The sequence below is a fragment of the Pseudoalteromonas sp. CNAT2-18.1 genome, assembly GCF_022347865.1.
GTDB classification, from domain to species: Bacteria; Pseudomonadota; Gammaproteobacteria; order Enterobacterales; family Alteromonadaceae; genus Pseudoalteromonas; species Pseudoalteromonas ruthenica.
The window spans coordinates 692059-749729 of the sequence record NZ_JAKRFR010000002.1 but is presented as its reverse complement, the minus strand read 5'-3'; the positions used below and the strand labels follow the sequence as shown (position 1 = coordinate 749729).

The window sequence follows — 57671 nt, the reverse complement described above, 5'->3', positions numbered from 1 at the left end:
GTCGAGTGCGCGTTTCCAAATGACGATGTTATGAGCTGGCTGGTAAATTGAAGGTAATACATCAACATTGCTTGACGCTCTCGCTGTTTTTGGCTGATGCACGGGGGGCGCATCAGGGGCATGGGACTGTGTTACTTGCATAGCATCTCTCGTTATTTGTGGTTTGTTATAACATATCATTTATGTTGTGCTCTGCATAGACAGGGTCATGGCTCGAAGCGGGCTATGGTATACTGCGAATTTGTATCATGAAGAGGTGAGCGATAGATGGATTGCCGTTTAGGGTGTGGCGCTTGCTGCATCGCACCGAGTATTTCCAGCGCCATTCCGGGTATGCCGAACGGCAAAAAAGCGGGAGAGCGTTGTGTTCAACTGGATACTAACAACTTATGTAAGTTGTTTAACCAACCTTCGCGGCCCGCTGTATGCAGTCAGTTTAGTGCCACCACGGATGTGTGTGGTCGCACTGATGCCCAAGCAATGTGGCGCATCACCCAATTGGAGGCGCTCACGTAAAGCGCCTCTGTTTGAGCTTTACTGAGCTTGAGGAGGGAAGTTGCTGAGAATATCTGCCACTGATTCACGTACCACTTCGGTGCGCTCAATCGGGGTTTGATTCTTTTTCAGGCGTCCCTCTTTAGCTGCCCGCCACACTAACTGGTTTGAAGACTTATCAACGACATCAATGACTAACGTACCTACCTCATACTCACGCGTGGTGGTTTGCACGTTGTAACCAATGCCCCAATAGTCCCAGCGAGCGCCGTAACCTGTAGAAAACGTATCGACATCGACCTTGGTATCAACGGATGCATGGTAATTAATTAACACATCTGCTTGTTGCGGGGATACCAGTTCCATGCCCTTGGCGCGAAGCTCATCATTGACCGCTTGTTGCACGCGGCGTTCCATTAGCTCACTAATTTGATAATTATTAGTGCCTTTGGTGAGGCTGGCATTGGGGATCCATGCGAAGGTTTTATATTGCGAGAAATCGACCGATTTGTCGTAGTCAAAATCCGGGTGCGAAGCACAGGCGCCCAGTAATAGTACCAAACCGGCTAGCAGAAGGTTTTTCATTGAATGCTCCTTAGTTGGGCAAAGTGTAAGTCCTACGAATAACATAACACAGGTTCTTAGAAAGCGAGAACTGCGTAGTCTGTTAGTTTTTTACCGCAGCCGTTAGTTCCCCGTAAAGAGAAAATTCGAATTTATTTAAAGCTAATTATATTTTTCTGTGGTAGTCTTTAACTTGCCTTGAGTTAAGGCGTGTAATGTGACGGTTTTGTGCGGCCAATGCTGTAAGAGTGACTATTTAGCTAGTGTGCCCTTAGTACTGTACCTGACCCATCGGCGGCGACACTGGCTCAGGGAGGATAGTGCCTAATTTTAGGCGATTGATACAAATTGACTTACAGGAAAACTAAGTATGTCAGCAGAAGCACAAGGTAAAGTAAAGTTTTTCAACGAAGCAAAAGGCTTTGGCTTTATCGAACAAGAAAATGGTCCAGACGTGTTTGTTCACTTCAGTGCCATTAACGGTAACGGTTTTCGTACTCTTAACGAAGGCCAGCAGGTAACTTTCGGCATCAAACAAGGCCAAAAGGGACCAGAAGCGGAAAATGTAACACCCGTTTAATGCTTATTTGCTCACGCCTGTGAGCGAGTAATTGGTGAAGTCGACTCGGCTTCACTTTTCCCCCTCAAATTACACCTTCTTTGTCATATTAATTTAAAATAAGCCTTCCCAGCGTATAGTGCCTTTTTATTTTTGATATATTATCAATCTTCAATTATTATTTAATCTCCATGTTCAACAATTAAAAGAGACCATAGTGAGAGAGATCAGAGCCTTTGCCAAAACGGCATCGATGAATGAGTTAGAGAAAGCAATTAATATTCTGAATACTGCGCTCGAAAGTCAGCAACAGCAGGAAAAAGCGAAACAGGAAGTTCTCGAACTGATGAAGGAAAAAGGGCTCAGTGTGGATGATATTGTTGACTCGAAACAGGACAAGCGAACTAAGGTTGAACCTAAGTATCGTCGCGAGTTTGAAGGAAAAGTAGTTGAATGGTCAGGCCGTGGTAAGCGTCCCAAAGCATTCCAAGATGTTGACCTAACTAAATACCTCGCAAAATAATAACCTCCAAGGCCCGGTTTCGGGCCTTTTACTTACTTGGGTGTTAGTTGTGTTTACACTCAGAGATTACCAACAAAAAGCCGTTGATAGCACCTTAGCCCACTTTCGCCGCTCAGATAGTGCAGCCGTGATCGTACTTCCCACTGGGAGTGGCAAAAGTGTAGTTATTGCTGAGCTTGCGCGCCTTGCGCGATTCCCTATTTTGGTGCTGACTCATGTTAAAGAATTAGTACAGCAAAATGCCGAAAAATATAAAGCATTAGGATTAACACCGGGGATCTTTTCTGCAGGTCTTAATGAGAAAGAGTTAAACCAGCAAGTCACCTTTGCCAGTATTCAATCTCTTGCTAAAAGTAGAGATAAGCTAAAAAGGCAATACTCACTTATTATAGTCGATGAGTGTCACCGTATTAGTGACGATGAAAACAGTCAGTATTCACAGCTTATTCAGCATTTAAAAAAAGCAAATAGCAGATTGAAAGTGTTAGGCCTAACCGCGACCCCATATCGCTTAACATCAGGATGGATATATCACCGCCACTATCATGGCTTTGTGCGTGGCTCGGCAGATGCGCCATTTAGTGAGTGTATATATGAATTACCGCTGCGTTATTTAATCAATAAAGGCTATTTAACCCCGCCGAATTGCGTTGATGCTGCAGTGCAAAATTATGACTTTAATTCACTGGCATCCGGCCCCTCAGGTATACCCAGTGAAGGCGATATGAATACACTATTGCAATCGAGTACCCGGGCAACAAAAAGTATTGTCAGTGATATTCAAGCGCAAGCAAATGCTAGACAAGGGGTGATGATATTTGCTGCCACAGTCAAACATGCTTATGAAATAGCTGACTATTTGAGTAGTGAGTCAGTAGCGGTTATAACTGGTCAGACACCGGCGGCTGAGCGTGATGAAATTATCCTTAGGTTTAAACGCAAAGAGCTAAAATACCTTGTTAATGTATCGGTATTAACCACGGGCTTCGATGCTCCACATGTGGATTTCATCGCCATTTTAAGGCCCACCGAATCGGTTGGCTTATATCAGCAAATTGTGGGTCGAGGTCTGCGTTTGTACGAAGGGAAAAAAGACTGCCTCGTGATCGATTATGCTGCCAATGGCTTTGACTTATTTTATCCAGAAGTGGGAGCGAAGCGCCCAGACCCGTTGAGTGAGCCGGTGCAAGTATTATGTCCGGGATGTGGCTTTGCCAATATTTTTTGGGGAAAAACGGATGCCAGTGGCCAAGTTATTGAGCATCATGGTCGGCGCTGCCAGGGGCTGCTTGATGATGGTGAGCAAACGCAGCAGTGTGACTATCGCTTTAAATTTAAAGAATGCCCGCAGTGCGGCAGCGAAAATGACATTGCTGCGCGCGAATGCAGCGCCTGCCAACATCAGCTGGTTGACCCAGATGATAAACTGCGAAAAGCACTTAATTTAAAAGAAGCCATGGTACTGCGCTGTAGTGGCTTAAGTTGTCAAATTACTCAGCCAGGCAAACTCAAAGTTACCTACTTTGATGAAGATGGGGCCAGTGTCGATGAGAGCTATGACTTTAATAATGCCAAGGTGGTGGCCCGGTTTAATCGCTTTTACGCGAAGCGGCACACAGTTAGCGGAGTCACAACCTGGGACGATGCTCAGCAGGTGGTTGACCATCAGCACTGCCTGCAAGCACCTGATTTTGTGGTAGCGCGAAAGTCGAAACGATATGGGTGGCAGGTGAGTGACAAACTCTTTGACTATGAGGGCGCTTTTCGCAAGGCAAACGCCCTGTATTAGGGCGTGTGAAATGCTCCTGTGCGGAATGCTTTAAGCCATTAGTCCCCAGCCGTCACCATAACCATTGTGCTTATCAGCTAGACTTTCCAAATAGGCTTCGGTATCCATGATCACATCATGTTGCGGCACCATTTTGATACTTACTTTGACTTCAAATACGCCAGTGTCAGGGCAAGTTCCCAATTGTGAATCGGCGCTTAGTTCGGAACTTTTCAGTGCTTCTTGGTAACTAATAGCATGTTCTTGCTTTTCAAATAGAATAAAGAAGTCCAATGTATGAAAGCCTGTCAAGTCCACACCTTCATCGTGTATTTGCTGTAACATGTGTCCGGTGTCGTCGTCGGGAAATTGCATACCTTGTCTCGTTTTTTTAAGAATCGATAAATTGTCTATTATCTTGTAAGAAATAAAAAGCCTTGAAGGCAAATTTTATTTATTCAGTGGGTGCGCGAAGTCAGTGGCATTTGTTAAACTGATGGACCCACTTTGGGACGTATGAGTGATCTGACCATTCATTGTTGCAGTATTCTTAGATCATGGAGTTCTAGTCGTTTGATTTTCTGCCGCTTTTTCATTCTTCTATCTATTTTAATATGGCCTGCTGTCACTGCACATGCTGCTGTGCAACAAGCAACAACCATTACTGGCTACAGCATTAACGGGTTATCAGGAGAGTTAGAAGAAAATGTTGCGCTTTATTTAGTGCAATTAAAAGGCGAGGTCCCCTCCAGGCAATTACAGCGCTATGCAAGCGCACAAGTTAAAGCGAGTATGCGCGCACTGGGGTATTACCATAGCGAAGTAGAACTCAGCTTAGAGCGCAGCGAAGGCAAAGCGCAAGTAATTGCGAACATCATACCCGGCAAAGCGACGCGCATCGCTAGATTGGATTATCAATTTAGTGGTCCCGGAGAAGACGATCAGCAGCTTAAGGCGGTGCTTGATAGCTTACCTCTGCAGCAAGGGCAGGTTGTGCACCATGGCCAATATGATAGTGCTAAATCAGCCATAGATAGGCAATTGTTAGAGCTTGGCTACTTTGACGCTAAGTGGCAACAATCTAAGTTGGCAATTAATCGCTCTCAACACAGTGCAGAGGTGGTGCTGCATGTGCAAACGGGCCCACGTTATGATTATGGGCCGATTAACATCAGCTCTGATACACCAGCAAGTAACTATATTTATTCTCTGGCGCATTTTAAAACCGGGCAGCCCTACCGTGCTACTAAGGTGTCAGAATTCAATCTTGCGTTATCGCAAACGCCTTACTTTAGCAGCGTCCGCGTTTATGCTGATATTCCCGCTCGGACTAATGGCGAGGTGCCGATTCGTGTGGAAGTCTTGCATAAACCACAAGATAGCTTTGAAGTGGGGGGCGGCTACTCAACGGACTTAGGCCCCAAAGCCAGATTCAAATGGTCTCGTCCTTGGATCACCGAAGACGGTCACTATCTTGAGAGTAACCTGAACATTTCCAAACGTCAGCAAGACATCAGTTTTGCCTACACCGTGCCGGTGGACGACCCTAATGACGATATCTGGCGCTTTAGCCTCGGCTACAAGCTCGAAGATAATGTCGATACGGATATCTTCTCGAAAACACTGACAGGCTTAGTGCAAAGACAGTGGAAAGTGGGAGAAGATTGGATACGCACCGCATTTTTGCGCCGAGAGTATGAAGAGTTTCGCATTGGCGAGCAGCATCAGCGCACTAAGATGTTGCTACCCGGAGTGAGCTTTGCCCGCAAGCAAAGTAAAGGAGGCACCACGCCATTTTGGGGTGAGCAATGGTTAATCAGCACCGAAGTGGGCACTGAGCACTTGGCTTCGACCACCGATATTGTCAGAGTACAGCTACAGTATGCGTGGTTAAACACTTATTGGCAGCGCCATATGTTTTTTACCCGGGTCAATCTGGGTGCTATTTACGTGGATGATATTAATGACGTGCCGGTTTCTATGCGCTTCTTTGCCGGCGGCGATCAGAGTATTCGCGGCTATAAATATGAGTCTATCTCGCCTGAGCGTAATGGCTATAATATTGGTGGTAAATACCTAGCCACCGGCACCTTGGAGTATAATTATCAGTTTGCTGAGAATTGGCGGGCGGCGCTATTCGTTGATGCCGGAACCGCCACCAATGACTTCTCTGAATCATGGTCGGTTGGCACCGGCTTCGGGGTGCGTTATTTAACCCCAGTGGGCCCCATCCGTATTGATCACGCATGGGCATTATCCACACCTAATAACACCACTCGTTTGAGCATTACTGTGGGGCCGGAATTATGAGCAAAGGATATAAGCGTATTCTCCGATGGTGTGGCGGCCTCGTGGGCACTATTTTAGTCACCTTGTTTTGTTTGTTATTTACAGAGGTGGGTAACAAGGGCATTGCTTATGTGGCCAATCACAGCGTTGATGGGTTGCGCATTTCGCTCAAAGAGGGGCGGTTTTTATATGATGACCCATTTGATATCTCTTTTACCAGCGAGCAGATAAGCATCGATGCTGAGGCTGTGCGTATTGACTGGCAGTTACTGGGTTGTGCTGGGCTGTGCTTTCGCCAAGTTGGGGCTGAGTCGCTGACGGTGCAAGTAGCCGAGCAGCAAAACGACAAGGCGGCAGCGACTGATGCAATGCCGCCGGCCAGCGAGCCAATATCACTGCCGACTATCACCATCAAAAGTCTATTTTTAGGACAAGCCAACTTCCGTGCTGCGGGCCTTAGCGTGTCAGCACGGGATTTTAAATCAGCGCTTGAGGCGCATCAACGAGACGTTAAGGTGCAGCCGTTGCGTCTGCGCTCGCTTGAACTTACTTTACCTGAGAGTGAGCAGCAGCCTTCCTCAGCACCACTTGAGGCGCTGCCACCGTTACCGCCTATCGCTTTTGATTTAGGCATCAATGCGCAGCTTAAAAGTGCACAGGTTGCTGACATTATTATCACTCAAGGGCAGCAAAGCCATCGTATCAGCGATTTAAAAGTGGCTGTGGCACTGCAACAACAGCAGTTGAGCGTTTCACAACTATCAGCCGCCTACCAATTGCCTGCTGATATCGCGACAAACGAAGGGGATACACTTGAGGCCCAAGCTCAGGGTCAATTCTCTTTTGCTGATGGCAACCCTTTAACACTGTCGCTGCAACTAGCTGCCTTGGGCGAGCGCAGCGAGCTTTCATTCACGGGCAGTTTAGATGAACTTAATGTCCAGGCGCGTAATCAAGGCAAATATACCTTCGAATTAGACGCACAGGCACAATTACGACAGCAAAATTGGCCTTTTGAGTTGGCGTTTTCACACGCACCTTGGCAGCTTGAGGTGCAGGGCCAGCCGTTACAGGTAGAACGCACCAACATTAATGCATCGGGTACTTTAGATAACTACCGCGTCGATGTTGATGCATTGACACAGCTAGCAGCATACCCACAAGTGAGCACTTCTTTACAGGCTCAAGGAAGCCTTAGCGGCATCAACGCTGCGCCGTTGCAATTGCGAGCGAATGATAGCCACGTTGAGGTAACAACATCAATAGCCTGGCGCGATGGTATTAGCGCTGATTTTTCTGCGCAGCTAACTAATTTGCACAGTGAGTACTTATTAGACACCGTGCGCAGCGATCTATCGGGCCAGCTGCAAGGCCGAGTGAGTGTTGAGTCACCCCAGCAGTGGTGGGTGGAGCTTAAACCGTCGTCATTATCAGGCACGATAAACGAGCAACCGCTCACATTTAATGCCGAACTGAATATTGATAGCGATCTCAGTGGCGATATTCATGCTTTTAGTGTGCGCCAAGGCGAGAATACATTGGTTATCAATGGCCGCATTGATGAGCAGTGGCAACTAGCCGGCGAATTAAACTTGTCATCATCATCGCCACTTTATCAAGGTTATTCAGGGCAGGGACACGCTCAGTTTAGTATCGAAGGGCAACGTTTATCTCCCAAGCTGCAATTGCAATTGCAACTAGCGACTCTGCAAGGTGAGGGATTGCGAGTGAGCGACGCAACATTAGATATTACAGGGCAATATCAACAAGCCGACTTAGAATATGACCTGGATGCAGAAGTAGCTAATGTTAGCCTTGATGGCCAAGTTATCAAGGGCATTCAAGTACAGTCTCAGGGCTCACAACATCACCAACAAAACTATATTCGTGCTGGATTAGCTCAAGGGCAAGCGCAGTTGGCGTTTCAGTCTGAACTGCAACAGCAGCAATTGAGCTTGGCAATTACCGAGTTGGAACTGCGCGGCGACGAGTATCAGGTCGCACTGGAGCAAAGTACCGAGTTGGACATTGATCTGGCCCAGCAGAGCGTGCGCACTAAGCCCTTTTGTTTGCAGGGCAATGCCATGCACTTGTGCATAGAGCCCAGTGATATCAGCGCCAAGCAGGGACACGTCAACGCTAAGCTTGACTACTTTCAGTTACAGTCTCTAACCACTTTGCTGGGACCCAACCTGGGTATAGAGGGGCAAGCGCAAGGACATGCGCAGTTGGCATGGCAAGATAACCAAGCAGTGCAGATTGATGCTGAGTTCCACACCGAGCAATTACAAGGGTTGTATCGAAACCAAGGGCAGTTGCAGCGATTGCCTGTGGAAACCTTAATGATAAAGCTAAGCAGTGATGCAAAAAATGCCAATGCTAAGCTAAGCATAGACTCCTCAGTGGTTGGCAGTATTAACGCTGATTTAGCCGTAGAGGATATCACTCAAGCGCAACAACTCTCTGGAGAGGTGCACCTAACAGATACCGACATCAGTAAATTCGCTCACTTTGTACCTGATGTGAGGAAGTTAGCGGGCAAGTTAAGTGCTAACCTCACTCTCAGCGGCACGTTGGCGCAGCCCTACCTCAATGGTGAGCTCAAGGCGCATGAGTTGGCAATTGAAGGGGACGCACTGCCGGTAGCACTTGCTAACTCTCGTCTCGAAGCTGAACTCGAAGGTGAGAGTATGACCTTGGAGGGGGAATTGCTCACGCCCGATGGTGGCAAGCTTGCTATTGACGGCTCAGGTGTGTGGCTCAGTGATAATCCGGCACTTACCATTTCACTCTCGGGCGAGCGCTTTATGGTGGTACCGCAGCAAGGGGTCAATGTTGCGATCTCTCCGGATTTAAACATAGATATTAGCGCCCAAAGTGTGCAAGTTGATGGTCGTGTTGATGTTCCTTACGGACGTATCAAAATCAAAGAGTTACCTAAAGGAGCGGTACAGGTCAGTGATGATGAAATCATTGTGGACGCACCACAAAAGCAGCAAAGTGCGCCTTTCGCTTATCAAGTGCAGTTAGATGTGGGTGTACATGACGATGTGTATATAGACTCGTTTGGCCTGAAGTCCTACATCATGGGCGACTTGAAGCTAACCGCGAGTAATGAAAGTCCGCCATTGGCAAGTGGCGAGTTAAAACTGGTGGATGGTAAATACCGTGCATTTGGCCAAGATTTAGTGATCCGTACCGGGCAAATTGGGTTCAGTGGTGCGCTTGATAAACCTTACTTAAATGTGCGCGCGATCCGTAATCCAGACACCACCGCCAACGGGGTGATAGCGGGTATCGAATTAATCGGAAATGTTGAACAACCGAAATTAAACGTGTTCTCGGAGCCGGCCATGGATCGTTCACAAGCGCTTTCTTACGTGCTTAACGGTCAGCCTCTTGGTGATGGTGATACGAACACCGATGCCATGCTCACGCAGATTCTTCTAGCCCAAGGTCTCAATCGCAGTGAGGGATTTGTATCGCGAGTAGGGGAAACATTTGGCCTCAGCGATATAACCTTAAATTCAAAAGGCAGTGGTGATGATACTAAGGTTGAAATTGCTGGCTATATCGCGCCGGGGATCCAAGTAAAATACAGTGTTGGTGTATTCGAGTCTATCAGTGAAGTGGCTGTGCGCTACCAAATACTGCAAAAACTATATATAGAGGTAACCAGCGGGCTTTATGATACCTTAGATATATTGTATCGGTTTGATGTGGACTAACGCATGTTCAAATGCTGGCTATGGGCATTGTCTTTATTACTGGTGATATGCGAGTGTGGTGCGCAGCAGTCGGTGACGATGCGTGTCGCACAGGCCGATCATCCTTATATGCAGGCATTATTTACTAAACTAGCTGAGCGCATTGAGTGTTTGCACCAAAAGCAGGTCACATACCAGTATGTTGACCATCTGCCATCACAGCAACGAGCGATTCAACTGTTGGGGGATGAGCACGGTATTGATTTATTCTGGGGTGTGACTTCGCAGCAGCGAGAGCAACAAGGGTGGGCGATTTTAATCCCGATAGCCAAAGGGTTACTGGGTTATCGCATTGCGCTAGTGCGCTCTGATAATCCCGATATCCTGGCGCAAAAAAATTATATAAGCGATTTTTCATCATTACGAGTGGGTCTAAGTGAAGATTGGCCGGATGCCAATGTGTTCAGCCGTAACGGTTTCACGGTGGATGCATTTTCTAAATCATCGTCTCATTACGATATGCTGAGAAAAGGCCGCTTCGACTTTCTGCCTGAAGAGCTCACAGCATTTGACCCCCAATCACTGCCTAAGGGGCTGATATACGACAAACACAATGTCTTTTATTACCCGTCGGCGGTGTACTTGTTTGTTGCAAAAGGTGATAAACAGCGCCACCAATTGCTGAGCTCGGCGCTGCGAAGCTTATTTTCAGATGGCACCATAGAGCGCTTACTGCACACCCATTTAGTCCCTAATATTGATGCGGCGGAACTGGCAACACGCAATTATATTCGCTTGACCAATCCGTTATTACCCGCCTCAGCACCGTTACATATTTCCCATTATTGGTATAATAATAAACAAGGAACTCGCCAATGATCACACGCCTACTAATAGTTGTGAGCTTAGTTTTAAGCGCGACTACCAGTGCAGACGACAACCCCTCTCCTACAACTATTATTGATAACGCCAATGCCAGCGAATGGCGAGCCGTTACTGATGAAAACTTAATGATGATTACCTTAGCGACAGGGATAGTGTATCTGGAGGTAAACCCAGAGCTGGCGCCAGCGCATGTTGAGCGCTTGCGCTCACTAGCTAGCCAAGGCTTCTATCGTGGGCTAAGTATGTATCGTTTTGTCGAAGGCTTTGTTGCCCAAGGCGGCGCTGGAGACAAAGACACGGATGTGCCGGCGCTGGAAAACGAGTTTGTCAGTCACAGCGAAACAGCGCGGCCGTTAGATATCGTCATCAATGAAGATGATGGTTACAGCGCGCGCAGTGGCTTTATTAATGGCTTTGCCGTCGGTCAAAATAAGCAGGGCACACAAACGTGGCAAATTCACTGTCCTGGCGCATTAGGTATGGCACGGGGCAATGGAGTCGACAGCGCAACCAGTGAATTTTTTGTAGTGCTTGGTCAGGCACCGCGTTACTTGGATAAGAACATTAGCGTATTTGGTCGCGTACTTGCGGGCATGGCTCATATACAGCAGCTGCAGCGCTCGCCAAAGCCAGGAAAGCCTTTTAACCCAATTGTTGATATCCAATTTGCTGATCAACTGCCTGCCAAGCAGCGCCCGGTAATTAAAGTAATGCGCACCGACTCACACAGCTTTGCAGCGCTCGTTGCAGCGCGAAAAAATCGCCCCGAGGCGTGGTTTGTGACCACGCCTGATTATATTGATACCTGCGCCATGAATGTACCGACGATTATTGGCGGTTAATGCGCACGTCAAATAAGGTTTTATCGCTGTGTGTGGCGCGGTAAGGGTTAATATCCAGGCCGCCACGGCGAGTGTAGCGGGCATAGACCTCTAGGGACTGCATGGGTGCACAGGCCATAATATCGGTAAAAATGCGCTCCACACACTGCTCGTGAAACTCGTTGTGGCTGCGAAATGAAATCAGGTAACGCAGCAGCGACTCATGACAAAGAGAGGGGCCTTGGTAGCGTATAACCACGCTCGCCCAATCGGGTTGTGAGGTGATCAAGCAATTAGACTTCAATAAGTGACTATGCAGGGTTTGTTCAACTTGCTGCGCATCGTCGGCTAGGCGCAGTAAGCTTGGTGTCAACTCATAGGTATCGACGGTGATATCGAGCTCGTCAATGCACTGACCTGGTAACGCTGTGGCTGCGAAGTGCTGATAATCCTCAGGGCCATACAGTGTTACTTGCACCTCACTTTGGGTCGCCGCACTTAAGTCTTTGGCCATGGTTTGCTGCACTGCTTGCATGCTTTCAAACCGGCTTTGGTTGAAGCTGTTTAAGTACAACTTAAACGACTTAGACTCAATAATATCTGGGCTTTGACAAGGGAAAGTAAAGGTGGCCACCGCGACCTGTGGTTTGCCTTTAGGATTAAGCCACGATAACTCGTAACCGGTCCAAATATCCTCCCCTTTAAAGGGCAGGGCACGCTCATCTATTTGCAAATCATCACGATTAAGCTTGCGTGCTATGGGATAAAGTAGGGATGGATCGTAGCTGTCTTTATACTCAGTTGCCTTGCCGAGTAGGCTGGCTTTTAACTCTGGGGCGTTGCTGTAATCTGTCATGCTGTGCTATTTGGCGTTACAATATGGCGTAATTATACCTAAATTATTTGAGGCATGCATGAGCGTAAGCACAGAACTTCGGCGCTGTTTACAGGCACACATTAGCAACGAGCAACAACAGTATGGCCGTAACCCGCTGGCGTTTTTCGACCCGGACTCGCCCAGCCCTGCAGCCATTGCCGGCACCGAACAACAGCAGCAAGTTCAATGGCAAATTCATGAGCGTACCCCCAGTGCTGACTTAAATGAATTGGCAGCGGCCCTGGAAGTGCCTTTCCCACAACAACTGAGCGAATTATTTGGCAGCTACTACAGTGGTAATCTGCCGGCGAGCATCGACGGTCATGGCGTGGAGCTCCTTTTACCTTGGAACGAGGACGACTTTGTACGCTTACAGCAAAATATAACCGGTCATGTATTAATGAAACGTCGGTTAAAGCAGCAAGACACCGTGTTTATTGGGCTGACCGAGCAGGATGATTTGTTGCTGAGCGTGCGATTGGACGATGGTGCAGTCTGCTTAGAATATGTCGGTAAAGAACCGCACCATGTTTTGGCGGATGATATCAGCTCGTTGTTACAGCAATTAGACGTGCTGTAAACACTATTGGTGATCCCAGGAAATATTAGATACCAACTGACATTGTTCACAGCGAAAGTCGAACAATCCAAACCATGGCTCTGCTAGGTGCCAATGACCATCGCAGCTTGGGCAGCGACGTTGTTGCTCGGCTGTCAGGCTCTCGCCACCGACACGGTACAAGTAATAGTAGACTGGCTTTTTGGTTAGATAACGGATCCGCTTTGCCAAGTCCAAGCCGCGACGAGTCAGGTCGCTATCAAAGGCGCTGATCTCATGCAGCGCCGCAAATTCGCAGCGTGTTGCACCATTAATTTGGATTTGATCGCATGCCTGCCAGTCTTCTTGCCATTTTATCAGTGTCTTGTAATCGCCGTTGGCGATAGCAGGAATGTGATACAGCGGCACCGGTAAAAAATCATCACCACAATACAACGGGCTGCACGTATGCAAATAGGTAGTGTAAAGAATGTAACTGCTCGGTGCAGCGCAGTTATCTGCACTATTGGCGTGAATATCTTGCCCTATAACCTTGACTTTGGGCGCTAACAACCCGGCATCGTTTAACTTATCGAGCGCAAACTTCACAAACGGACTGTGGTTGAGCGGGTGCAATGAATCCTCTTCTGGGCACATTACCCGAGTCACGAAGAAGCCTTCTTTCAATACGGTTGGAAATTCATCGCCGATGATTTGGCCATTGGCTCGAAGCGCCACCACCGTCTGATTTATCGCCTGCTCGGCAGCGCTGAGTTGGGTGTCTTGGTAACAGTCAAAAGTGAGGTCTACAACAAACATTCGCTATTTTGAGTTCTCGAGCAAAGCGAGTAGTTTATCAAGTTTTTCCTCAATGCGATCAAGTTGTGTCGACTTTTGTTCGTTATTCGGCAATTGTGGCTCTATGACCATGTTTTTGAATGCCTCGGGGTTATTTTTATATTGGCTTACAGCGGCAATAATCATTGGCATCGGCACGGGCTCTTTGAGCATCGCTTTGGTCATTGCTACGGTAGGTGTTTTGTTTTGTGCTAATAAGGCTTTGATGGCGTCAAAAACCACAGGGTTCATACAAATGGATTCCTTCTTTTTAATCGCTGAACAGTATAAAGCAAAGGGCCGCAAGGACCCTAATTTTGGATGTTCAATATTAACGAAGAAAGTATGAACCACACCTGTCTTGGACGAGCTTTATCGCTGTATTAATGCCTTAGCTGGGCGTCTAACTCGTCAATTAATTCGCACCAATCCGCATCTTGTTCCAAAGATTCTGTAATAAAGTGGCGCTGCGCCTGTGACCAAAACGGCGCATCAGCGAGTTTGAGCTCAGGGCTTAATTTGTGGTCAGTCACAAATTGTTCAATTTGCTCATCGCTGCTGGGCAGGCCGAGCTGTTGAAAAAGGGTCGTCATCGTATGTTTTGAGGTATCCATATAATGTTTCCATTGTGCTCATAAAAGGCTATGGTTAACTATAGAACAACAACGATAACAAGGAAATACCATGCTCGGCGACTATAAAGTTAGGTATCTTACTCCGGAAGATTTGAACGTGGCTGCGAGCCTGATTTATCAGGCTTATCATGACGACCCGCTAATGCGAGAAATATTCAGCGCCGAGAGCAGTAAAACCCAAGAGTATGAAAAAAAGTTACGCGCGCTCATCCGTGAAGAACTACACAGTTTTTGGCAGGCCAAACAACCATTAGTTGGCTTGTATGTTGATGATGCTCTGCGAGCCATTGCTTGTGTATTTCAATCTGACGCCAGCATGCAGGCGGATCGTTATTGGCACTGGCGACTGAAACTGATGCTCAGTGCTGGCTATTTGACGACTCAGCAGCTCATTGAAAAGGAAAAGACCATTCGCAACGCCTTAAAAACGATGGGGCGCTACTTATTTTTAGCCTTTATTGCGGTGGATCCTCACTATCAACGCCAAGGTTATGGTCACTACCTTCTTAAAGGCCTTGATAATCTTGTTGAGGAAGATAACGAAACGCAAGGACTTGCAGTGTTTGTTACGCAGTCTCAGCATCAAACTTTCTTTGCTAACCACGGTTTTGAGACCATGCAAACATTGCAATTTAGCAAAGTCAGTGGAGAGTTGTTATTCAAAAAAAGTCCACATTGCGTTTAATGGAAATTTCAATGTGAGAGATCTCTCACATTGGTGTGGGTTTAACGATGAATATGTCCCTACCTTTAGCTCCATAATAAGTTTAACCTATTGATTTATATAGGCTGCTTCATTGTTTCTACATTATTGCAATAAAACTTTTTGCAAAGCACTTGCTGCATCTTTTTGGCTTTTCTCTAAACTTATCATTGTCAGGACGACAACAGTGCAGGATGCACTTGGCTAAGGAACGGATGTAGGCCAACCACGCAAAGTAATGCAGGAATAGTAATGGAATAGACGGTAACGGACGCCGTTAAAGGACAGGAGCACAGGACGTGCAGGGAAGGCGGGATGCCTAGGAATGGCCAAGGAGGCAAGAGGAACACTTCAGGATGAAGCAAGGAACAAAGCACAGGATGTGCATCGGTTAGATAGGGTAATCGAGCAAGGAAAGCAAAAGGGACGACCTTAAGGTCAGCGGTGATGGATACCGCGCAAGGATGATGCAGATTAGGGCGTGACTTACAGTCACGCCTTAGTTTTTTTAGATTCTGTGCGGTGGGATATCGGCCTTACGTAAACGTTCATTCTCCATCCACAACTCTCCCTCATACAAGGTTTCGCCGTCACTGGAAAACTCAAACATAAAGCGGCTGCGGATCCCAAGCTTACCATTACTTAAAATCGCTAAACGCCACTGTTTGCAAGCAACACTAACAAATTGCACGCCTAATTGTTCAGCTTGACGCTGAGCATGTAACCGCGCAGTTTCTGCCACTTTACGGCGATACCAAAACAACGCTATCACGCCACCACACAGCAGCAGAATCCATAAGGTTTTCACGACGAAAATAACCCACCAATTGCACGAGAAAGCGCATCAGAACGCTGCTCAGACCGTAATATAGCTAATACATGAGGGCGCAACATTGGGATTGCAACTAAGTCGGCAAAAATACTGGCGAACAATGGCTGCTCAGAGTCTATTCGACAGCAGTGCTCTAAGAACTGTGCTAAGGTTTGCGGTGCTTCTAAATAAGCCCAAAGTCGCCCAGCGATGACCTGGCATATGTCAGCATCCTGGCCGTAATCACTGTTCATTACTTGCCCCAGCGCTTGTTCAACCAGCCCCACTGCGCGTGCACTGCTGATGGCGCGAAGTGCATCAATAAGTAGCGCTTTATCCTGATGTTGAATCGCTTGATTGATACTTGTGAGTAGGGTTTGCGCTGCTTCAGTACCTAGCTCACTATTTTCGAGCTGGGCAGCGAGAGGTTGGCGTACTTGTGCAGGTAACTGCGACCATGCTTGGCACAGCAGGGCTTCATTGTCTTGATGGTCAATGCGCGCAGCAAAATCGGCAAGACCCTGCACAGCGACACTTTGCCAGTCTTGCCAGCCCAACTTACCACTCAAATATAGCTGTGCATGCTCATAGTACTGCGATGCGCTTTGCCGTAACTCTACTTTGATACGGGCATTGAAAGCGGCACGCTTATTGGCATTGGGAGTAAATACATAAGGGTTGTTATCGAGTTTGCTTTGCTCACCCTCAGCCCCAGTTAACGATGTGCCAATGGCTTCTAGCACCATATTGGCAAAATGGTCACGACTCGCTGCTACCAGCTTACTTTGCTCATCCAACGGCATTTTCAAAAACCACACATAAGGCTCACTCGATGCTTTTGGGTCCCAAAACTGAATCGCCAGTAGCGCATGCTGTGCCAGTGGATATGGATAAGGAATAGTTGTCGACTCAATATCAGCAAAGGTTGCTTTATCTATTTTTTGCACCCGACGACCAATGTCAAATACACGCCATGTGGTGCCGGCGGCATCTAATAATTGTGCCAGTGTGGCGATGTTGTCGCTCATACGCGGCTCCTGGAAAATAAAATTCCGCAAATTATAGGCATATTGCGTCATCAACCCAAGAGAAATGCTAATATAGCGTTTTTGAAGTTACCGCAATAACCGTGTTATGTCGTATTCCATCACTCAATTGCTCACGCAGTTGCAAGGTGAATTAGCTAATGCAGGCTTATGGCAAGATAAGCCCGTTGCTGAGCATTTATTGCAATCCAGCCAACCTTTTTGTGTTGATACCCTGAGGTTCGAACAATGGTTGCAGTTCGTCTTTATTCCCAAAATGCGTGCCCTAATACACGCAAGACATCCTCTGCCTTCGGCTATAGCCTTAACACCCATGGCTGAGGTCTATTGGTCAGGGCGGTATGCGCAATTGCACACAGTGCTTAAGCGCATAGATATTACTCTCGGAGGGGGAGAGTGAACGACTTAACAGATTCGGTAAATGTTGCACCAGTAAAGCCGCTCGATATTCTATATCGTGATGAGCACTACATCGCTATTAATAAACCGTCGGGACTACTGGTTCATCGCTCTTTTTTGGATAAGCATGAAACCCAATTTGCAATGCAAATGCTGCGCGATCAAATCGGTCAACATGTGTATCCACTGCATCGCTTAGACAGGCCCACATCCGGTGTATTATTGTTTGCGCTTAGCAGTGCCGCCGCCAACCGTGCAGGACAGCTGTTCAGTGAAGGAGGGATGCGCAAACGTTATCTAGCGTTAGTCAGAGGTTTTGCCCCTGAGCAGCAATGTATCGACAGGCCGCTAAAGGAAAAACTAGATAAAATTGCCGATAAATACGCGCAACAAGACAAGCCAGCACAATCAGCGCGCACTGATATACGCTGCTTGTTGCAAGCAAGCCTGCCTATCGCCTTAGGAAAGTTTCCCAGTGTTCGTTATTCGCTGGTGGAGTGTTGGCCTAAAACAGGGCGTAAGCATCAGATACGTCGCCATATGAAGGGCATTAACCACCCTTTGATTAACGATGTAAACCACGGTGATAATACGCAAAATCACTTTTTTGCCGAGCACTTCGAGGTTTCGCGGCTAATGCTGTTTGCAACCGATGTGTACTTTGGGCATCCTTACAGCGAAGAATTGATTCACATTAATGCACCACTAGGTGAACACGCACTCGCCGTTTTCGAGCGCCTCGGGTGGCCGGTGTGTGAGCAAGCTTATTATGCGAAGGAGTTTTAAATGGCCAAGATTAATATTTTTTACGGCAGTGTCTATGGCGGTGCGGAGCGTCTAGCCGACAGTGCCGAGGAGCAGCTACAAAAGCACGGCCATGAAGCCACAGTGATCGATAACCCGCAAGTGGAAGATGTTAGCAACAGCGAATATATATTAGTGATCACATCGACCACAGGGCAAGGGGATATTCCCGATAACCTCATGCCACTGTTCGCCGCTTTACAAAGCCAGTTTCCTTTATTAGGTGGCACCCCGTTTGCGGTCATTGCCATGGGGGATAGCAGTTATGGCGATACTTTTTGTGGTGCGGGTAAGCAAGTTGAAGAGCTGTTGATGGAGCTGCAAGGTAAGCCGCTGCTGCCACGCTTAGATATTGATGCCCTAGAGGACTTTGATCCCGAGCCGGTGGCGCAACCTTGGTTGGCTCAGTTTGCTGGTGCAATAACCGAGTAGCATGATGTCGAAAAAAAGCGCTCTATATGAGCGCTTTTTTTTAGCCGCGTTTTACAGCCACAATGAGTTTGAGCTTTTGCCCAGGGTAGAGGTACTTTTTACCGTTTAAGTTATTCCATTTGCGAATGTCGCCAACGCGCAGCCCGAATTGCTTAGCAATGCGTGATAATGAGTCACCACGACGAACCTTGTAGGTAATGGTGCGGTTGGTCGTTTGCGGTAATGCTTGGCCTGTGGATTGGCGAATTTTTAGTTTTTGCCCTAGCCGTAACATGGCGTTGTTACCCAGATTATTCCAGGCTTTTAGCTGTGCTACGGTGACGTTGTACTCACGGCTGAGATCCCACAGCGTATCGCCGGACTTTACGGTATGGCTACGTGTTAGTGATGTCGTACCATTGACCGCTAAACGTACTTTTTCTGGTAAGTGCGAGGCCGCCTTGTCAGATAAAGGTACCGTTAGCGTTTGCCCTGCGCGTATGGTGCTTGACTCCAATGCGTTTAAAGTGCGAATAGCGCCAACGCTGGTATTAAACTTTTTAGCGATCACCGATAAGCTATCGCCCGCAGCCACCTCATACTGTTGCCAACGTAAGCGGTCTTGCAACTGCGCTGACGCTAATTGTTGTTTGAATGGCGTGATGCTATCAAGCGGCAATAGTAAGTGATGTGGCCCCTGTGGATCGGTGGCCCAGCGGTTGAATGCCGGGTTGAGGCGGTACAGCTCAGAAAGTGAAATACCTGCCATTTCTGCTGCTAAAGCTAAGTCAATCTGTGAGCCAACATCGACACGGTCAATCACTTGGGCATTAACTATTTTGTTCCACTTAATGCCAAACTCATCATGGCGTTTAAGTAGGTCTGCCAGTGCCAATAGTTTTGGCACATAGGCGGTGGTTTCCCGTGGCAGATCAAGTGACCAGAAATCGGTAGGCAGGTGCTTACGGCGATTTTTCTTAATGGCTCGCATGACTCGCCCTTCACCGGAATTATAGGCAGCAATCGCGTTTAGCCAGTCGCCTTCAAGGGTTTTATGCAAATAAGAAAGATAATCCAACGCAGCGCGGGTTGATTCGGCAATATCGCGACGCCCGTCGTACCACCAGTTTTGTTTTAAGCCAAAGCGTTTGCCCGTTTGCGGCATAAATTGCCAGATGCCACTGGCACTGCGATGGGAATAGCCATAGGGATCGAAAGCACTCTCGACAATCGGCAGCAGTGCAATCTCCATCGGCATTTTACGCTTTTCGACTTCCTCAACAATGTAATATAAATAAGGCTCGGCACGCTTGGCAATGCGATCCATATAAGCTTGATGGCGCGCATAGTAATTACGCTCAGCAACCACAGGACGATTTTGCGGAACTTCTATTGAGAGCTGATAGCGGATCCGCTCCCAGACATCGTCAAATACAGGTGCTTCTTCTAGCTGTTCAACTATCTCATCGCCGCCTAGGGTGTCGATTGTTAGCGCATCGCTTATCTCTTGCGGGGACGCAGTATTGCTAGGGAGTTTAGTGATGGGAACATCCCTAGAGGTGGTTTGGCAACCACTTAAAAACGCAGATAACACCGCTGCGATGAGTATATGTTTATTCATGAACTGTTAATCTTTGGGCAAAACTGCGGCGCATACTAGCAAAAATTGATGAGATCCTACAAATTTTGCGCAATTGTACCGCAGTTAGAGACTCAGAAATTGTCTTTCCAAGCACGAAGACCTGCAAAGATTGCACTGGGTTCACCGCTGGTAGCCGGGCGATATGCCGTAGGGAGTGCTTGTGGCGATATTTTATCGGCACGAAGGAAAGGGTTGATGCGTTTTTCCTGGCCGATAGTGCTAGGGAGGGTCATCTGTTTTTGCTCTCGTAATGCATTGACTTTGTTTGTGTAGCGCTGCACCTCTGCATCCTCAGGTTGAGCTGCTGAGGCAAATGCCATGTTTGCCTGAGTATATTCGTGCGTGCAATACACCAAGGTCTCGTCGCTCAGGGTAAGGAAGGTTTGCATTGATTGCCACATTTGCTCTGGCGTGCCTTCGAATAGGCGGCCACATCCTCCACTGAACAATGTATCCCCACAAAAGACCAACTGCTCATTGATATAGCTGATATGATCAAGGGTATGCCCCGGGGTGGCACGCACTAAGAAATTGAGCCCAAATACGTCAATGCTATCGCCATCTGCGAGCGTGTGCTCGATGCCCGTAAATGGGCTATTCTGTGGTCCGTACACCGGCGCCTCTGGGTAGGCTTGTTTCAGTGCGGCGACACCTGTTGTGTGATCCCAATGGTGATGAGTAACTAGTATCCCCGCCAGCTGGTAGTCATGCTGTTCGAGGTAGCGCATTACGGGTTCAGCATCCCCTGGATCGACTACATAAACGTGAGGTTTGGTGGGGTGCACCAGGGCCCAAATATAATTATCATTAAAGGCGTTGATTGCGTCGACTTGCACCATAGCGAATAGCTCTATATCGTTAACTTATGCCCCTTAGTATAACGAGCTAAATCTGTGAAACCAGCACTAAGCTTTCAACAACATCCTGCGCCCTATACCTGGCAGCAGTTTCCTCATGGTGACTACTTGCAAAATGACGTAGAACGTAAGATGCAGCCGTGGTTAGAGCGCATGTTCGGTTATCATCTGTTAAAAATAGGCGATCTGAGTGTACAGCTAGATACGTCCGCGAGCCCCATAAAGCATCAAGTTGGGGTGGCAGCGCGTTCACAACAAGCTGGCGTACTTGCCGAAGTCGATGAGCTCCCTTTCTATGAAGGCAGTGTGGATGCGTGTATTCTGAGCCTGTGTTTGGAATATAACAGCGACCCCCATCATATTTTGCGTGAGGCCCATCGCACACTGATCGCCGGTGGTTACATTGTTATTACCGGCTTTAATCCGTTTAGCTTTTGTGGCGCTGCTAGCCTGATCCCATTTAGCCGTCAAAAACTGCCTTGGAGCGGGCGCTTCTTTACTCCTTCCCGAGTCAAAGACTGGCTCGACCTATTGGGCTTTGAGCTGATAGCCGACGAGCGCTTTTTACATGCTTCATTGGCTCGAGGCTCGCGTTTATCGCGCTTTGCCCGCTGGCGCAGTTTTTGCCGTCAATATTTAAAACCCATGGGCAGTGTGTATATGCTGGTGGCACGTAAGCGGGTAACACCCCTGACTCCCATTAAGCCTAAATGGCACGCACGGCCAAGTTTTAAACCTGCTATTAAAGGCGTTGAGGTGAGTCGGCGACACCGACGCGCGCACCCTGAAGATTAAACGGCACAGCTTTATCCATTAACTTAGGCTTATTGAGGGTGGCATCACGTTGCTGACGCTGTGCGATAAACTGCGGTGCTGATTGTTGTAAATGCACATTTTGTTCACGCTGACAGCCAATGGTGCTGTGGTAGTCTAAAGCTCGCCCCTCAGGTTGATAGTCGTGACACACCCACACCTTGGTGTCACTGGGTAGAGATAACAACTTTTGGATTGAATGGTAGAGCTGTTCAGCACTGCCTTTAGGAAAGTCACAGCGCGCGCTCCCAGAATCGGGCATAAACAAGGTGTCGCCAATAAACACATGGCCATCAACGTAAATGCTGATGCCATCTGGGGTGTGCCCAGGTGTTGCAAGGACCTTGAGCTCATAATTACCTAAGGGCAGGCGGTCGTCATCATTGACCAGCTTGTCAAATTGCTCACCATTGGTGGCACAGGATAACTGATATATCGGCTTAAGTGTTTGCTGTACATCGCTGATATATTGACTGACCACCGTTTGCCCACCGCATTGCTCACCAACGTAGTTACATGCGCTGAAGTGGTCGGCGTGTACATGTGTTTCAATGAGCCATTTAAGTGTTAATTGATGGCGTTCAAGGTAGCGGATAATGATATCAGCACTGGCAAAACTCAGTGTGTCTGTTGCCGCATCGTAATCAGCGACCGCATCAATCAACGCTGCATGTCGCGTGGTAGGACAAAACAGCACATAACTTAACGTGTGACTAGGAGAATGATAAAAAGGCACCACGGTGAGAGACATAGTTAATCCGCTTTAGGTATATGATATAACCAAAACTTATATCATATGTCGGCGTCTGTAAAGAGGGACAAGGTGGGTGCCTCAACACCGTCAATCTGTTGGTTGATAGCCGGTGTCTTCCAACAACGATGCGCTGGTTGCGGCAGTGCGTGCGAGCTCATCGACGATGTCATTTTCTTTATGTCCGCTGTGGCCTTTAACCCAGCGCCAATCAATGGTGTGGCGTTGGCAAGCCTCGTCAAGGCGCTGCCATAAATCAACATTTTTAACCGGTTGCTTGCTGGCGGTACGCCAGCCGCGTTTTTTCCAATTCGCTAACCAACTTTCTATGCCTTGTTTTACATATTGGCTGTCGGTAGTAAGGACAATGTCACAGGGGCGGGTGAGCGATTCCAAAGCGACAATTGCAGCGAGTAATTCCATGCGGTTATTGGTCGTGGTTTGATACCCTTGACTTAGCGTTTTCTCGTGCTTTCCGTAACGCATAAGAACGCCGTATCCCCCTGGACCAGGATTCCCCAAACACGAACCATCGGTATAAATTTCTACGCTTTTTTGCACGCTTTACCTTGTTATTATGTACAATGAACGAAGCAGCAAAGATAGCAAATATGAGCGTAAACTGATATGGCGCAAAGACAAATAGTGCTTGATACCGAAACTACAGGCATTAGCCCGAAAGAGGGGCACCGCATTATTGAGATTGGTTGTGTGGAGTTGATCAACCGCCGGCTAACCGGTAACAATTTTCATGTTTACATTAATCCCCAGCGCGACATCGAAGACGAGGCCATCGACGTGCACGGGATCACCAACGAGTTTTTGCAAGATAAACCGCTATACCACCAAATAGCCGATGAGTTTCTTGACTATATCCGTGGTGCAGAACTCGTTATTCACAATGCCCCGTTCGATGTGGGCTTTATGGACCACGAATTTGCCATGTTGAATCGAGGCTACCCTAATACTGAGCAGGTGTGCCAAGTACTCGACACTTTAACCATGGCCCGGGAAATGCATCCCGGACAAAAGAATAACCTTGATGCGCTTTGCCGCCGTTATGATATCGATAATGCAAAGCGAACGTTGCACGGCGCATTACTGGATTCTGAAATTCTTGCTGACGTCTACTTAGCGATGACCGGCGGTCAGAAGAAACTTAATTTGGCGCAACATAATGAACAGCAAAACCAAGGCGACGATGGTGACATCATTCGTTTAAACCCAGATAGACCTGCCTTAACGGTGCTGCGTGCGGACGAACAAGAGTTGGCGGCACATGAGCAGCGTCTAGACTTGGTAGAGAAAGAGGGCGGTCATTGTTTGTGGCGCACTCAGTAGAGATAAAAGGTGAAAAGGGTGGTGATGGCAAAATTAATTCTCATCAGTATGGTGCTGCTACTTGGTGTCGGTGTCAGTGCGCCGGCACTGGGCGATGAGCAGGAAAAGCTGACCGTATTGGCCGAGGGCAATGAAATCCCGCTGTTGGATAACCGCTTTCGGATTGACCACGATGTTGACAAGATTACGCTGCTATTTTTCCGTCGCCAAGGCTCACCCGCCGTTGTGTTGGTGCGCCCAGATGGCAGTAAAATTTATGCCACCCACTCACTCAATGACGACAACCTACAGTGGCATGACGAACTCGGCTATGACTTAATCGTGCTCAACAAACCGATGCCAGGGCCTTGGCAAGTGGTTGGGCAAATCTTGCCGGACAGCCGTATTATGGTTATCGGCGATATCTCTCTTCAAGTTGATGAACTTCCCCCTCTGCTTTTTCGTGGCGAAATTATTAAACTGACAGGGAAGGTGTTAAATGATGGTGAGCAGGTGAAAATTGGCCGCTTCCGTGATGTCATTAACATGCAAGTTGATTTCGTTAGTACTAATAATAATGAATACAGTAACTTTGGTGCCCGCACAGAGCATGTTGCCAACTTTAAAGATGATGGCCGAGGTTTTGATGAGCGCCCGGGTGATGCGATTTTCACGGGGGAGTTTCGTCTTGATTTTGCCGCCGGACAGTGGCGACCAGAGATCGCCCTGACCACGCCCATCATCCAACGTAAAGTGGTGCAAGAGCCAGTGGTGGTCAAAGAGCCGCCGCTCACCTATGAGCTTCATGAGGGAGCCAAAGGCGAAAGCCACGAGTTACACATTACCCTCGATGAGCAGCTACTCGATCCGCAATCGGTGTTGCTCCAAGGAAAGATCTTTTATCCCAATAACGATGAACAAGCCTTTTCATTGCCAGCTGAGCAAGATAACACGCGCGTGATCACCATTAGCAATTACGAATGGGGGCGTTATTCGCTGCAAATAGAGCTATATGGCACGAACAGTAATGGCCGTGAGTTTATGGCAGCCTTACCGGATTATGAATTTGCCATTGCTCGGCCCATAGAAAAGGTCGAAGAAATAGCGCCACCGGTGAGCCAAGGGCCTACCGAATTGGCAGAGCAAAGTGATCAGCCAAGTGCGATGAGCAATGCGTTATTCTACAGCTTAGTGGTGTTAGGGAATGTGTTTATTTTGCTCGCTGGGTGGGCAGCCATTCGCGTCTTGGTGCAAAAAAAGCCACTTTTGGGCAATATTAATTTATTGTTCTGGAAGAAAAAAAGTGCCCAAAGTGATGAGCAAGAAACAAACAGCTCTGAAGCTAACTCAGATAAAAATGGCTCAAAAAGTGATAAATCAGGTGAAATTTTAAACCTTTCGATGTCAGATGACTAAAAAAGCCCTAAAAATTCAAAAAAACTATTGACTCACCAAGGGGTGATTCGTATCATTCACGCCGCTGTCAGGGCAGAGCTTCTGGCAGTTTGGATATCGCGGAGTGGTAGTTCAGTTGGTTAGAATACCGGCCTGTCACGCCGGGGGTCGCGGGTTCGAGTCCCGTCCACTCCGCCAGTTATCCAGTGTTTGCTTACTCGTTGGAGTGGTAGTTCAGTTGGTTAGAATACCGGCCTGTCACGCCGGGGGTCGCGGGTTCGAGTCCCGTCCACTCCGCCAGTTAAGTAAACAACCTTATTCCGTCGCGGAGTGGTAGTTCAGTTGGTTAGAATACCGGCCTGTCACGCCGGGGGTCGCGGGTTCGAGTCCCGTCCACTCCGCCATTCGGAATAGAAAAAATATAAATCTCTGCGGAGTGGTAGTTCAGTTGGTTAGAATACCGGCCTGTCACGCCGGGGGTCGCGGGTTCGAGTCCCGTCCACTCCGCCATCTTTATATTTTTTAGTACATTGTGTTATCCAGCGCTTATCGCGGAGTGGTAGTTCAGTTGGTTAGAATACCGGCCTGTCACGCCGGGGGTCGCGGGTTCGAGTCCCGTCCACTCCGCCAATGTCTGAATAAATCCTATGTACACACATCGTCACTGCGGAGTGGTAGTTCAGTTGGTTAGAATACCGGCCTGTCACGCCGGGGGTCGCGGGTTCGAGTCCCGTCCACTCCGCCACTTAGACGATGCACTCATACCACTGCGGAGTGGTAGTTCAGTTGGTTAGAATACCGGCCTGTCACGCCGGGGGTCGCGGGTTCGAGTCCCGTCCACTCCGCCACTGAGTGTGCTCACTCAGTATTTCCAGATACATTCTTGTTATTCCTTCATATATTTCTTTTCAATACCCGTTGGGTGCTGCTTCTATTTACCTGTAATAAGCATAGATAGGCGGGTGCTGTGTTTTCAGTAAACTGATAGCTATAAGCGCGCTAACAAAGAACGACGCTACATTTGTAGGCGGTGCGTGAAGGCAGTTAACAAGGAGAGGGTGTGGCCAGCATGCACTGACCACAGCAGTATTATTGACCTCTTAAATGTTTATCAAGAAAAGACAGGTACGCATTGGCCGCTGTAATGCGGTTTTCACGCTTACTAAAGCCGTGGCCCTCGTCCGGGAAGAGTACATACTCAACTGGCACCCCGTTGGCTTTTACTGCGGCAACGAGCTCGTCGCTTTCAACCTGTAAAACTCGGGGATCATTAGCCCCTTGTACCACTAATAATGGCTTTTTGATGTTATCGGCGTGGAACAACGGTGAGATACGACGATGACGCTCTTCATCGGTGGCCGGATCGCCCATCTCATCGTAGAGAGCCTTTTTGTAGCTCTCCCACCAAGGTGGAATGGATTTTAGTGTCCGCACCCAGTTAGTAACGCCAAAGATATTAATACCCACTTCAAATTCGTCGGGGGCAAAGGCGAGTGCTGCCGCCGTCATATAGCCACCGTAACTGCCGCCGATAATGCCAATCTTATCGTTATCGACCCAATCCAGCGTTTGTAAGTGCTTTTTGCCGTAGATAATATCTTGTAAGTCTTCTTCACCGTGCTTTTTGTCATCAAGGTGAAAGAAGGTTTTGCCATAGCCGGCACTGCCACGGTTATTCACTGCAAAAACCGCGTAACCTTGGTTCACTAAGAACTGTCGCATAGCATTATAACCCGTGCGGCTTTGGCCACCTGGGCCACCGTGCACCCAGACTAAAGCAGGAACTTTATTCGTGGCTGAAGCCTGCTTAGGCTTGTACAAAATGCCGGGAATGGTGAGTCCATCAAAGCTTTTAAAGCGGACCACTTCGCTGCTCACGAGGTTTTCTTCAGCAATGTTTGCACTCAGGGTGTTGGTGAGACGCTGCGCTTGGTCGCTGCCAATGCGCCATACATATAGATTGCGTGGGCTGGTATCTGAGCTTAAATAAAATGACATGATTTGCTCATCATCACTAAATTCGACGCCACTGAGTGTGCCTTTTGGCAGTGTCGATGGCAATGCCAGCTCTTGGTTTGTCTTGGTGTCTAAAATCGTTACCTGGGTGCTGGCATCGGCATTGACGGCGCTGACGCGGTACCGTCCAGACTTTGAGTACTCCATAAAGCTGACATCCCAGTCGGCGTCCAAAGCAAGTTCATGCTCTTGTGTGGCCAAGTTATAGCGCCACATCTGGCGAAACTCGCCTTTGGCATTCGTGGTGTAATACAGTGATTGCCCATCAACACTGAAACTCCAAGCGCTATACTTGGCTGGTTGCTCGTGAGCGCTGAGAAGCTTAGGGCCTTCACCCGATGCAGTATCCAGTAGATAAAAATCACTATCACGGTTATCGTGGTGCTTAGTTAGCGCAATATATCGGCCATCTGGGCTGATGGCACTGACATCGAGCCCTGTTTCGTTGGTATAAACACGCTGAGACTCATAACTATTGCTATCGAATTTGTATAAGTCCATAAACTTGGCGTCACGCTGGTTGCTCAGCACATAAAAATGTTGCCCGTCTTGGCTAAAGCCTGCAAATGCCGCGCGGGTCTCTTCGCCGGGCGTTAAGTCGGTGATCTCGCCTTGCTGATCGCGAACAAACACGTGCGTGCGCTCGTTACCCCCGCTATCTCGACTAAACAGAATTCGGTCGTCCTTGGGGAAAAATGCCAGTGCATAAGTGCTGTCTTTGGCGTCGGTCAGCTGTGTGCGAGCGCCGGTTTTAATGTCGACCTCATAGAGGTTAAACACCCCATTCTCATCACTGCTCAGTAGCAGTTTATCACCACTATGGTTGATGCTATTGCCCCTTAAACTCACGGTATCGTAGAAGGTCTCGGCGCTGTAAGTTTGGAACTGGCTTTGCGTTTGTACACTTTGTAGCTCGTTAGAAGCGCTCTGCTGGCATCCAGCTAGAGAGAGCACGATGGCGCCTGCTAGGGCGCTGGCAATAAAATGCTTCGCTATCATAAATATATATCCTGTTAGTTTTTTAGGTATTGTTATTTTCGCTTTTAGTGTTCGGGTTCACGCTGGGAAAAGCAAGGCTAGGCAGGGTCTTTTTTAGGTGCAAATTGTTAGCAAATTTTGCAACAGCCATAAAAAAGCCAGCATATGCTGGCTTGGTGTCGTGGAAAAGTGCAATTGTGCACAAATTATTAAGCAGCAGACGCCTTTTTGTTTGGTCGTCTACGGGCCGCTTTACCCGCGAGTAGGTCGGCGGGATCAAAGTCATCAACGTTGATCACATCCAAACGCTGCTGCTCGACATCGCGCAATTGATGGGCTTCTTGCTCACTGAGCACGCCTTCATCAAGGCCCATTTGTGCAACCTTATCAAGCTGAGTGAAAGGCAGCTTTTTGCCCGTCGCGCGGCATACCTTATCGAACAGCGGCTCCACAGCGAGAATGTTGCGTAGTGTCTGCTCTTGTTTACCGAGTAGGCTGTGTGGACCATCGGTTAAGAAGATATGCTGTGACAAGCGCTCACGAGTCTCGTTAGGCGTTTGCAGTAGCTGGGCAATAACATGCTCTTGCTTATCAGTTGGCTTGCGCACTGGGCGGCCCCAAGGGAACAAAATAACCTTAAGCACACCGCGCAAAAACACTGAGGGCATGTTATTGATTAAATCAGCCAGCGCACGCTGACAGCGATACAAGTACTCCTGACAGGCCCATTTAACTAATGGCAAATCTTCTTTGCGGCGGCCTTCGTCGTTGTAGCGTTTCAAAGTCGCTGATACTAAGTACAGGTAACTTAGCATGTCACCAAGGCGTGCAGAGATGCGCTCTTTGCGTTTTAGTGAGCCACCAAACACCGCCATACAAATATCAGACATCAGCGCCAAAGAGGCACTGAAACGCGCCGCATCGCGATAAAACTCTGTGGTTTCATCTTTATAAGGCACGCTAGTAAAACGCGCTCCGGTTAATGCTAGCCACTTCGTACGCACCAAGTTAGAAATGGTGTAGCCGATATGGCCCATTAGGGCATTGTCGAATACATCCAAAGCTTCATTGCTGTCTTCGATGCTACAGGCATTCAGCTCGGTTAACACAAACGGGTGACAGCGAATCGCGCCTTGACCGTAAATAATCATGTTACGAGTGAGGATGTTGGCGCCTTCTACGGTGATCGCAATAGGGGCGCCTTGATAACCTCGGCCAAGGTAGTTATTTGGCCCTAGGCAAATGCCCTTACCGCCATGAACATCCATAGCATGCATGGTGGACTCACGCATTTGCTCGGTCAGATGATATTTCAAAATGGCTGAAATGACAGATGGCTTTTCACCTAAATCAACCGCGCCGGTAGACATACTGACCGCAGCATCACTGGCATAGGCGTAACCACCCAGTTTCGCCATGGCTTCTTCAACACCTTCCATTTTGCCAATGGGTAGGCGGAATTGGCGGCGAATACGGCTGTAAGCGCCAGTAGCAACAGCAAGCGATTTAATGCCGCCCGTTGAATTTGACGGTAGGGTAATAGCACGACCAACCGACAAACACTCAACCAGCATACGCCAGCCTTGACCAGCCATTTTTGGACCACCAATGATGTAGTCTAATGGCACGAAAACGTCTTCGCCTTGGGTTGGGCCATTTTGGAACGGCACATTCAAAGGGAAGTGGCGACGGCCAATTTTTACGCCTTCCATATCGGTTGGAATAAGCGCACAGGTAATGCCGAGTTCTTTTTCATCGCCCAGCAAGCCGTCTGGATCACGTAGCTTAAAAGCAAGGCCAAGCACTGTCGCAACCGGTGCAAGTGTGATGTAGCGCTTGTTCCAAGTTAAGCGAATACCAGTCACTTCTTCGCCGTTAAATTCACCCTTACAGACCACACCAAAATCAGGAATGGCACTGGCGTCAGAACCCGCTTCGGGAGAGGTCAGTGCGAAGCATGGGATCTCATCACCTTTAGCCAAACGAGGGAGGTAATGGTCTTTTTGCTCTTTCGTTCCATAGTGCTGGAGTAGCTCGCCCGGGCCTAATGAGTTAGGGACACCGACAATTGACGATAACAAGGTCGACTTACTGGTGAGCTTTTGCAGCACACATGATTGGGCGTAAGCTGAGAACTCTAAACCACCAAATTCTTTTTTGATGATCATGGCGAAGAACTTATTGTCCTTCAGATATTGCCAAACCTCTTCCGGTAAATCGGTAAGCTCGTGGGTTGCTTCCCAATCGCTAAACATACCGCACACTTCTTCCACGGGTCCATCAAGGAAAGCCTGCTCTTCAGCGCTCAGCTTTGGAATGGGGTACTGGTGTAGTTTATTCCAGTTAGGACGACCACAAAAAAGATCCGCTTCCCACCATGTAGTACCAGCATCAATGGCTGACTTTTCGGTATCTGACATCGTCGGGGTGACTTTTTTAAAAGCCGCAAAAAGAGGTTTTACGAGGTATTGCTGTCGAACTGTCGTTACAGACAGAGGCACGGCAATAACTAAAAAGATAAGCCAGCTAATGATACCGAAACCACCGGCAATGGTGCCGACAATCATTGTTGCAACGGCAAGACCGAGGCAGGTATTAAAACTGGCGCGATGGTAACTGGCGTAAGACAGCACCACAATAAGCGCAAGTATAAAAAAAAGAAGTGTCATAATCTGATTCCTTGTTAGAGGTCTGACCACTAGCAGCTAGATTAGCGTTACTCAATTAGGGTTGCAAGCCCTCTTGGACTAATTATAGGGTGCTTGCACCTTTTATCACTGACAAATTTTAGTCGATGATAACAGAGGTGATAGGCTCTACTCGTTTTATGCTCAATCTAGTACTTACAAACGGTAATAATGGCGTAAGTCTGATCATTTTAAAATGGGCTGTGCACCTTGCCTTCTCGTTATTTATTCAATAATCAAGTGGTAAGAGTGCAGCCAGATAAGCAGGGGAAAGTTTGAATTTGGCTCTGGCTTTTAACCCCTTGGCGTTTTTGTGAAATAATAGCAGTATAGAAAGCTGGCGAATAACCCCTTACTACTAGTTGCACAGCTTGAATACCAAAACATGCTTGTTCTTAAGCTAGTTTATCTTTGATTTTATTGGGAAGTGTTAAATGTGTGAGTTGCTTGGCATGTCTGCCAACGTACCAACAGATATTTGTTTTAGTTTTACCGGCTTGTTAGAGCGTGGCGGAAATACGGGCCCGCACAAAGATGGATGGGGGATCACGTTTTATGAGGGTAAAGGGTGTCGCTCATTTAAAGACCCATTGCCGAGTAGCGAGTCGGAAATAGCCAAACTGGTGCGTGCGTATCCCATAAAAAGTAAGTCGGTGATCAGTCATATTCGTCAAGCGAATCGTGGACGAACTTGCTTGGAAAACACCCATCCGTTTACTCGCGAGTTGTGGGGTAAGGAGATAACCTACGCGCATAATGGTCAGCTCTCAGACTACAGTGATTTAAAGCCCTCTTACTATCGTCCTGTTGGTAATACCGACAGTGAGCTGGCGTTTTGCTGGTTGCTCGACAAAATTCGTGAAAAGTACCCCACAAAACCCAGCAATATGGCGAGTGTTTTTCGTTACGCAGCCAAACTGGCGCACCAACTAAGAGAAAAAGGCGTATTTAATATGCTGCTAACCGATGGTGTGTTTGTACTGGCGTATTGTACTAACAATTTGCACTGGATCACTCGCCGCGCACCTTTTGGCAAGGCCACCTTGATTGATGCTGATATGGTGGTTAACTTTCAACAGGAAACCACACCTGATGACATAGTGACGGTCATCGCAACGCGGCCATTGACCAATGATGAGCGTTGGCAAAAAATGCAACCTGGCGAGTTCGTCTTGTTTAAGTTGGGCGAGAAAATTTAGCGACGTACTTGTTTAAATAATGTGAACAAATAAAAAGCCATCTATACTCGGTGCACGCGTTGCCCTAACTTTTGGGCCTCAAAGATTAAAACCAGCGAGTAGAGTAGGATGGCTTTACCTTATATTCATTACCCTTCAAACCCCATCGCCAAACCGCCGTGTGGCATGAAAGATGCGCGCATGTTCGGCTTTTTCTTAGCAGGCTGTGAGCAAAAAATGCAGCACTTTGTTGATACCACGTTGAATTCAATCGACTCCTCACCTTACTTTTTTAAAGTACTGGGCTCATCGCCGTTACTAAGCTTTACTGATATCACCCGCATCGCTTCGTTGCAGGCGCCCTTTAGTGAATATGGCTGGATGCAAGAGACTGATATCATCATCTGGTTGCCTGTCGTCAAACAAGCAAAGGGTGATGACCGCGCTTTGCATCTATATTGGTTTCCTGCCTTTATTTGTGTAAATAACATTAATGCTTTGATTAATGGCCGCGAGATTTGGGGTTATAACAAATATTTATGTCGCTACAGCATGCCCGAGAATAAGCAGGCAAACAGTGACTTTTCGCTGCAACTAGAAACCTTTCAACCTTACCACCCAAACACGCAAATGGCCTGGCATGAGCTATTACGGGTTCGTAGAGTGGATGATAATGACAATTGGCTAAGCGAAGCGTATGAGACGACTAAAGAAATAGCCGAGTTGTTGTCGCAAGGAGCGCAAGGGGCGCACCTGAGCAAAGAGCTCATCAAACAGTTGTTAGGCGGGGTTACACACCCTTATTTAGACCAAATTTTGTTTAAACAATGCCCGGATGGAATGGCCCAAAACAGTCTTTACAGCGCCGTGCTGCACTCGCCCTCAACCATCAATGCGATTCATGAGGTGGGGTTATTAGAAGGGGAGTATGAGGTTGATATTCGTCATCTTGATGCGTTTCCACTGCAGCAACTCTTTGGTATCGCTACAGGTAAGCAATGGGCGCGGCTGCCTTATTACGTCAATATGGACTTTGAGCAGGCTGGGGCAAGGGTAATTGTGGAGCAAGGTTATGTCTGAGCAGCAAAAAATCGCGATTCTTGGTGGTGGCGTCAGTGCTATGACCGCTGCTGTGTATTTAACGGAAAAAGCCAATTGGCAACAACAGTTTGATATAACCGTGTATCAGCAAGGCTGGCGTTTGGGTGGCAAAGGCGCCAGTGGTCGCAACGCAAATATGGGCCAACGTATTGAGGAGCATGGCTTACATGTTTGGTTTGGCGCCTATGTAAATTCGTTCCGCACCATAGAGCGAGTTTATCAAGCACTGGATAGACCTGCGACTCACCCTATGGCAACGTGGCAACAGGCATTTAAACCTCATGATGTTATCGCCTTACAAGAGCATATTAACGGCCAATGGCAGCCTTGGGCCATTGAATTTCCACGAATCGAGGGGAACCCTAGTGCGGGCACTTTGGATTTACACTTTTGGCAAATTGCTCGGCTTTTGGTCGCCTGGCTAGAGAAGTTTGTCGACGATATAGAGCATGAGCTGGCACATAAACCTGTACTCACCACTCGGAAGCGGCGTGATCAGCATCTTTTAGCCAGCATTATGGAGCAAGTGCAAAGTACCTTCAGCAGTATCACTCTGGAGGTAAGTCAGTTTTACACCGAGCTACGCCAAGATGCGCAGCAGGTTGTTTCTAACCCTAGGTTATTATTAGAGCAGCTCAGTGCTTTACTCAATTTGCGTGTTAACGACGAAAGTTTTAGTCACAAGTCGGATCGTTTGGGAACTTGGTATATTGTCCGCAAGCTTAAGCGCTGGCTTCGTGAAGAAGTTCGTGAATTACTCGATGACAATGCGAAGCTGCGTCAAGCCTATATTTGCGCCGATTTAGCGATTGCCATGTTGGTTGGTTTAATACGCGACAAAATTCATGAGCGTGGCTTTGCCAGTATTAATGACCGTGATTTACGCCAGTGGCTTAGCGATAATGGTGCAGACCCACACTTTAGCGTTGATAGTGCTCCAGTAAGAGGGTTTTACGACTTAGTGTTTGGCTACCAAGATGGCGATTTTAGCAAACCGAATGTGGAGGCGGGGGTTGCAGCCTTGGCTATCCTACGAATTCTGCTGTGTTACCGTGGCGGCGTAATGTGGAAGATGCAAGCGGGAATGGGCGATGTTATTTTTGCGCCCATCTACGAGCTATTAAAGCAGCGCGGCGTGAAATTTGCCTTTTTTCATCAGGTGCAGCAATTGTATCCCGACAGTAGCGGGCGCTTTGTGCAAAAGATTGAGCTGTGCAAGCAAGTTGATCTTAAGCACCCAGATTATCATCCCTTAGTGGATATCCACGGTTTACCTTGCTGGCCAAGCGAGCCGTTATATACACAAATTAACGCAGACCAAGCGCAACTATTAAAGACCCACAACATAAACCTTGAGTCACATTGGAGTGACTGGGAGGCGGTGTATGAGCGTCATTTTTCTGCGCCGCTTGAACGCATTACCCTTGAGCGCGCAGTGGACTTTGATCATGTGATATGTGGTGTATCAGTGGCAAGCATGGAGCATATAGCGCCAGCGCTTTTAGCAACAGACACTCGGTTAGCGACGAGTGTTAAGGAGCTTGGCACCGTGGCTACCCAAGCCATGCAGCTGTGGCTAAATAAAGACGACCGGCAGCTAGGTTGGCAAGCATCGACAAAGCCGCCTATCCTCAGCGCGTTTTCCAAGCCCTTCGACACCTGGGCCGCGATGGCACACCTACTACCTTGGGAACAGTGGCCAGAGGATAATCAACCAGTTAATGTCGCGTATTTTTGCAGCGCCTATACGTGCGCTGATTTCCCTCCCGCGAGCGACACGGGCTTTGTGCAGCAGCAATTGCAAAACGTGAAAAACAATTGCCTCAACAAACTCAAGCACAGCATGCGTTGGCTGTGGCCAGAAGCTGGCGATAGGGAAGGCTTCCAATGGCATACTTTGTATGCTCCTGCGAGCGCACAGGGTGAGCAACGTTTTGATTATCAATATTGGCGCGTAAACCTCGACCCCAGCGAGCGCTATGTGTTGTCATTAACAGGCACGAGTCAGTACCGTTTGCATACGCAAGAAACCGACTTTAGCAATCTCTACATTACTGGAGATTGGATTAGCACCGGCGTTAATGCCGGTTGTGTAGAGGCGGCGGTGATGGCTGGCATGCAAACAGCACGGGCGCTATCCGGCGTGCCAACCCATATTAGTGGTGAGCGCGGCTTTTTACCTTGGTAACACGCTACTGTTATGACGAGGTTTCTTCTATACTAAGATCAATAATTAAATTAATGCGTTATAAAAAAATGACTTGGCAACTTAAGCGGACTCTGCTGTGTATACCTTTTGCTTGTACGACGGTCGCACAGGCTCAACAAACTTCAGCTGATGAGCAGATGGAAGTGATCGAAGTGTACGCGCAAAAACGGGCTCAGCAAGCCAGTGAAGTCGGTGTATCGATTACCTATATCGGCGAGCAACAGCTCACGGATGCGGCTATCAAAGATACCACCGAGTTAGGACGGTTCTCGGCAAATGTGAAAATATCGCAAAATGCCGCCGAAGGTACACCGCCGGCCATTAATATTCGTGGTGTCGGGCTGATTGATTACAATACCGCTAATACTTCCCCGGTCGGTTTGTATGTTGATGGGGTAAACAGCGGCTCTGCCAGCCATCAAATTGCTAATCTATACGATATACAGCAAGTGGAGGTTCTTAAAGGGCCACAAGGTACGCTTTTTGGCCGTAACACCACCGGGGGGGCAATTTTAGTACGCACTGCACGCCCTGAGTTCGATAACTACGGCTACGTCAAAGGCGCTATTGGCAGTGATGATTGGCGTCAAGCGCAGCTGGTGGGGAATATGCAGCTGTCCGAACAGCAAGCTTTGCGAGTAGCGTTAAATCATCAGAAATATGATTACACTAGTTACAACCTAGCCCAAGCCTACCCCGAAGCCGGCCTTGAGCAAAATGACGCCCGGGTTAGTTATTTAGGGCAGTGGCAACAGCTCAATTGGTTCACTAAAGTTGAGTATAGTCGCTGGCAGGGACTGACACAGCCTGTCGGAAACATTGGAATTATATCTCCCAGCGATGGCTCACCTTGTACATTGGCTCAAATTAACCAAGGTGAGTGTGTTGACGCATTTGGTTTTAATGATGGCAGCGATGACTTCTGGGCGGTGAAGGTAAACAACAACAATGCCCATGAAACTACCCGTTGGGGACTCACTAATGAGTTAGGTTGGCAAGTGAACACTCACTGGCAAGCGGTCTGGTTACTGGGAGTGAGCGACCTTGAGCGCGACCATGGTTTTAATTGCGATGGCTCGCTCGCGCGGTTGTGCGAAGGAAACCTCGGGTTGCAGACACGCAGCTTGAGCAACGAATTAAGACTGCAAGGGCACTATCAGCAGCATCATATTACCTTGGGTGCATATCAGTTATCCGAGCAAATAGAGCAGTTAAATAACAATGATTTGCTGCGTGACTTTCGCGGCATCTTAGACCCGAGCCTGACGGCTAATTTTTTATACGATAACGAGATAGACACTCGCTCTTGGGCACTGTTTGCTCATGCCCAATGGCAGTTATCGCCGCGTTGGGCATTGATAACTGGGGTACGCTACAGCGATGAAACTGTCGAGTATGATTCGGTCTCCACACTCAATGTGCCGATTGCCACAGACCCTCAAGGCGGCATCATCATTGATTATTACCAAGTCAGTGGACAGCAAGATGATGACGGCGTTTCTACGGAGCTGGCGCTGCACTACACTGATAGCCGTGATAACCTTTATTATTATCGTTATTCAGACGGCCATAAGAGCGGTGGCTACAATGGCGGTTTCTTATCTACGCCAGAGCAGGCGCAACAGGCTAACTACGGACCAGAGCAGCTTAGTGCCCATGAGATAGGGTTTAAAACGCCATTAATGCGCTCAGGGTTTGGTTTTGATGGGGCTATTTTTTATTATCAGTACGACGACCAACAAGTCTTCATGAATCAAGCTTCAGCTAACCCACAGCAACCGCCTTTGCAATTGTTGGAAAATGTCGCTAGTTCGCGTATTAGCGGAGCGGAGCTGGCAATGTATTATCGCCCTAAAGGGCCCTGGCGTGCACACTTAGCACTTGGTTATATCCCTAATGCAGAGTTTGAGCAATATACAGATCCCCTAGGCAACACCTTGACGGACCATAGGTTGCCATTTACCTCTAAGTGGAATATCAATGGCGCACTGACTTACTCGTGGGCATGGACCAACGTCGATATGAGGGCGGGGGTGTCATTTGATTTCCAATCAGATTATTATTTTGATCAAAACGAAAATCCTATTGCGTCTCAAGGCGATTATACACTGTGGGATGCGCATATTGTGGCCGATTACCAGCAATGGCAAGCAAGGTTATGGGCAAAAAATGTGTTTGATACACACTACAGCCATTTAAAGTTCGATCTCAGCGAGTTTTTAGGAATGTATGAAGACTTCAAGGGCGAAGGCCGGCGTGTAGGTTTGGATGTAACCTTCCATTTTTAAGATAGATCCTTGAGGTTGTTGTGACGAGGCACTTAATACAGGTATTGATGGGGTTACTGTTGCTGATAAGTGCCCAGACACATTCGGCGAGTTTGCAGCACGTGGTGGTAACACAGAATTCCATGGATTTTGACGCGCCACCGCATTATTATCGCATCAGCGAAACAGCTCAATTACCGACATCAAAAAAACAGTTACTTAGCTGGCTGGAACAGCAGCCTAAAGTAGAGCGTCCGCAGTTATTTGGTGGGCGTTACGTCAGCGTCTACAAGGTCACGAATCAGTCTTCGCAGCAGCAGTGGGTGTATGCCCCCTACAATAGCGTGGTATCTGTCATTAATACGCAGGTATTTACAAAATCAGGAAGCACGCTTTATCAAAGCGGTGAGCGCGGTCAGTATGAGTTTGCTTTTCACTATGGGAAAACACTCACCCTGCCGTTAGATGAGTCGGTAATTATCGTGACCGAGTTTCATAGTGCGGCATTTTATACCCCGCCAAAGATAAAGCTATCTACGCCGGGTGACTATCAGCAGCAAGCGATTTGGGAAAACCTCATCATGATGCTGTGTTTCAGTGTGGGTATTGTGCTGGGGCTCTATAACTTATTGATTTACCTAGGCTCAAAAGACAAAACCCATCTTTATTATGCATTTTTTACTGCTGCTTGGGTGTTTGCATGGAGTCACTTCTTTCATATTCCGAGCCAGCTTTTTGCCATCGACTTGACCGCTCTGCACTGGTTTGGCTTTATTCTAACACCTTTGGCTAATACCCTATTTTACATCCACCTGCTCAAGCTTAATGAGACCCATCCACGGTTTGCCCGAGGAGCGTTAATCTTCTCATGGGTGTCATTAATTGGTTTGCCAATAAGTGTGCTCTCCCCCGGATCTGGGTTTATCTGGGCCACTTTCGCGACCGCGATAGCGCTGTGTTTAGGGCTTTACATTGGTATTAGACGAATAATGCAAGGCTACAAACCAGCCCGTTATTTTGTGTTGGCTTACATGTGTATGGCGCTACCAAATATGGTGGGCAACTTAACTAATCTTGGGCTATTGCCTTCGGTCAATATTAATTTGTATCACCTTGGTTTAATCGGTACAGCGTTGGATGCGTTGTTACTCGCTTTTGCCGTGGCCGACAAGTTTAGACTGATTAATGATGCCAATGTTGAATTAACTAAAAATCTTGAAGCAAAAGTGCAAGAGCGTACGGGGGAGTTGCAGGCGTTAACGGTTGAGCTACGGGATGCCAGCGAAGCAAAAACTCGCTTTTTGGCGAACATGAGCCATGAGATCCGCACTCCTATGACATCTATCATTGGTTACGCCGAAGGGCTGTTATTAGGGGATGTAAAAGCGAATGAGCAAAGCCAAGCGACTCATGTGATCGCACAAAACGCCCGCCATGTGCTTGGTTTACTCAATGATATTCTCGACATGTCGAAAATAGAAGCCAACCGTCTTGAAGTCGAAAGCGCGAAAACGCACTTATTTAGCGCCATAGGCCAAGTGGAGTCTATTCTTGGTAAGCAAATTCGCGATAAAGGTTTGGGATTTTCGTTGCATTACCACTTTCCATTGCCGGACTATATCTACACCGACGCCACTCGGTTACGACAAATACTGTTAAATTTAACCGCCAACGCCTTAAAATTTACCAGTGTTGGCAGCATTAATATTGATGTTGCAGCAAAGGATGAGCGCCTTATTATCACCGTAAAAGACACCGGTATTGGCATGAGCGAGCAAGAACAGTTTCAGCTATTTGAAGCCTTCTATCAGGCGGACTCTTCCACTTCACGTAAATACGGTGGCACTGGGTTGGGCCTAAATATATCAAAGAGCTTGGCGCGCAAACTCGGTGGCGACATTGACGTGCAGAGTATTCAGGGGCAGGGCACCGCTTTTACTGTCGATTTGGCGCTTAAAACAACCGAGCAAACGCAGTGGTTAGAGAGCTACAGCAAAGCGCTCAATGCGGATGAGCATAGTGAGGATTGTATCGCTCAAAGTGAGCTGCATGGTCATGTACTGTTGGCAGAGGATAACCGTGATAATGCCAAATTGCTGCAGCGTATATTGGAGCGCATGGGATTGCAGGTGACTTGGGTCGAAAACGGGCAGTTAGCTGTCACTCAGGCGTTGGAAAGAGACTTCGACCTAGTGTTGATGGATATCCAAATGCCCATTATGGATGGCGAGCAAGCACTGTCGTTTTTGCAAGCGACGGGATGTACTACGCCGGTGATAGCACTCACGGCGAATACCATGAGCCATGAAATTGAGCGATATTTAAAGCTTGGATTTGCGGATCACCTTGGCAAACCCATCGACAGAGAACAGTTTGCTAAAAAGATTGCCCACTATCTCGCACTGCCGGAGCAATTTGTTGATATAGATTTACCTGAGTCGGATATGCAGGCTCTTCGCGATGACTATGTATCAGGATTGGCTGAGCAGCGGGTGCAGCTAGAAAACCAATCCAGATATGGGGACCTGATTGGGCTTGGTAAGTCGGTTCATGCCCTTAAAGGAAGCGCTGCAATGTTTGGTTTCGAGCAGCTTCAAGCGTTAGCGGAGCAAGCGGATAAGATATTAAAAAGTGAGCATCCAGAACAGGCTATGGGGTTAATTGATGGCCTCATCGCAGAGCTAGCTAAGCTTGAGCACGATGCGCTTAAGCGCGACCCGAACTTATGTTAATGGGTCGCTTTTTCAAGGTAAAGCATGCGAGGACAGGTGACGCGGTTTAGATTAGACGACTCAGTCTGATTGTAATCGCCTTTGCATATCTTGGCGCACAATATCCAGTGCCGCGAGCGCGGTACTTGGTTCAATGTCGTTTTGTTCCAACAGCATGATTAGGTCTACGGCTAATTTTACTTCTTCTGGTGCGTTATCGAGATTGTTCTCGGGTTTGGGCATGACTTCCTCGCTTTGCGATTAGGCTTAAGGCTACTTTTATGGCGGCCTCAACCTTCTCCTGCATTTGCTCAGCTTCAGCTGTGGATAGGTAAAATGCCATATCAACATCAAAGCGAATATAGCGGGGTGGAAGTTGATTGAGCACCGTACAACATAGGTCCGCTAGTGTATCGCTGTCATACATATGCTGCAATTGTTGGCGATCGATTTCCTCTAATACCAACTTTTCGTAATAATTGTGGACGTCGTCATGTAGTTTCATAACTCACTGTTTTCCCGTAACTATACCATCTTAATTAGCATAGCTCAGGTTACCTAACTGTCCAATATAAAGCACTGATGAAATTGCTTTAAAAGTTGCCAATGCACTTTGACAAGCTGCTCTACATTGCGTTGATATCCGCCGCCAAGCATAGTGCAAATTGGGATTTCATGGTGTTTTGCATGAGTAAGCACCTGAGCATCACGAGCGCCGACACCGTCCAAGCTTAGGCTCAGGGTTCCTAACTCGTCATCGCTGTGTACATCGGCCCCGGCATTATAGAAAATAATATCCGGGCGATGCAGACGCTGCGTTAACTTTAGCGCTTGTGCGAGTGTCTCCAAGTAAACACGGTCGTCGCAATGCAAGGGCAGAGCAAAGTCGTAGTCTGAGCTTTGCTTGATGCGTGGAAAGTTGCGCTCACCATGCAATGACAAGGTTGTAATGGCGTCGTCCCTTTCAGCGATAGCGGCGCTGCCATCACCTTGGTGAACATCTAAATCAATAATAAGGGCGTTATCAATGAGCCCCGCTTGATACAAATATCGGGCTGCGGTGATAGCATCATTAAAAATACAAAAGCCACTGCCATAGTTACCAAAGGCATGGTGGTAACCGCCCGCTAAATTCATCGCGGCCCCGTCTTTAAGTGCGGCTTGGGCTGCGCCCAAAGTGTTGCCAACTGATTGTAGGGTGCGCTCTACCAATGCGTCGCTGTGGCTAAAGCCGATGCGTTTTTGCGCTTTATCCGCCAACGTGCCAGTGATGAACTGATGAACATAGTCAGCATCATGAGCAAGCTCTAACGTGCTCACCGAGATAGGTTCGGCGCAACTAATAGTAAAACCTGATTTGAGTTCTGGGTGTGCGCACAGCATGTCGAAGAGTTGTTGATATTTACTGATTGGAAAACGATGGTGAGCAGGTAGGTCGAGCTGAGAGTAGATAGGGTGATAAAATAATTTCATCGTATCGCTTGTTTCTCTGCTAATTGTATTTTTTCTTCACAGGCGCTAATGGCCTTACGACAGCGTCCTAAGCGTGCATGCAGCGCTAAGACTTCCTGATTTAACTTAGCAACGGTGGTGGCATCAGCGCCATGCATCTGTTGTTTGCGGTCGTCAATCATTTGCCCCAAGCGACGTTCAAATTCGTGATTTTTAGCCAGCTCTTGATAAAGCTCATTGGTTGGCTGAATAATTTTTTTCACCGCTTTTTGGTACTTTTTTGCCCTCGCCGTAGGTGTATTTTCTTTCGCCCACACAGAGGTTGCTTTAAGCACTTTGACGATGGCTTCTATTTGCTCGGTAATATGCGTGAGAGCGAAACCATATTGATGACGACCTTGATGCTCAAGGCTTCTCGTTAGTCTTTCAAGTTGCGTTTGCACTTCATCAACGTAATCAACGAGCAGCATACTTTTGCTATTAAACACACTGCGATCGAACAATGCATGTTTGGATTGCATAAAACGATTTTTAGCAAACCAATTGGCTTTATCAAACTGTTCAGCATCGCTGCGCAGACGCTCCAGTTGTTGCTGTAATCGCGCTAATGCATGGCCAGAGCTCATTACAAATAAGCCTCATAGACGAGTTTCAGTGCTAACACAATAACAACGGTGTTAAATACCGGGCGGATCATTTTTGAGCCGAAGCGAATAGCTGAATGAGCCCCCAGCCAGGCCCCTAACATCAAGAATAACCCCATGGTGGCGCCGAGTAAGAAGTTAACATGACCGAGTGCTACAAAGGTGATCAGCGAAATAAAGTTACTGACAAAATTCATCGAGCGGGCTAAACCGCAATTGATCAACAGGCTCATTTTATAAAGGAGGCTATTTGACGCGGTCCAGAATGTGCCCGTGCCTGGGCCTGCCATGCCATCGAAAAAGCCTAAGGCCAAGCCTTGGAGCCACTGTTTTATGCGCATAGCGCCGGAGAGCAGCGGTAAATCGTTACTCTGCTGTGGACTGAGCTTGCCAAATAAGGAGTAGATAGCGACGGCGATGATCACCACAGGAATGAGTTTGTTGAGAAACTCGGTGCTCATACTATCGACCAATAAGGTGCCTAGGGTAGCGCCGATAGCGGTGGCGAGAATTGACGCAGCCCAGAACTTAGGGTCGAACAAACGTTTACGGTAATAGGTGACACTGGCTGTCAGTGAGCCAAAACTGGCCGCTAACTTGTTCGTCCCTAGAGTTAAATGCGGGGGTAATCCGGCAGTAAGTAGGGCCGGTACGGTTAACATACCGCCGCCGCCGGCGATAGCATCTATAAAGCCTGCAGCAAGGGCTACGGCGCATAAAATGGCCCAAGTCGATGGGTCGAGAGCTAGTTCAAACATCTAATAATCTATTTTTCGTTTAAAGGGCGGCAAGGTATCGAGCATGGCTTTACCATAACGCTTGGTGATTAAGCGACGGTCGAAAATGGTAATCACACCACTGTCTCTTTCTTTGCGCAGCAGTCTACCACAGCTTTGTACTAATTTCTTGGCGGCGTCCGGTACGGTAATGGATAAAAATGGGTTGCCTCCTTTTTGCTCTACAAACTCTGCTTGCGCTTCTTCAATCGGTGAGGTGGGCACCGCAAACGGGATTTTTGTGATCACTAGATTAGTCAGGTAATCGCCTGGCAAATCGAGGCCTTCAGACAAACTTTGGGTGCCAAACAGCACACTGCCTTGGGCATCATCAATACGGCGCTTATGGCGTCGGATCAGTGTATCCCGAGATAGCTCGCCTTGCATTAAAATGTCCCACCCTTGTTTACGCAAACGTTCGGCGACATGGTGCATTTGCCAATAGGAAGCAAACAACACCAGATTAGCTTTGGATTTATCTAGGGTATTGGGCAGTGCTTTGGCAAGGTAATCGCTAAACGCTTTGTCGGTTGGCTCACACTCGGTTTTGGGAATATGCAGTTGCGCTTGATTGGGGTAATCAAACGGTGAGGGCACCTTGATAAACTTAACTCCTTGCTCTGAGCGTAGCCCGCTTTCATGGGCAAAATGTTCAAAGGAGCCCAAGGCGCTGAGCGTGGCCGAGCACAATACCGCTCCTGCACACTCGCGCCATAATTTATCTTTGAGGTAAAACCCCACTTCAATAGGGCAGTCACTCAGGAGGTAGTCATGGTGGTTTTTATACTCCATGCGCTTTATCCACCTGGCATGAGGAACGCTTTCGCTTTCTTTAGCATAACTTTGCCACAGCTTTTGTAGCGTTTCTAAACGGGCTATATATTGCCCACTCTCAGCTAAAATAGGGTCAGCAATAAACGGCTTCACATCGCCATCATTTACGTCACTACTGAGCGCTTCGTGCATCTTGTTGAGGGTGCGTAGCGCCGTTTTACTGGCTTCACTGATATCTTTGGCTTGCACTGTGAGCTGTTGCGGCAGCACTCCGTGTGAGAAACGATAGGTGTCGTCTTCGGTGTATTGAAAGTCTGCACTATCAAGCATACTCAGCACGGCTTTCATGCCTCTGGCCACATCATCAAGGGCATCATTGAGTTTAAACTGGCTACCTGATGCGCTGGCACTAAAAATGGTTTGCGCCAATTTGCCGCTAAATTTGAGTAGTTTCTCGAGCCAATCCTGAGTCCCTTTTAAGGTGGCTGCGGCAGATGAAAAGTCGCGAGTGATATGCGGTAAGTGGTGTGCTTCATCAATCACATAAATACAGTTTTCTGGCTCCGGCAAAATCACGCCACCGCCGAGCTCCAAATCGGCCAATAATAGACTGTGATTGGCCACTAACACATCCATTTGCGCTATTTTTTGCCGCGCAAGATGGAAAGGACAAGTTTGGTGCGCTTTCATCTGCCGTTGGCAGGCATGCTTATCACAGGCAATAAGGTGCCATACGCGATCTGGGATCACGTCGGCCCATGAGTCTCGGTCACCTTGCCACTGTTTGTTTTGGTAAGCATCATGCAGCTGATGCAGGCATTTTTGCTCCATGTCACTCAAAGGGGAGCTCAAAGTGGGCATCAACGCGAGTTGCTCTTGTTCGCCATTGACGGCGTTATGGAGCTTATGGGCGCAGATATAGCGCCCCCGGCCTTTGACCAAATCATAACTAAAAGTAAGACCGCTGTGCTGGGCAAAAAAGGGTAACTCTTTATAGAGCAACTGCTCTTGCAAGGCCACTGTAGCGGTTGCAATCACCAGCTTTTTATTACGTTTGAGTGCCAGTGGTAAGGCACCTAAGCAATATGCCAAAGATTTGCCGGTTCCGGTTCCGGCTTCGACCACGCAAATGCGCTGCTTTTTATCATATTCACCAGCGAGTGTTTTTGCTATTTCTGCGACCAAGTAGTTTTGGCTAGCACGAGGGCGATAATCGTCCATGCTTGAAGCTATCCGCTGATGAGCGTTTCGGATTGTTTTTTTCAGCGGATCGGATAGCATGGTGTATCAACTTATGTATATATTTACAGTGCGACCATTTTAGAGTGTGGCTGCATATGACTCAAGTGACAATTCACTTATGTTGTGATGCTTGGGCAAGACATAGAAAACAACGCGCTGTATTTACTCACTTCTATAGGTATTCGGTTGGCTCCAATAGCAGGGTTTATCCTTTCCGCGCAAACACGGCAACTGAGCGATGGTATCAGTCATGTCTTTTGGCTGGCCACAGACAGCGGCCCAGTTAAAGCACAATCTGTCGCTGAGTCTGCGGTATTTTTCGTTGCCCAATCGCAGCAGCAGCGAGTGATAAAATTACTTCAAGCCGCTAACTTACCTTGTGATATACGCACAGTAACGCTGCACTCTTTTGCCGGTAAACCCATGGCAGGGTGTTATTTCACGCACTTGAATCAGTTTTATGCGGCGCGAGAACAGCTTAAAGAGCAAGGAATTACGTTATACGAGGATGATATCCGCGCGCACGAGCGCTTCTTAATGGAGCGATTTATTCGCGGCGGCGTATGGGTAGACGGCACCTCCAGTGCTAATGGCTCCTTAGTCCAAGCGCGGTTTAAAAGCCATCCCCACTACCGGCCCACTTTGCGGGTTTTATCGCTGGATATTGAATGCAGTGGCGATGGGGTGCTTTACAGTGTTGGCTTGGTGAGTGAACGGTTTAAAAAGGTGCTGATGGTTGGGCGTAGCACCGAAGAGCGCTCGTGGCTTGAGTATGTTGAGGATGAGGCCGCTTTGCTCGTGCGGTTACAAGAGCACATACACCATATAGACCCTGATGTGATCGTTGGTTGGAATGTGATCGACTTTGACTTTCAGCTGCTGTGCTATCGCGCTCAACAATTGGGTATTCGTCTTAATTTAGGACGCAATAATGAGGCGGTTGTGTGGCGCGGAGGAAAAGTCGCTAAGCTTATAGTTCCCGGGCGCGCTGTACTTGATGGCATTGATATGCTTAAAAACGCCACATATTATTACCCCAGCTTTGCCCTTGATAATGTTGCCCACGAAATCCTTGGCGAGCGAAAGCTTATCGAAAACAAAGACAAAGTTTCCGAGATTTCCCGGCTTTTCAACGAAGATAAACTGCAACTTGCTGAATATAACTTAAAAGACTGTGAGCTTGTATTAGCCATCTTTGCTCGTCTTGAATTGGTCGACTTTGCTATTGTGCGGACCCAGCTTACAGGGCTGCCATTAGAACGGCTAGGAGGGTCGGTGGCGGCGTTCACCAACCTTTATTTGCCATTGTTACATCGCAGTGGCTATGTGGCTCCTAATTTAGGCGATCATGGATTGACCTTCGACAGCCCAGGCGGTTATGTGATGGACTCGGTGCCCGGTCTTTATCAAAATGTTGCAGTCCTTGACTTTAAAAGCCTTTATCCGAGTATTATTCGTACCTTTTGTATCGATCCCATGGGCTTAATAGAGGGACTCAATGCCCCTGATGACGCAATTGTTGGGTATCATGAGGCATTTTTTTCTCGCAGCAAGCATCATCTTCCTGATTTGGTTGCCAGCCTCGCACAGGCCCGTCAAGAGGCCAAAAAGCACCGCGACCCTCATCTTCAGCAGGCCATCAAGATTATCATGAACAGCCTATACGGCGTGCTTGGCTCAAAAGGCTGTCGCTTTTACGACCCTAGACTAGCCAGTTCGATTACCCTGCGCGGGCACGATATTATGCAAACAACGCGACAGTGGCTCATTGAATATGGCGTTGATGTGATTTACGGCGATACCGACTCCACCTTTATCGCACTACCCGAAGAGCTTAGTGACGAACAAAGTCATGCGTTAGCTAAAGAGTTAGTGACAAAAATTAACGACCGTTGGCGACAAATACTTGAACAAAGCTATGGAATACCTAGCTATTTGGAGCTTGAATACGAAAGCCTATATCGACCTTTTTTTATGCCCAAGGCAAGGCATAAAGACGTGGGAACGAAGAAACGTTACACTGGTTTATTGGTCCAGAAGCACCGAGAACTCGTTTTTAAAGGTATGGAGTCGGTGCGTAGCGATTGGACGCCACTGGCGAGAAAGTTTCAAGGTGAACTGTTTCAAGGATTATTCACTGGTGCAAATCTGCAACATATCATTGATAATTATGTTAACATTTTACAAAAAGGGGATAACGCTCAGCTCTTAACTTATGCCAAACGCTTAGGCAAAAACCCTGATGAATACACCAAAGCAACTCCCCCTCATGTGAAAGCTGCACGAAATAGTACTCAAAGTTACGCTAAAGGTGATTGGGTTGAGTACGTTATAACAGTTGATGGTCCTCGCTGCACCCCTAGCAGTAGGCCACTGGACTTAGCACATTACCTTGAGAAACAGCTAAAACCCATCATCGATGACATTGCTGATGTGTGCGACGTATCGCTTCACTGCCCTCTAGATAGTCAGTTTACATTAATTTAATCTTAAAGACCTGCTATTTACACGCTGATTTGGTTTGCTCCAGATTTCCAATATGGTGTCGTGTTGTTCTGTCTGTTTTTTGATTGGTTGTTACTTTTGGTGGTGTTTTGTTAATTTGGTGTTGACCCTGGATTCTTTAATTGTTTATTATCGTAACCAAAGTGCATTGCTTAGTGCATTTAATTACAAGCGGTTAACAGCCGCGATAAAAACAATCACGTCTACAAGTGATCCAGGGAGAATCTAATGTTAAATAGCAAAATCGCAAAATCAGTGCGTTTAGCACTTGTTTTTGGTGCTGCTTCAACAGCAGGCATTTCAGCAAGTGCCATTGCTGCTGAAGAAGGTGCTGATGATGTTGAGCGTATCGAAGTAACCGGTTCGCGTATCAAACGTACTGATCTTGAAACAGCTACTCCAGTACAAGTAACCTCTGCAGAAGATATCGCTATGTCGGGCTTTACCCGCGTCGAAGATATCATGAATAACCTGCCGCAAATCGAGGCATCGCAAACTGCGTTCCAATCAAATGGCGCAACCGGTACAGCAACGCTTGACCTTCGTGGTATGGGTCCTCAGCGTACACTAGTACTTATCAATGGTCGCCGTGCACAGGCTGGTGGTATTTACACACAATCAGCTGATATTAACCAAATTCCAGCTGCACTAATTAAACGCGTTGAAGTAATGACTGGTGGTGGTTCAACAACTTATGGTGCTGATGCAGTAGCGGGTGTTGTTAACTTCGTAATGAATGATGATTTCGAAGGTTTCCAAGTTGATATAGGCGGCTCTGCGTACCAGCACGATAATGACAATGGGTACATGCAAGGGTTGATGGACGAGAAGGGCTTCGAATACCCAAGCGGCAGCGATGGTTTTGATGGCGCGGCGTTTGACTTCAGTGCAACACTTGGCGGCACCTTTGATGGTGGTAAAGGTCATGCAGTTGGTTATGTAACCTACACCAAGCAAAATGAATTGCGTCAAGGAGCGCGTGACTACTCTTCATGTGCATTGAACGCCGCAGGTACTGAGTGTGGTGGTTCTGCCAACGCTATTGTGCCAAATTTCTTTATTGCTCCGCTTAATGGTCCTGGTGGTACTTATAACGCTAGTGAAGAGGTTTTCTGGAACTTAACCCCGGATGGAACGTTTGTCCCTGATGATGGCTCCAACCGCTATAACTATGCGCCAGTCAACCATTTTATGCGTCCTGATGAGCGTCATACCTTTGGTTTATTTGCTAACTATGAAATTAATGAGCACTTCAACCCTTATCTAGAGACAATGTTCATGCGAGACCGTACAGGCGCGCAAATCGCTGAGTCTGGAACGTTCTTTGACACGGCGTATGAGTTGCCAATCTCTAGTCCATTGTTTTCTGATGCTCAACGCCAACAATTTAAAGATGCGTTTGGAATTGGCGACGATGACTCTATAGGTGCTTATATTGGTAAGCGAAATGTTGAAGGTGGTCCTCGTACCGATGAGCTAGAGCATAGTTCTTTCCGAATGGTACTTGGTACACGTGGTGAGCTGAGCGATCTTTGGACGTATGATGTGACTGCTCAATACGGCTCAACGTCGTCGTCGTCAGCATATATCAATGACTTCTTTGGTCCACGTATTACCACAGCGCTTTCAGCGAATGGTGAAAGCTGTGCTGACACAGAGGGATGTATTCCTTACGAGGTGTTTACTTACGAGGGCGTGACTCCTGAAGCGGCTGCAGCATTAACAGGTACAGCTATCTTGAATGGTGTTACTGAACAGCTCATCCTAGGTGGTTTCGTATCAGGTGAATTTGATTACTCGCTACCGAGCTCTGATTACCCAATCGCAGCAGTATTTGGTGCAGAGTACCGTGAAGAAACCTTCGAACGTACAGCGGATGAAGTATACGCGCAAGGTCTTCTTCTAGGTCAAGGTGGCACGACTAAGAGTTTGGAAGGTAGTTACGATGTAACTGAATTTTACACAGAGGTAAGTTTACCAATTGTTGAGGGTAAAGCCGGCTTCGAAAACTTCACTCTTGATTTAGCTTATCGTTGGTCAGATTACAGCACCTCAGGCTCTGAGCCTGCTTATAAAGCCGCAATTAACTGGGATATCACGTCAGACTGGAAAGTTCGCGCTAGTTATAACCGTGCGGTACGTGCTGCTAACAATGGCGAATTGTTTGCGCAAGAAACAACAGGCCTTTGGGAAGGTTCAGACCCTTGTGCCGGAGCTACACCAGAGCTAAGTGCTGCGCAGTGTGCAAACACAGGTGTAACAGCAGCTCAGTACGGTACAATTAATCCTAGTCCGGCTTCTCAGTACAATGGACTTTTCGGAGGAAATCAGGAGTTAAAACCTGAAATCGCCGATACTGTTACTTTTGGTTTGGTAGCTGAGCCAATTGAAGGATTAAACTTCACTATTGACTACTGGGATATCGAACTAGAAGGTGCAATTGATAATATTGATCCTCTAATTATATTAGAGCAATGTGCAAAAACTGGTGACGCATCATTTTGCGACAATGTACAACGTACTCCAGGAAATGGCAGCCTATGGGTAGGTAGTGGTCAAATTACATCCTTTGACGTTAACTTAGGTCAGCTAACGTGGGAAGGTATTGATCTGTCTGCCAACTATGATTTTGAGGTTGCTGGTGGCACTTTATCGACTAACCTTCTTGGCTCCTATTTCATTACTAAAGAGTATGACAACGTACCGGGAATTTCTGACATTTACGATTGTGTAAGCAATCTCAATGATGGTTGTTTCGCGCAACCTGAGTGGCGTCACGTGTTCACTATGGACTACGATACGGGAAGTTTCTGGCGTGCAACTTTGAAATGGCGTTATTATGGTGAAGTCAGTGACTACACAGGTCCTGATACGCTTGTTCAAGATGGTATCAGTTCACAAAGTTACTTAGACCTTAAAGGTAGCTTCACTATCAATGATTACACCAGCGTATTAGTGGGTGTTAATAACATCATGGATAAAGAGCCACCATTAGTAGGCGGTTCACTTTCTACCAACGGTAATGCGATTGCGGGTTTCTACGACACATTAGGTCGTTATTTCCACGCAAACGTAACATTCAAGTTCTAAACTTGTTTAATGTCTGAAAAAGCGAGCTTCGGCTCGCTTTTTTTGTTGCTAAATTTTAATATTAATAATCCTAATTTATGGTTTTTGGAGGCCGCTTGACTAGCTTGCAACATGCCGCAGCGCTATTAAAAGAAGACAATAAAAAGCAAGCCATTACTCTGCTCCAAGAGTTGGCTAAGAAAACCGACAAAAAAGAGCCTGCGTTTCGCCAATTACTGCGTTTAGCCTTAGCAGAGCAGCACTGGGAGGAAGCGAAAAACTATGTTGTATGTTTACAGCAACTAAACCCGAGTAGTCGCGAGTACCGTCAAGTTATTATGGATCTCGGTACGCGTTTGGGAGACTTCGCTTTTATTTGTGCTGGGTATGAGCGTTATCTGCAGTGTCATGACACCGACGACACAGCACATTTCAATTGTGGGTATTACGCCCGCAAGGCGAGACGTCCTAAAATAGCGATAGCGCACTTTAAGCGCACCTTAGAGCTCGGCATTAAGGACCCTCATGAGGTGCATCTCAATCTGGCGTTAGTGTACTCCGAGCTGTTACTTGATCCAGAGACCGCGCAACAGTGGCTAGGTAAAGCATTGGAGCTAAAACCTGATTATGTTGATGCACTCTTTAACCTCGCTGCGATCAAAGAGTTTGCCGGAGACAGACGTGCTGCAAAGCAATTGTTTGAACAGGTACTGACCATTGACGCGCAGCACCCATTGGCACTGTCGCGACTTGCGGACCTTTATCAGTTCAATACTGAGTCGGCGCACAATTATGTGACTCGATGCCAAGATGTGATGACTAATATGCCCGCGCAACTAAGGTGTGATTTACACTATAGTTGTGGCAAAGCGCTCGATGATGCGAAACTGTATGAACAGGCATGGATGCACTACTATCAAGCTAACACTGTCAATAAGCAATCTCTTGCACCTTTCAATGTCGCTTCACTTGAGCATACTGAACAAAATATTTTTGCCCGCGCTGAACATATATCTCAGTTAGCCGCGCAAGACTCGCCATCAGTACAGCCAATCATCATTTGTGGTATGTTCCGCTCGGGGTCGACCCTAGTAGAACAAATATTAGGCGCTAGCGGCTGTATTCAGGCTGGTGGTGAGTTGGAGTTTGTACATCGCCAGCTTTTTGAGCTCACCAACAAACCAATTCAATTGCTAAATAAAGCAGGGACGCCGGATTTCGCTCAAGCGTATGATGACTTGTTAGTGAGTGTGGCCAAAGGGCGAAAATGGGTTACTGATAAGCGGCCCGAAAATTACCTCTATATAGACATATTAAAGCAGCTCTACCCCGGCTTAAAAGTGATATGGACGCAACGTGATATAAGAGACAACGCCCTTTCTGCTTACTTTCAGCGCTTGGGGCCGAGCCTTAACTATGCTACGGACCTTGATAACATTCGCCATATGTATGAACATCAACAGCGCCTCAAAGCGCACTGGCATCAGCAGTACGGCAATGACATTATGACTGTCGAGTATGAACAACTAGTAGCGCAGCCGGAGCAAGTGCTCACGACATTGTTTTCTCAGCTAGGTATCCAGTATGACGGTGAGGCAGAGCGCTTTCATAATCAGCGCTCACATGTCAGAACTGCAAGCGTATGGCAAGTTAGAAAGCCTTTGTATAGCTCATCCGTCGGCCGTTTTAAGCACTATAAAGAGGCGATTTTAGCGCAGCGTGCATTCCCTTATTTCAGTGAACTGCTGTGAGCCGGTTCAAGCGGTTGGCATAATGTCCGTGGGCAAGATGATACGCGGTTGTTCGCTGGTTACAGGGTAGGTGCCATGCCACAGGTAGCTTGGGAAAATAATAATCCGCCCCGACTGTGAGCAAATGAGTTTATTTATCTGCTCTCGCTCACCTAAATTCAAACAGGTTTCTCCAAGGCGCAGCCACCCACTTCGTGTGGGATCGTTCTCATGCATTGACTGCGGTACTTGAATATAAGCCGGGGCTGAAATCCACCCTGAGGGGTGAAGATGGTTGCGATGATAACCGCCTTTGCAAGCTGTACCGACCAACTGCCATTGACTTTAAACTGGCCATAGTTACGTCTATAAAGGGAATGTGAACGATCGGTTGGTAGAGATGCTAAATATTCGGTAATGGCTAGGTGCAATGCCCATTTGTATTCTTTTATGAGCACATAATTAGGAAACAGCAAGTTACCTGAAGTTTGTGTGCCTAATTCAACGCTTAGAGTTCTGATAAAAAGCTAGGTAGTCGAGAAAGCTAGTAGGCGTAGGTAATAATTTAATCTTAACCGTGTGCTCGTAGTCCGACAGCCATTGCTCATCAGCAGTGTACTAATAACCCTGCTTAATTTCGCAGTTGGTTAGGCTAATTTGGAAAAGGGTGTAAACTGACGGCATCTCGAAACTAGGTATGTATAAAAATACTTATTTTGATAAAGCGCGAGCACCGTTAATAGCTCAATACAGCATTGAGAAGTCAATCTCACTTCATGGTAACGTCTCAATGCTGCATTTGAAATTTAGTTTTTTGACTTTTCCTTTTTCACTTTATCAATATCTTTGATTTCCACAGAGCCGGCAGCCAATTCCTGTTTCTCCTTTAGTTTACGCAGAATTTCTGCTTGCTCAGGAGTAAAGCGACCAAAGTTCGCTGTGCGTGTTTGCATAGTTTGTGATACCACGCCCACGTTTTGTGCACCTAAACCGCCATCCGCGCCCGCCATACCCGTAGCTTGTCCACCAGAACCATTGACAACAGCATCGAGCATTCCTGCCTGATTATTAGCTACGCCGCTACCTATTTGGCGGGCTGAACCGGTTAAGTCGGCGAGTGTGTAATCTTCAATTTCAATCTCCACTTTTTCAACGTTACGTAGGTCATATTCGAATTGGCCTTTAGCATAAATAGCAATATGGCGTTTCAAGTCATCTTGAAGCTGAGGGAAATAAAATGTGGCTTGTCGGTAATACTGCGACACTTCAAGTATTTCATCATCAACTTGAGCGCCGCGATTTGAATTAATGAACTCTTCTGCGCGTTTTTCTAGTTGCTTATATACAGTGGCCCCTTTAAACGCTGCGGGATGAAGGCTGGGGCTGCCAATGTAACCTTGATAGAAGCCATAAATGACATTGGGCTTTTCTGCAAAGTTAGGATACACAATACGTTGCTGGATGTCATTGAGTGAAAGTGGGTGGCCCGCAACGGTAATGAGTTTAGCGTCAAGGAGCCCTTCATCTTCAATTTCATCATCTAATGAGTGCAGCGGATAACGCTTAACCAGCTGCTCTAACAGAGTCATGTTATAAAGATTGAGCCAATAGGCGAGCTGCTCTTTCTTATTAAGCTCACTTAGGGGCATTTCTTGCGGTAAGTTTTCCAGGCTTTCTCTTATTTTAGTGAGTGCGAGCTTTAGATCAGACTTTTTGACTCCTTCGAAATAAAAGCGATTAGCTTCAAGTGCTGTTGCTTTATTACGACCCGATGTCATGCGCGTGCCGATAGTTTGCTCGCTTTTCAAGCGCGAGCGATCCGACATTCCCGTGTTAACAACGGTCATCGCTAACAGTTGGTCAATATCATCGTATGCGACTTCAAATTGGGAATTCCATTTGAAACCACCAAAGGCCTGCGCCAATGGTTGCTCCTGATCTTGCTGTGCCAAGCTTGGAGCACTACATACAAATATAAGCACGGTGGTGAGCACAGTGGTGAATCTAAACATAGAAGGTCCTTGTTATTTATTGTTATATAGTTGCCTTATGTTGATTGCGAGCAACACAGAGTAACTAACCTATACCTACCAAGTAGGTGTGAGACTACTTATAAAAGGTACAAATGGCCGATATAGACTGACTTAGTAAGCAACTTACCGCTAATACCTCACTTACTGTAAAAAAAAAGAAATTTAACTTTTCATTTCCAAATTATGTCAATGCCCAGTATAGCGGCTTATAAGTAGAATTGATTTGTTAAAAATATGTTTAAACCAAAAAAGTAAGACGAAATCAAGGAAAATTGCGATAAACATCAAGTTGACAGCACTGGAACCTTTTAGCATTATTGGCAAGTTGGTATCAGTAGAAAGATACCTAGGTTGGTTTGTCACAAGGCAAGCTAATTAAAATTCAAAAAGTAACATTACTTAATTGGTTGGGAACTATGTCTGTTAAAATCAGAAAGAGTCTTGTAGCTTCTGCGTTGGTTGGCGCAGCTGCACTTGCAAGCAACAATGTGATGGCAGATCCGTTGAATGACATCCACAAAGCGGGTGCAACTATCCAAACGGCTGCTAAAAAGTCTCAAACTAAAATCGATAACATCTATGGTCAAACGCAAGAGCTAATCGCTGATTACCGCGCGACTGTTGATGAAACTGAAATCATGAAGGTCTATAACGACCACGTTCAGCGTCTAGTTGATGATCAAAATTCACAAATTGAATCACTAGAGCGTCAGATTGCAGGTATCGACAAAACTAAACAAAACGTTGTGCCTTTGATGTATCGCATGATCGATACGCTTGAGCAATTCATCAAAGCGGACGTTCCGTTTAATACCGAAGATCGCCTAGCTCGCGTTGAAAAACTACGTGAAATCATGAGCAGTGCTTCTGTAACGACTTCAGAGAAGTTCCGTCAGGTACTTGAAGCATACATGGTTGAGAAAGACTACAGCACGACAATGGTTGCTGACCAAGGTAGCCTAAATATCGACGGTCGTGACATCTCTGTAGACTTCGCACGTCTAGGTCGTATTGCTTATGTTGCGCAATCATTCGACCAGAAGAATGCTTGGGTGTGGAACAACAGCACTAAGCAGTGGGAAGCTTTGGGTGAAGAATTCCTAAAGCCTGTTAAAGAGACAATCCGTATGGCCCGTAAACAGGCTGCACCGGATCTTGTTAAACTTCCAATCTTCGGCGCGGAGTAATAGAGAATGAAGAAACTATTTAAAGGTTTTGCTGTTGCAGCAGTACTATCAGTTTCTGCCGGTGCTGCGCTTAACGCTCATGCAAACACAGAAGTACTTGACCAGATCCTTGATCAAGTTAAAAAAGAGCGTATCTCTGAAGGCAAACTAAACAAACAGCGTGAACAAGAGTTCTTGTCTGCACGCGCTGACAAGCAAGCGTTGCTTAACCAAGCAAAACGTGAACTTGCAGCAGAAAAAGCACGTGGCGAGCGTCTACAAAAAGAGTATGCTCAAAACGAAGTAACCCTAGCGGAAAAAGAGCAAGCGCTTGAAAACGCAAAAGGTACACTAGGTGAGATGTTCGGTGTTGTACGTCGTGCAGCGCAAGAAACCATTGGTTCAATCGAAGCGTCACTAGTTAGTGCTGAAAAGCCTGGCCGTGCTGAAATTCTTCGTTCACTAGCGGCAGCGAAAGAGCTACCAACTACACGTGAACTAGAAGAGCTTTGGATTGCCCTACAAACTGAAATGACTGAGTCTGCGAAAGTTTCTTCTTTCGAAGCTGAAGTTTCAGAGCTAGACGGTTCAACATCAACCAAGCAAGTAACTCGTATCGGTAACTTTAACCTTATTACTGATGACGGTTATTTAGTTTATTCTGCTGAAAACCAAGCGATTCAACCGCTAGGTCGTCAGCCAGACGGTTTCGTACTTGATTCAGCGAAAGACCTAATCGGTACTTCAGCAGAACAGTACACAGGCTTTTACATTGACCCAACTCGTGGCTCAATCCTGCGTCTGAACACGCAAAAAGCTACACCTGAAGAGCGCTTCCACCAAGGTGAAGAAGTAGGTTACATCATCGCTGTACTACTAGTGATTGGTCTACTTATCGCTGTTGTGCGCCTAATCGACCTAACCATCGTTTCAGGTAAAATCAAGAGTCAGCTTAAGAACACCAGCTCACCTTCAGAAGGTAACCCGCTGGGCCGTATTCTTAAAGTTTACCACGACAACAAAAACCAAGACGTTGAAAACCTTGAGCTTAAACTAGACGAAGCGATTCTACGTGAAACGCCACGTATCGAAGCGGGTATCAACATCATCAAGATCTTAGCCGCTATCGCGCCGCTACTAGGTCTACTTGGTACCGTTGTTGGTATGATCAACACCTTCCAACAAATTACCTTGTTCGGTACAGGTGATCCGAAGATCATGGCTGGTTCAATCTCAATGGCTCTAGTAACCACAGCTCTAGGTCTAATTGCGGCACTACCGCTAATCCTAGTTCACGCTATTGTTGCTGGTCGCAGTAAATCAATCATCCACGTTCTTGATGAGCAAAGCGCCGGTATTATCGCTGCTCACGCGGAGAAGGAGAAAGCCTAATGCTAGTCCTGATGGAGATTTGGGAATCTATCAGGGATTTTGTTGGCACAGGCGGCCAGGTATTATACGTGGTCGCGATAGCACTCTTCCTCATGTGGGTTTTAATGATTGAGCGCTATTGGTTCCTACTCTCTGAGTTCCCGAAAATGAAAAAGGGGATTGTAGCGAAGTGGGACGCCCGCCAGGACACTACGTCTTGGTACGCACACAGAATCCGCGATGCATGGATTTCTGAAGCGTCTGAAAAATTAGATGAGCGCATGTTGTTGATTAAGACATTGGTAGCTGTAT

50 protein-coding genes and 7 tRNA genes (2 of these 57 only partly in view) are annotated in these 57671 nt (G+C 47.3%); 34 read left to right on the top strand and 23 right to left on the bottom strand.

What is annotated here, in order from left to right; genetic code table 11:
- On the bottom strand, positions 1–141 hold the start of the coding sequence (locus tag MHM94_RS06860; protein ID WP_235418811.1) for a DUF1826 domain-containing protein. It extends 537 nt beyond the left edge of the window; 141 of the gene's 678 nt are visible here — the first part of the coding sequence; it begins with the start codon at positions 139–141; the stop codon falls past the left edge of the window.
- A 126-nt stretch (positions 142–267) separates the two neighbouring features.
- Here MHM94_RS06860 and MHM94_RS06855 point away from each other — a divergent pair, with 126 nt between their 5' ends.
- Positions 268–516 (top strand): YkgJ family cysteine cluster protein, encoded by a 249-nt coding sequence (locus tag MHM94_RS06855; protein ID WP_022946194.1) that lies wholly within the window; start codon positions 268–270, stop codon positions 514–516.
- 18 nt (positions 517–534) lie between these two features.
- Here the strand turns inward: MHM94_RS06855 and MHM94_RS06850 are convergent, their stop codons facing one another.
- Complete coding sequence (locus MHM94_RS06850; protein ID WP_235418812.1) at positions 535–1080, bottom strand: DUF4136 domain-containing protein; 546 nt, start codon at positions 1078–1080, stop codon at positions 535–537.
- A gap of 349 nt (positions 1081–1429) precedes the next feature.
- On the opposite strand from MHM94_RS06850, the gene MHM94_RS06845 reads away from it, so the two are divergent.
- The 3 genes from MHM94_RS06845 (at position 1430) to MHM94_RS06835 (ending at position 3930) form a co-directional block, all read left to right on the top strand.
- Positions 1430–1639 (top strand): cold-shock protein, encoded by a 210-nt coding sequence (locus MHM94_RS06845; protein ID WP_022946196.1) that lies wholly within the window; start codon positions 1430–1432, stop codon positions 1637–1639.
- 196 nt (positions 1640–1835) lie between these two features.
- Positions 1836–2141, top strand: a complete 306-nt coding sequence (locus MHM94_RS06840) for an H-NS family nucleoid-associated regulatory protein (RefSeq protein WP_022946197.1) — start codon at positions 1836–1838, stop codon at positions 2139–2141.
- 40 nt (positions 2142–2181) lie between these two features.
- Positions 2182–3930, top strand: a complete 1749-nt coding sequence (locus tag MHM94_RS06835; protein WP_235418813.1) for a DEAD/DEAH box helicase — start codon at positions 2182–2184, stop codon at positions 3928–3930.
- Positions 3931–3960: 30 nt separating this feature from the next.
- Here MHM94_RS06835 and MHM94_RS06830 read toward each other — a convergent pair whose 3' ends face one another.
- Positions 3961–4284, bottom strand: coding sequence for a ribonuclease E inhibitor RraB (locus MHM94_RS06830; protein WP_045980333.1), 324 nt, complete (start codon positions 4282–4284; stop codon positions 3961–3963).
- A gap of 267 nt (positions 4285–4551) precedes the next feature.
- Between MHM94_RS06830 and MHM94_RS06825 the strand changes: the two genes are divergently transcribed.
- From MHM94_RS06825 to MHM94_RS06810, 4 genes are read left to right on the top strand one after another with little or no spacing between them, the layout of a single operon-like run.
- Positions 4552–6219: an autotransporter assembly complex family protein gene (locus MHM94_RS06825; RefSeq protein WP_235418814.1), complete on the top strand. Its 1668-nt coding sequence runs from the start codon at positions 4552–4554 to the stop codon at positions 6217–6219.
- Positions 6216–9926, top strand: coding sequence for a translocation/assembly module TamB domain-containing protein (locus MHM94_RS06820; protein WP_235418815.1), 3711 nt, complete (start codon positions 6216–6218; stop codon positions 9924–9926). Before MHM94_RS06825 ends, MHM94_RS06820 begins: the two co-directional genes overlap by 4 nt.
- 3 nt (positions 9927–9929) lie before the next feature.
- The gene (locus MHM94_RS06815; RefSeq protein WP_235418816.1) at positions 9930–10784 is read left to right on the top strand and encodes a hypothetical protein; all 855 of its coding nucleotides are present in this window, start codon (positions 9930–9932) and stop codon (positions 10782–10784) included.
- Positions 10781–11632, top strand: coding sequence for a peptidylprolyl isomerase (locus tag MHM94_RS06810; RefSeq protein ID WP_235418817.1), 852 nt, complete (start codon positions 10781–10783; stop codon positions 11630–11632). Before MHM94_RS06815 ends, MHM94_RS06810 begins: the two co-directional genes overlap by 4 nt.
- Here the strand turns inward: MHM94_RS06810 and queF are convergent.
- Positions 11619–12467 carry an NADPH-dependent 7-cyano-7-deazaguanine reductase QueF gene (queF, locus tag MHM94_RS06805; RefSeq protein ID WP_235418818.1) on the bottom strand — a complete coding sequence of 283 codons (849 nt, stop codon included), beginning with the start codon at positions 12465–12467 and terminating at the stop codon, positions 11619–11621. The genes MHM94_RS06810 and queF overlap by 14 nt on opposite strands.
- Positions 12468–12525: 58 nt before the next feature.
- On the opposite strand from queF, the gene syd reads away from it, so the two are divergent.
- Positions 12526–13068 (top strand): SecY-interacting protein, encoded by a 543-nt coding sequence (gene syd / locus MHM94_RS06800; RefSeq protein ID WP_235418819.1) that lies wholly within the window; start codon positions 12526–12528, stop codon positions 13066–13068.
- Between the two features lie 3 nt (positions 13069–13071).
- Here the strand turns inward: syd and MHM94_RS06795 are convergent, their stop codons facing one another.
- From MHM94_RS06795 to MHM94_RS06785, 3 genes are all read right to left on the bottom strand, one after another.
- On the bottom strand, positions 13072–13845 hold the full coding sequence (locus MHM94_RS06795; RefSeq protein ID WP_022946702.1) for a Zn-ribbon-containing protein: 774 nt from the start codon (positions 13843–13845) through the stop codon (positions 13072–13074).
- A gap of 3 nt (positions 13846–13848) precedes the next feature.
- Complete coding sequence (locus MHM94_RS06790) at positions 13849–14115, bottom strand: hypothetical protein (RefSeq protein ID WP_022946703.1); 267 nt, start codon at positions 14113–14115, stop codon at positions 13849–13851.
- A gap of 131 nt (positions 14116–14246) precedes the next feature.
- Positions 14247–14477 carry a DUF2789 domain-containing protein gene (locus MHM94_RS06785; protein WP_022946704.1) on the bottom strand — a complete coding sequence of 77 codons (231 nt, stop codon included), beginning with the start codon at positions 14475–14477 and terminating at the stop codon, positions 14247–14249.
- 70 nt (positions 14478–14547) lie between these two features.
- On the opposite strand from MHM94_RS06785, the gene MHM94_RS06780 reads away from it, so the two are divergent.
- A complete protein-coding gene (locus tag MHM94_RS06780; protein WP_022946705.1) occupies positions 14548–15183 on the top strand; it encodes a GNAT family N-acetyltransferase in 636 nt (211 codons plus the stop codon).
- 526 nt (positions 15184–15709) lie between these two features.
- Here the strand turns inward: MHM94_RS06780 and MHM94_RS06775 are convergent.
- Complete coding sequence (locus tag MHM94_RS06775) at positions 15710–16009, bottom strand: DUF3301 domain-containing protein (protein ID WP_022946706.1); 300 nt, start codon at positions 16007–16009, stop codon at positions 15710–15712.
- Positions 16006–17040 (bottom strand): DUF3549 family protein, encoded by a 1035-nt coding sequence (locus MHM94_RS06770; RefSeq protein WP_235418820.1) that lies wholly within the window; start codon positions 17038–17040, stop codon positions 16006–16008. Before MHM94_RS06770 ends, MHM94_RS06775 begins: the two co-directional genes overlap by 4 nt.
- 106 nt (positions 17041–17146) lie before the next feature.
- Between MHM94_RS06770 and MHM94_RS06765 the strand changes: the two genes are divergently transcribed.
- From MHM94_RS06765 to MHM94_RS06755, 3 genes are read left to right on the top strand one after another with little or no spacing between them, the layout of a single operon-like run.
- Complete coding sequence (locus MHM94_RS06765; protein ID WP_151172513.1) at positions 17147–17458, top strand: YqcC family protein; 312 nt, start codon at positions 17147–17149, stop codon at positions 17456–17458.
- Complete coding sequence (gene truC, locus MHM94_RS06760) at positions 17455–18243, top strand: tRNA pseudouridine(65) synthase TruC (RefSeq protein WP_235418821.1); 789 nt, start codon at positions 17455–17457, stop codon at positions 18241–18243. The genes MHM94_RS06765 and truC overlap by 4 nt, the downstream gene beginning before the upstream one ends.
- On the top strand, positions 18244–18693 hold the full coding sequence (locus tag MHM94_RS06755; protein WP_138548983.1) for a flavodoxin: 450 nt from the start codon (positions 18244–18246) through the stop codon (positions 18691–18693).
- A gap of 40 nt (positions 18694–18733) precedes the next feature.
- Here MHM94_RS06755 and MHM94_RS06750 read toward each other — a convergent pair whose 3' ends face one another.
- Complete coding sequence (locus tag MHM94_RS06750; protein WP_235418822.1) at positions 18734–20293, bottom strand: LysM peptidoglycan-binding domain-containing protein; 1560 nt, start codon at positions 20291–20293, stop codon at positions 18734–18736.
- A gap of 92 nt (positions 20294–20385) precedes the next feature.
- Positions 20386–21153 (bottom strand): hydroxyacylglutathione hydrolase, encoded by a 768-nt coding sequence (gene gloB / locus MHM94_RS06745; protein ID WP_151172515.1) that lies wholly within the window; start codon positions 21151–21153, stop codon positions 20386–20388.
- Between the two features lie 54 nt (positions 21154–21207).
- On the opposite strand from gloB, the gene MHM94_RS06740 reads away from it, so the two are divergent.
- Positions 21208–21966 (top strand): class I SAM-dependent methyltransferase, encoded by a 759-nt coding sequence (locus MHM94_RS06740; RefSeq protein ID WP_022946713.1) that lies wholly within the window; start codon positions 21208–21210, stop codon positions 21964–21966.
- Here the strand turns inward: MHM94_RS06740 and MHM94_RS06735 are convergent.
- Complete coding sequence (locus tag MHM94_RS06735) at positions 21914–22735, bottom strand: MBL fold metallo-hydrolase (protein WP_235418823.1); 822 nt, start codon at positions 22733–22735, stop codon at positions 21914–21916. The genes MHM94_RS06740 and MHM94_RS06735 overlap by 53 nt on opposite strands.
- A gap of 90 nt (positions 22736–22825) precedes the next feature.
- Entirely contained in the window at positions 22826–23296 is a 471-nt protein-coding gene (gene rnhA / locus MHM94_RS06730; protein ID WP_130148399.1) for a ribonuclease HI, read from the bottom strand.
- 66 nt (positions 23297–23362) lie between these two features.
- On the opposite strand from rnhA, the gene dnaQ reads away from it, so the two are divergent.
- From dnaQ to MHM94_RS06685, 9 genes are all read left to right on the top strand, one after another.
- Positions 23363–24076, top strand: coding sequence for a DNA polymerase III subunit epsilon (dnaQ, locus tag MHM94_RS06725; protein WP_022946716.1), 714 nt, complete (start codon positions 23363–23365; stop codon positions 24074–24076).
- A gap of 24 nt (positions 24077–24100) precedes the next feature.
- Positions 24101–25471 carry a TIGR03503 family protein gene (locus MHM94_RS06720; protein WP_130148401.1) on the top strand — a complete coding sequence of 457 codons (1371 nt, stop codon included), beginning with the start codon at positions 24101–24103 and terminating at the stop codon, positions 25469–25471.
- 100 nt (positions 25472–25571) lie between these two features.
- Positions 25572–25648: transfer RNA gene (locus MHM94_RS06715), tRNA-Asp, on the top strand.
- 25 nt (positions 25649–25673) lie between these two features.
- Positions 25674–25750 (top strand) — tRNA-Asp (locus MHM94_RS06710).
- A 27-nt stretch (positions 25751–25777) separates the two neighbouring features.
- Positions 25778–25854: transfer RNA gene (locus MHM94_RS06705), tRNA-Asp, on the top strand.
- A gap of 29 nt (positions 25855–25883) precedes the next feature.
- A tRNA-Asp gene (locus MHM94_RS06700) sits at positions 25884–25960 on the top strand.
- A gap of 43 nt (positions 25961–26003) precedes the next feature.
- Positions 26004–26080, top strand: a tRNA-Asp gene (locus MHM94_RS06695).
- 38 nt (positions 26081–26118) lie between these two features.
- Positions 26119–26195, top strand: a tRNA-Asp gene (locus tag MHM94_RS06690).
- A 26-nt stretch (positions 26196–26221) separates the two neighbouring features.
- Positions 26222–26298 (top strand) — tRNA-Asp (locus MHM94_RS06685).
- A gap of 241 nt (positions 26299–26539) precedes the next feature.
- Here the strand turns inward: MHM94_RS06685 and MHM94_RS06680 are convergent.
- Positions 26540–28465, bottom strand: coding sequence for a S9 family peptidase (locus MHM94_RS06680; protein ID WP_235418824.1), 1926 nt, complete (start codon positions 28463–28465; stop codon positions 26540–26542).
- A gap of 188 nt (positions 28466–28653) precedes the next feature.
- Positions 28654–31113 (bottom strand): acyl-CoA dehydrogenase FadE, encoded by a 2460-nt coding sequence (gene fadE / locus MHM94_RS06675; RefSeq protein ID WP_022946719.1) that lies wholly within the window; start codon positions 31111–31113, stop codon positions 28654–28656.
- 452 nt (positions 31114–31565) lie between these two features.
- Between fadE and MHM94_RS06670 the strand changes: the two genes are divergently transcribed.
- The 5 genes from MHM94_RS06670 (at position 31566) to MHM94_RS06650 (ending at position 40618) form a co-directional block, all read left to right on the top strand.
- Positions 31566–32330, top strand: coding sequence for a class II glutamine amidotransferase (locus tag MHM94_RS06670; RefSeq protein WP_022946720.1), 765 nt, complete (start codon positions 31566–31568; stop codon positions 32328–32330).
- A gap of 108 nt (positions 32331–32438) precedes the next feature.
- Positions 32439–33389 (top strand): acetoacetate decarboxylase, encoded by a 951-nt coding sequence (locus tag MHM94_RS06665; RefSeq protein WP_022946721.1) that lies wholly within the window; start codon positions 32439–32441, stop codon positions 33387–33389.
- On the top strand, positions 33382–35598 hold the full coding sequence (locus tag MHM94_RS06660) for an NAD(P)-binding protein (RefSeq protein WP_235418825.1): 2217 nt from the start codon (positions 33382–33384) through the stop codon (positions 35596–35598). Before MHM94_RS06665 ends, MHM94_RS06660 begins: the two co-directional genes overlap by 8 nt.
- A 53-nt stretch (positions 35599–35651) precedes the next feature.
- Positions 35652–37907, top strand: coding sequence for a TonB-dependent receptor (locus tag MHM94_RS06655; protein WP_235418826.1), 2256 nt, complete (start codon positions 35652–35654; stop codon positions 37905–37907).
- A gap of 20 nt (positions 37908–37927) precedes the next feature.
- Positions 37928–40618, top strand: a complete 2691-nt coding sequence (locus tag MHM94_RS06650; RefSeq protein WP_235418827.1) for a 7TM diverse intracellular signaling domain-containing protein — start codon at positions 37928–37930, stop codon at positions 40616–40618.
- A gap of 60 nt (positions 40619–40678) precedes the next feature.
- Here MHM94_RS06650 and rsmS read toward each other — a convergent pair whose 3' ends face one another.
- The 6 genes from rsmS to dinG are packed head-to-tail and all read right to left on the bottom strand — an operon-like array spanning position 40679 to position 45524.
- Positions 40679–40840, bottom strand: a complete 162-nt coding sequence (gene rsmS / locus MHM94_RS06645) for a pleiotropic regulatory protein RsmS (protein WP_022946725.1) — start codon at positions 40838–40840, stop codon at positions 40679–40681.
- Positions 40812–41102, bottom strand: coding sequence for a late competence development ComFB family protein (locus MHM94_RS06640; protein WP_053910976.1), 291 nt, complete (start codon positions 41100–41102; stop codon positions 40812–40814). The genes rsmS and MHM94_RS06640 overlap by 29 nt, the downstream gene beginning before the upstream one ends.
- A gap of 53 nt (positions 41103–41155) precedes the next feature.
- A complete protein-coding gene (locus MHM94_RS06635; protein ID WP_235418828.1) occupies positions 41156–42070 on the bottom strand; it encodes a histone deacetylase in 915 nt (304 codons plus the stop codon).
- On the bottom strand, positions 42067–42675 hold the full coding sequence (locus MHM94_RS06630; protein ID WP_022946728.1) for a primosomal replication protein: 609 nt from the start codon (positions 42673–42675) through the stop codon (positions 42067–42069). Before MHM94_RS06630 ends, MHM94_RS06635 begins: the two co-directional genes overlap by 4 nt.
- Positions 42675–43451 (bottom strand): TSUP family transporter, encoded by a 777-nt coding sequence (locus MHM94_RS06625; protein WP_022946729.1) that lies wholly within the window; start codon positions 43449–43451, stop codon positions 42675–42677. The genes MHM94_RS06630 and MHM94_RS06625 overlap by 1 nt, the downstream gene beginning before the upstream one ends.
- The gene (gene dinG, locus MHM94_RS06620) at positions 43452–45524 is read right to left on the bottom strand and encodes an ATP-dependent DNA helicase DinG (protein WP_045979769.1); all 2073 of its coding nucleotides are present in this window, start codon (positions 45522–45524) and stop codon (positions 43452–43454) included.
- Between the two features lie 147 nt (positions 45525–45671).
- On the opposite strand from dinG, the gene MHM94_RS06615 reads away from it, so the two are divergent.
- From MHM94_RS06615 to MHM94_RS06605, 3 genes are all read left to right on the top strand, one after another.
- Entirely contained in the window at positions 45672–47972 is a 2301-nt protein-coding gene (locus MHM94_RS06615; RefSeq protein ID WP_235418829.1) for a DNA polymerase II, read from the top strand.
- A 246-nt stretch (positions 47973–48218) separates the two neighbouring features.
- Positions 48219–51080 carry a TonB-dependent receptor gene (locus tag MHM94_RS06610; protein ID WP_235418830.1) on the top strand — a complete coding sequence of 954 codons (2862 nt, stop codon included), beginning with the start codon at positions 48219–48221 and terminating at the stop codon, positions 51078–51080.
- Positions 51081–51175: 95 nt separating this feature from the next.
- A complete protein-coding gene (locus tag MHM94_RS06605) occupies positions 51176–52810 on the top strand; it encodes a sulfotransferase (RefSeq protein ID WP_235418831.1) in 1635 nt (544 codons plus the stop codon).
- Positions 52811–52816: 6 nt separating this feature from the next.
- Here the strand turns inward: MHM94_RS06605 and MHM94_RS06600 are convergent, their stop codons facing one another.
- Both MHM94_RS06600 and MHM94_RS06595 read right to left on the bottom strand, forming a co-directional pair.
- Positions 52817–53122: a putative 2OG-Fe(II) oxygenase gene (locus MHM94_RS06600; RefSeq protein ID WP_235418832.1), complete on the bottom strand. Its 306-nt coding sequence runs from the start codon at positions 53120–53122 to the stop codon at positions 52817–52819.
- 473 nt (positions 53123–53595) lie between these two features.
- Positions 53596–54801, bottom strand: a complete 1206-nt coding sequence (locus MHM94_RS06595; protein ID WP_235418833.1) for a DUF547 domain-containing protein — start codon at positions 54799–54801, stop codon at positions 53596–53598.
- A gap of 437 nt (positions 54802–55238) precedes the next feature.
- Between MHM94_RS06595 and MHM94_RS06590 the strand changes: the two genes are divergently transcribed.
- The 3 genes in view from MHM94_RS06590 to MHM94_RS06580 are tightly spaced (at most 6 nt apart) and all read left to right on the top strand, a layout consistent with a single transcriptional unit that may run on beyond the window.
- Positions 55239–56009 carry a DUF3450 domain-containing protein gene (locus MHM94_RS06590; protein ID WP_026111376.1) on the top strand — a complete coding sequence of 257 codons (771 nt, stop codon included), beginning with the start codon at positions 55239–55241 and terminating at the stop codon, positions 56007–56009.
- A gap of 6 nt (positions 56010–56015) precedes the next feature.
- Positions 56016–57380, top strand: a complete 1365-nt coding sequence (locus tag MHM94_RS06585) for a MotA/TolQ/ExbB proton channel family protein (protein WP_235418834.1) — start codon at positions 56016–56018, stop codon at positions 57378–57380.
- Positions 57380–57671, top strand: partial view of a MotA/TolQ/ExbB proton channel family protein gene (locus MHM94_RS06580; RefSeq protein ID WP_045979764.1) — the 5' portion only. 233 nt of this gene lie beyond the right edge of the window; 292 of the gene's 525 nt are visible here — the first part of the coding sequence; it begins with the start codon at positions 57380–57382; its stop codon lies off the right edge, out of view. Before MHM94_RS06585 ends, MHM94_RS06580 begins: the two co-directional genes overlap by 1 nt.

Excerpts from the sequence above, each read along its gene's own strand:
- MHM94_RS06855 (WP_022946194.1), top strand. The coding sequence starts at position 268 with ATGGATTGCCGTTTAGGGTGTGGCGCTTGCTGCATCGCACCGAGTATT.
- MHM94_RS06850 (WP_235418812.1), bottom strand. The coding sequence starts at position 1,080 with ATGAAAAACCTTCTGCTAGCCGGTTTGGTACTATTACTGGGCGCCTGT.
- MHM94_RS06845 (WP_022946196.1), top strand. The coding sequence starts at position 1,430 with ATGTCAGCAGAAGCACAAGGTAAAGTAAAGTTTTTCAACGAAGCAAAA.
- MHM94_RS06830 (WP_045980333.1), bottom strand. The coding sequence starts at position 4,284 with ATGCAATTTCCCGACGACGACACCGGACACATGTTACAGCAAATACAC.
- MHM94_RS06820 (WP_235418815.1), top strand. The coding sequence starts at position 6,216 with ATGAGCAAAGGATATAAGCGTATTCTCCGATGGTGTGGCGGCCTCGTG.
- MHM94_RS06815 (WP_235418816.1), top strand. The coding sequence starts at position 9,930 with ATGTTCAAATGCTGGCTATGGGCATTGTCTTTATTACTGGTGATATGC.
- MHM94_RS06810 (WP_235418817.1), top strand. The coding sequence starts at position 10,781 with ATGATCACACGCCTACTAATAGTTGTGAGCTTAGTTTTAAGCGCGACT.
- queF (WP_235418818.1), bottom strand. The coding sequence starts at position 12,467 with ATGACAGATTACAGCAACGCCCCAGAGTTAAAAGCCAGCCTACTCGGC.
- syd (WP_235418819.1), top strand. The coding sequence starts at position 12,526 with ATGAGCGTAAGCACAGAACTTCGGCGCTGTTTACAGGCACACATTAGC.
- MHM94_RS06795 (WP_022946702.1), bottom strand. The coding sequence starts at position 13,845 with ATGTTTGTTGTAGACCTCACTTTTGACTGTTACCAAGACACCCAACTC.
- MHM94_RS06790 (WP_022946703.1), bottom strand. The coding sequence starts at position 14,115 with ATGAACCCTGTGGTTTTTGACGCCATCAAAGCCTTATTAGCACAAAAC.
- MHM94_RS06785 (WP_022946704.1), bottom strand. The coding sequence starts at position 14,477 with ATGGATACCTCAAAACATACGATGACGACCCTTTTTCAACAGCTCGGC.
- MHM94_RS06780 (WP_022946705.1), top strand. The coding sequence starts at position 14,548 with ATGCTCGGCGACTATAAAGTTAGGTATCTTACTCCGGAAGATTTGAAC.
- MHM94_RS06770 (WP_235418820.1), bottom strand. The coding sequence starts at position 17,040 with ATGAGCGACAACATCGCCACACTGGCACAATTATTAGATGCCGCCGGC.
- MHM94_RS06765 (WP_151172513.1), top strand. The coding sequence starts at position 17,147 with ATGTCGTATTCCATCACTCAATTGCTCACGCAGTTGCAAGGTGAATTA.
- MHM94_RS06755 (WP_138548983.1), top strand. The coding sequence starts at position 18,244 with ATGGCCAAGATTAATATTTTTTACGGCAGTGTCTATGGCGGTGCGGAG.
- MHM94_RS06750 (WP_235418822.1), bottom strand. The coding sequence starts at position 20,293 with ATGAATAAACATATACTCATCGCAGCGGTGTTATCTGCGTTTTTAAGT.
- gloB (WP_151172515.1), bottom strand. The coding sequence starts at position 21,153 with ATGGTGCAAGTCGACGCAATCAACGCCTTTAATGATAATTATATTTGG.
- MHM94_RS06735 (WP_235418823.1), bottom strand. The coding sequence starts at position 22,735 with ATGTCTCTCACCGTGGTGCCTTTTTATCATTCTCCTAGTCACACGTTA.
- dnaQ (WP_022946716.1), top strand. The coding sequence starts at position 23,363 with ATGGCGCAAAGACAAATAGTGCTTGATACCGAAACTACAGGCATTAGC.
- MHM94_RS06720 (WP_130148401.1), top strand. The coding sequence starts at position 24,101 with ATGGCAAAATTAATTCTCATCAGTATGGTGCTGCTACTTGGTGTCGGT.
- MHM94_RS06680 (WP_235418824.1), bottom strand. The coding sequence starts at position 28,465 with ATGATAGCGAAGCATTTTATTGCCAGCGCCCTAGCAGGCGCCATCGTG.
- fadE (WP_022946719.1), bottom strand. The coding sequence starts at position 31,113 with ATGACACTTCTTTTTTTTATACTTGCGCTTATTGTGGTGCTGTCTTAC.
- MHM94_RS06670 (WP_022946720.1), top strand. The coding sequence starts at position 31,566 with ATGTGTGAGTTGCTTGGCATGTCTGCCAACGTACCAACAGATATTTGT.
- MHM94_RS06665 (WP_022946721.1), top strand. The coding sequence starts at position 32,439 with ATGGCTTTACCTTATATTCATTACCCTTCAAACCCCATCGCCAAACCG.
- MHM94_RS06660 (WP_235418825.1), top strand. The coding sequence starts at position 33,382 with ATGTCTGAGCAGCAAAAAATCGCGATTCTTGGTGGTGGCGTCAGTGCT.
- MHM94_RS06655 (WP_235418826.1), top strand. The coding sequence starts at position 35,652 with ATGCGTTATAAAAAAATGACTTGGCAACTTAAGCGGACTCTGCTGTGT.
- rsmS (WP_022946725.1), bottom strand. The coding sequence starts at position 40,840 with ATGCCCAAACCCGAGAACAATCTCGATAACGCACCAGAAGAAGTAAAA.
- MHM94_RS06640 (WP_053910976.1), bottom strand. The coding sequence starts at position 41,102 with ATGAAACTACATGACGACGTCCACAATTATTACGAAAAGTTGGTATTA.
- MHM94_RS06635 (WP_235418828.1), bottom strand. The coding sequence starts at position 42,070 with ATGAAATTATTTTATCACCCTATCTACTCTCAGCTCGACCTACCTGCT.
- MHM94_RS06630 (WP_022946728.1), bottom strand. The coding sequence starts at position 42,675 with ATGAGCTCTGGCCATGCATTAGCGCGATTACAGCAACAACTGGAGCGT.
- MHM94_RS06625 (WP_022946729.1), bottom strand. The coding sequence starts at position 43,451 with ATGTTTGAACTAGCTCTCGACCCATCGACTTGGGCCATTTTATGCGCC.
- dinG (WP_045979769.1), bottom strand. The coding sequence starts at position 45,524 with ATGCTATCCGATCCGCTGAAAAAAACAATCCGAAACGCTCATCAGCGG.
- MHM94_RS06610 (WP_235418830.1), top strand. The coding sequence starts at position 48,219 with ATGTTAAATAGCAAAATCGCAAAATCAGTGCGTTTAGCACTTGTTTTT.
- MHM94_RS06595 (WP_235418833.1), bottom strand. The coding sequence starts at position 54,801 with ATGTTTAGATTCACCACTGTGCTCACCACCGTGCTTATATTTGTATGT.
- MHM94_RS06590 (WP_026111376.1), top strand. The coding sequence starts at position 55,239 with ATGTCTGTTAAAATCAGAAAGAGTCTTGTAGCTTCTGCGTTGGTTGGC.
- MHM94_RS06585 (WP_235418834.1), top strand. The coding sequence starts at position 56,016 with ATGAAGAAACTATTTAAAGGTTTTGCTGTTGCAGCAGTACTATCAGTT.